This window comes from Flavonifractor sp. An92, assembly GCF_002159175.1.
Lineage (GTDB): Bacteria > Bacillota > Clostridia > Oscillospirales > Oscillospiraceae > Pseudoflavonifractor_A.
In genome coordinates this window covers 1-55801 of the sequence record NZ_NFGZ01000015.1, presented here as the reverse complement: position 1 = coordinate 55801, position 55801 = coordinate 1, and the positions used below count along the sequence as shown (strand labels likewise).

The 55801-nt window shown below is 65.7% G+C and carries 55 protein-coding genes, 2 pseudogenes and 2 riboswitches; of the genes and pseudogenes, 37 read left to right on the top strand and 20 right to left on the bottom strand.

Annotated features, from left to right (window positions below):
• Window positions 1-29 precede the first annotated feature (29 nt).
• Window positions 30-149: riboswitch (molybdenum cofactor riboswitch) on the top strand.
• Between the two features lie 90 nt (window positions 150-239).
• The 9 genes and pseudogenes from B5G43_RS11100 to B5G43_RS11065 all read left to right on the top strand — a co-directional run bounded on the left by B5G43_RS11100 (window position 240) and on the right by B5G43_RS11065 (window position 8245).
• Window positions 240-1265 carry a molybdopterin-binding protein gene (locus B5G43_RS11100; protein WP_087261297.1) on the top strand — a complete coding sequence of 342 codons (1026 nt, stop codon included), beginning with the start codon at window positions 240-242 and terminating at the stop codon, window positions 1263-1265.
• A 3-nt stretch (window positions 1266-1268) separates the two neighbouring features.
• Window positions 1269-2474: a gephyrin-like molybdotransferase Glp gene (gene glp / locus B5G43_RS11095; RefSeq protein ID WP_087261294.1), complete on the top strand. Its 1206-nt coding sequence runs from the start codon at window positions 1269-1271 to the stop codon at window positions 2472-2474.
• A 20-nt stretch (window positions 2475-2494) separates the two neighbouring features.
• Window positions 2495-2971 (top strand): annotated as a pseudogene (gene moaC, locus B5G43_RS17820) (cyclic pyranopterin monophosphate synthase MoaC); the annotation flags it as partial.
• 18 nt (window positions 2972-2989) lie between these two features.
• Complete coding sequence (mobB, locus tag B5G43_RS17815) at window positions 2990-3472, top strand: molybdopterin-guanine dinucleotide biosynthesis protein B (protein ID WP_275532319.1); 483 nt, start codon at window positions 2990-2992, stop codon at window positions 3470-3472.
• Window positions 3469-4446 carry a GTP 3',8-cyclase MoaA gene (gene moaA / locus B5G43_RS11085; RefSeq protein WP_087261288.1) on the top strand — a complete coding sequence of 326 codons (978 nt, stop codon included), beginning with the start codon at window positions 3469-3471 and terminating at the stop codon, window positions 4444-4446. Before mobB ends, moaA begins: the two co-directional genes overlap by 4 nt.
• A gap of 42 nt (window positions 4447-4488) precedes the next feature.
• Window positions 4489-5406, top strand: coding sequence for an MOSC domain-containing protein (locus tag B5G43_RS11080; protein ID WP_087261285.1), 918 nt, complete (start codon window positions 4489-4491; stop codon window positions 5404-5406).
• Window positions 5407-5476: 70 nt separating this feature from the next.
• A riboswitch (molybdenum cofactor riboswitch) is annotated at window positions 5477-5597 on the top strand.
• The gene (gene modA, locus B5G43_RS11075; RefSeq protein ID WP_087261282.1) at window positions 5590-6459 is read left to right on the top strand and encodes a molybdate ABC transporter substrate-binding protein; all 870 of its coding nucleotides are present in this window, start codon (window positions 5590-5592) and stop codon (window positions 6457-6459) included. It overlaps the preceding riboswitch by 8 nt.
• A 41-nt stretch (window positions 6460-6500) precedes the next feature.
• Window positions 6501-7190: a molybdate ABC transporter permease subunit gene (gene modB / locus B5G43_RS11070; RefSeq protein ID WP_087261280.1), complete on the top strand. Its 690-nt coding sequence runs from the start codon at window positions 6501-6503 to the stop codon at window positions 7188-7190.
• Window positions 7187-8245, top strand: coding sequence for an ATP-binding cassette domain-containing protein (locus tag B5G43_RS11065; RefSeq protein ID WP_087261276.1), 1059 nt, complete (start codon window positions 7187-7189; stop codon window positions 8243-8245). The genes modB and B5G43_RS11065 overlap by 4 nt, the downstream gene beginning before the upstream one ends.
• 77 nt (window positions 8246-8322) lie before the next feature.
• Here B5G43_RS11065 and B5G43_RS11060 read toward each other — a convergent pair whose 3' ends face one another.
• The 3 genes from B5G43_RS11060 to B5G43_RS11050 all read right to left on the bottom strand — a co-directional run bounded on the left by B5G43_RS11060 (window position 8323) and on the right by B5G43_RS11050 (window position 12167).
• Window positions 8323-9864, bottom strand: a complete 1542-nt coding sequence (locus B5G43_RS11060; RefSeq protein WP_087261274.1) for a sodium/proline symporter — start codon at window positions 9862-9864, stop codon at window positions 8323-8325.
• A gap of 227 nt (window positions 9865-10091) precedes the next feature.
• Complete coding sequence (locus tag B5G43_RS11055; protein ID WP_087261271.1) at window positions 10092-10688, bottom strand: TetR/AcrR family transcriptional regulator; 597 nt, start codon at window positions 10686-10688, stop codon at window positions 10092-10094.
• Window positions 10689-10766: 78 nt separating this feature from the next.
• Window positions 10767-12167, bottom strand: a complete 1401-nt coding sequence (locus B5G43_RS11050; RefSeq protein ID WP_087261267.1) for a D-alanyl-D-alanine carboxypeptidase family protein — start codon at window positions 12165-12167, stop codon at window positions 10767-10769.
• 153 nt (window positions 12168-12320) lie between these two features.
• On the opposite strand from B5G43_RS11050, the gene B5G43_RS11045 reads away from it, so the two are divergent.
• The 5 genes from B5G43_RS11045 to B5G43_RS11025 all read left to right on the top strand — a co-directional run bounded on the left by B5G43_RS11045 (window position 12321) and on the right by B5G43_RS11025 (window position 17235).
• A complete protein-coding gene (locus tag B5G43_RS11045; RefSeq protein ID WP_087261265.1) occupies window positions 12321-12779 on the top strand; it encodes a ComEA family DNA-binding protein in 459 nt (152 codons plus the stop codon).
• A 19-nt stretch (window positions 12780-12798) separates the two neighbouring features.
• A complete protein-coding gene (locus B5G43_RS11040) occupies window positions 12799-13482 on the top strand; it encodes a response regulator transcription factor (RefSeq protein ID WP_087261262.1) in 684 nt (227 codons plus the stop codon).
• Window positions 13483-13501: 19 nt separating this feature from the next.
• Entirely contained in the window at window positions 13502-14959 is a 1458-nt protein-coding gene (locus tag B5G43_RS11035; RefSeq protein ID WP_087261259.1) for a HAMP domain-containing sensor histidine kinase, read from the top strand.
• Complete coding sequence (locus tag B5G43_RS11030; protein WP_087261257.1) at window positions 14956-15867, top strand: GerMN domain-containing protein; 912 nt, start codon at window positions 14956-14958, stop codon at window positions 15865-15867. The genes B5G43_RS11035 and B5G43_RS11030 overlap by 4 nt, the downstream gene beginning before the upstream one ends.
• Before the next feature lie 87 nt (window positions 15868-15954).
• On the top strand, window positions 15955-17235 hold the full coding sequence (locus B5G43_RS11025) for an O-acetylhomoserine aminocarboxypropyltransferase/cysteine synthase family protein (RefSeq protein WP_087261254.1): 1281 nt from the start codon (window positions 15955-15957) through the stop codon (window positions 17233-17235).
• Window positions 17236-17288: 53 nt separating this feature from the next.
• Here the strand turns inward: B5G43_RS11025 and B5G43_RS11020 are convergent, their stop codons facing one another.
• The gene (locus tag B5G43_RS11020; protein WP_140397520.1) at window positions 17289-18947 is read right to left on the bottom strand and encodes a ribonuclease J; all 1659 of its coding nucleotides are present in this window, start codon (window positions 18945-18947) and stop codon (window positions 17289-17291) included.
• A gap of 528 nt (window positions 18948-19475) precedes the next feature.
• On the opposite strand from B5G43_RS11020, the gene B5G43_RS11015 reads away from it, so the two are divergent.
• A complete protein-coding gene (locus B5G43_RS11015; RefSeq protein ID WP_087261246.1) occupies window positions 19476-19703 on the top strand; it encodes a DUF1653 domain-containing protein in 228 nt (75 codons plus the stop codon).
• Between the two features lies 1 nt (window position 19704).
• A complete protein-coding gene (locus tag B5G43_RS11010) occupies window positions 19705-20037 on the top strand; it encodes an ArsC/Spx/MgsR family protein (RefSeq protein ID WP_087261243.1) in 333 nt (110 codons plus the stop codon).
• Between the two features lie 40 nt (window positions 20038-20077).
• On the opposite strand, the gene B5G43_RS11005 is transcribed toward B5G43_RS11010, so the two are convergent.
• Both B5G43_RS11005 and B5G43_RS11000 read right to left on the bottom strand, forming a co-directional pair.
• Complete coding sequence (locus B5G43_RS11005) at window positions 20078-20332, bottom strand: DUF3343 domain-containing protein (RefSeq protein WP_087261240.1); 255 nt, start codon at window positions 20330-20332, stop codon at window positions 20078-20080.
• The gene (locus B5G43_RS11000) at window positions 20332-21606 is read right to left on the bottom strand and encodes a double-cubane-cluster-containing anaerobic reductase (protein ID WP_087261236.1); all 1275 of its coding nucleotides are present in this window, start codon (window positions 21604-21606) and stop codon (window positions 20332-20334) included. The genes B5G43_RS11005 and B5G43_RS11000 overlap by 1 nt, the downstream gene beginning before the upstream one ends.
• Before the next feature lie 209 nt (window positions 21607-21815).
• Between B5G43_RS11000 and B5G43_RS10995 the strand changes: the two genes are divergently transcribed.
• Genes B5G43_RS10995 through B5G43_RS10970 form a run of 5 tightly spaced genes read left to right on the top strand, consistent with a single transcriptional unit; the run spans window position 21816 to window position 25040 of the window.
• Window positions 21816-22166 carry a PadR family transcriptional regulator gene (locus tag B5G43_RS10995; protein WP_087261234.1) on the top strand — a complete coding sequence of 117 codons (351 nt, stop codon included), beginning with the start codon at window positions 21816-21818 and terminating at the stop codon, window positions 22164-22166.
• 11 nt (window positions 22167-22177) lie between these two features.
• Window positions 22178-22951 carry a permease prefix domain 1-containing protein gene (locus B5G43_RS17110; protein ID WP_143382861.1) on the top strand — a complete coding sequence of 258 codons (774 nt, stop codon included), beginning with the start codon at window positions 22178-22180 and terminating at the stop codon, window positions 22949-22951.
• Window positions 22944-23585 (top strand): DUF5044 domain-containing protein, encoded by a 642-nt coding sequence (locus B5G43_RS10980; RefSeq protein ID WP_087261225.1) that lies wholly within the window; start codon window positions 22944-22946, stop codon window positions 23583-23585. The genes B5G43_RS17110 and B5G43_RS10980 overlap by 8 nt, the downstream gene beginning before the upstream one ends.
• Before the next feature lie 10 nt (window positions 23586-23595).
• On the top strand, window positions 23596-24348 hold the full coding sequence (locus B5G43_RS10975) for a permease prefix domain 1-containing protein (protein ID WP_162610821.1): 753 nt from the start codon (window positions 23596-23598) through the stop codon (window positions 24346-24348).
• On the top strand, window positions 24345-25040 hold the full coding sequence (locus B5G43_RS10970) for a hypothetical protein (RefSeq protein ID WP_087261218.1): 696 nt from the start codon (window positions 24345-24347) through the stop codon (window positions 25038-25040). The genes B5G43_RS10975 and B5G43_RS10970 overlap by 4 nt, the downstream gene beginning before the upstream one ends.
• 68 nt (window positions 25041-25108) lie before the next feature.
• Here B5G43_RS10970 and B5G43_RS10965 read toward each other — a convergent pair whose 3' ends face one another.
• The gene (locus tag B5G43_RS10965; protein WP_087261216.1) at window positions 25109-25861 is read right to left on the bottom strand and encodes a copper homeostasis protein CutC; all 753 of its coding nucleotides are present in this window, start codon (window positions 25859-25861) and stop codon (window positions 25109-25111) included.
• Window positions 25862-26039: 178 nt separating this feature from the next.
• Here B5G43_RS10965 and B5G43_RS10960 point away from each other — a divergent pair, with 178 nt between their 5' ends.
• The 7 genes from B5G43_RS10960 (at window position 26040) to B5G43_RS10930 (ending at window position 34229) form a co-directional block, all read left to right on the top strand.
• Window positions 26040-27227 carry an ROK family transcriptional regulator gene (locus B5G43_RS10960; protein WP_087261213.1) on the top strand — a complete coding sequence of 396 codons (1188 nt, stop codon included), beginning with the start codon at window positions 26040-26042 and terminating at the stop codon, window positions 27225-27227.
• A 135-nt stretch (window positions 27228-27362) separates the two neighbouring features.
• On the top strand, window positions 27363-28946 hold the full coding sequence (locus tag B5G43_RS10955) for a glutathione ABC transporter substrate-binding protein (protein WP_242960543.1): 1584 nt from the start codon (window positions 27363-27365) through the stop codon (window positions 28944-28946).
• Window positions 28947-29068: 122 nt separating this feature from the next.
• A complete protein-coding gene (locus B5G43_RS10950; RefSeq protein WP_087261208.1) occupies window positions 29069-29989 on the top strand; it encodes an ABC transporter permease in 921 nt (306 codons plus the stop codon).
• Window positions 29990-30008: 19 nt separating this feature from the next.
• Window positions 30009-30914 carry an ABC transporter permease subunit gene (locus B5G43_RS10945; protein WP_087261205.1) on the top strand — a complete coding sequence of 302 codons (906 nt, stop codon included), beginning with the start codon at window positions 30009-30011 and terminating at the stop codon, window positions 30912-30914.
• 13 nt (window positions 30915-30927) lie between these two features.
• Window positions 30928-31944, top strand: coding sequence for an ABC transporter ATP-binding protein (locus B5G43_RS10940; protein ID WP_087261202.1), 1017 nt, complete (start codon window positions 30928-30930; stop codon window positions 31942-31944).
• Complete coding sequence (locus B5G43_RS10935; RefSeq protein WP_087261199.1) at window positions 31941-32906, top strand: oligopeptide/dipeptide ABC transporter ATP-binding protein; 966 nt, start codon at window positions 31941-31943, stop codon at window positions 32904-32906. Before B5G43_RS10940 ends, B5G43_RS10935 begins: the two co-directional genes overlap by 4 nt.
• A 12-nt stretch (window positions 32907-32918) precedes the next feature.
• Entirely contained in the window at window positions 32919-34229 is a 1311-nt protein-coding gene (locus B5G43_RS10930) for an alpha-L-fucosidase (protein WP_087261196.1), read from the top strand.
• A 48-nt stretch (window positions 34230-34277) separates the two neighbouring features.
• On the opposite strand, the gene B5G43_RS10925 is transcribed toward B5G43_RS10930, so the two are convergent.
• Genes B5G43_RS10925 through B5G43_RS10910 form a run of 4 tightly spaced genes read right to left on the bottom strand, consistent with a single transcriptional unit; the run spans window position 34278 to window position 37733 of the window.
• Window positions 34278-35039 (bottom strand): sulfite exporter TauE/SafE family protein, encoded by a 762-nt coding sequence (locus B5G43_RS10925; protein WP_242960542.1) that lies wholly within the window; start codon window positions 35037-35039, stop codon window positions 34278-34280.
• A 14-nt stretch (window positions 35040-35053) separates the two neighbouring features.
• On the bottom strand, window positions 35054-36367 hold the full coding sequence (locus tag B5G43_RS10920) for an amidohydrolase family protein (protein WP_087261191.1): 1314 nt from the start codon (window positions 36365-36367) through the stop codon (window positions 35054-35056).
• A gap of 13 nt (window positions 36368-36380) precedes the next feature.
• Entirely contained in the window at window positions 36381-36833 is a 453-nt protein-coding gene (locus B5G43_RS10915; RefSeq protein WP_242960541.1) for a hypothetical protein, read from the bottom strand.
• A gap of 3 nt (window positions 36834-36836) precedes the next feature.
• Window positions 36837-37733 (bottom strand): DUF3100 domain-containing protein, encoded by an 897-nt coding sequence (locus tag B5G43_RS10910; RefSeq protein ID WP_087261188.1) that lies wholly within the window; start codon window positions 37731-37733, stop codon window positions 36837-36839.
• A gap of 170 nt (window positions 37734-37903) precedes the next feature.
• On the opposite strand from B5G43_RS10910, the gene B5G43_RS10905 reads away from it, so the two are divergent.
• On the top strand, window positions 37904-38611 hold the full coding sequence (locus B5G43_RS10905; protein WP_087261184.1) for a Crp/Fnr family transcriptional regulator: 708 nt from the start codon (window positions 37904-37906) through the stop codon (window positions 38609-38611).
• A 66-nt stretch (window positions 38612-38677) separates the two neighbouring features.
• On the opposite strand, the gene B5G43_RS10900 is transcribed toward B5G43_RS10905, so the two are convergent.
• Genes B5G43_RS10900 through B5G43_RS10875 form a run of 6 tightly spaced genes read right to left on the bottom strand, consistent with a single transcriptional unit; the run spans window position 38678 to window position 44291 of the window.
• On the bottom strand, window positions 38678-39421 hold the full coding sequence (locus B5G43_RS10900; RefSeq protein ID WP_087261181.1) for a 4Fe-4S dicluster domain-containing protein: 744 nt from the start codon (window positions 39419-39421) through the stop codon (window positions 38678-38680).
• The gene (locus B5G43_RS10895; RefSeq protein WP_087261178.1) at window positions 39418-41211 is read right to left on the bottom strand and encodes an NADH-ubiquinone oxidoreductase-F iron-sulfur binding region domain-containing protein; all 1794 of its coding nucleotides are present in this window, start codon (window positions 41209-41211) and stop codon (window positions 39418-39420) included. The genes B5G43_RS10900 and B5G43_RS10895 overlap by 4 nt, the downstream gene beginning before the upstream one ends.
• A complete protein-coding gene (locus B5G43_RS10890; protein ID WP_242960540.1) occupies window positions 41208-41669 on the bottom strand; it encodes an NAD(P)H-dependent oxidoreductase subunit E in 462 nt (153 codons plus the stop codon). Before B5G43_RS10890 ends, B5G43_RS10895 begins: the two co-directional genes overlap by 4 nt.
• A gap of 59 nt (window positions 41670-41728) precedes the next feature.
• Window positions 41729-42010: a MoaD/ThiS family protein gene (locus tag B5G43_RS10885; protein ID WP_087261170.1), complete on the bottom strand. Its 282-nt coding sequence runs from the start codon at window positions 42008-42010 to the stop codon at window positions 41729-41731.
• A gap of 4 nt (window positions 42011-42014) precedes the next feature.
• Window positions 42015-43817, bottom strand: coding sequence for an aldehyde ferredoxin oxidoreductase family protein (locus B5G43_RS10880; RefSeq protein WP_087261168.1), 1803 nt, complete (start codon window positions 43815-43817; stop codon window positions 42015-42017).
• A gap of 3 nt (window positions 43818-43820) precedes the next feature.
• Complete coding sequence (locus B5G43_RS10875; protein WP_087261166.1) at window positions 43821-44291, bottom strand: 4Fe-4S dicluster domain-containing protein; 471 nt, start codon at window positions 44289-44291, stop codon at window positions 43821-43823.
• Between the two features lie 294 nt (window positions 44292-44585).
• Here B5G43_RS10875 and B5G43_RS10870 point away from each other — a divergent pair, with 294 nt between their 5' ends.
• Window positions 44586-45494, top strand: coding sequence for a LysR family transcriptional regulator (locus B5G43_RS10870; protein WP_087261164.1), 909 nt, complete (start codon window positions 44586-44588; stop codon window positions 45492-45494).
• Here B5G43_RS10870 and B5G43_RS10865 read toward each other — a convergent pair.
• Entirely contained in the window at window positions 45446-46150 is a 705-nt protein-coding gene (locus B5G43_RS10865) for a HesA/MoeB/ThiF family protein (protein ID WP_087261162.1), read from the bottom strand. The genes B5G43_RS10870 and B5G43_RS10865 overlap by 49 nt on opposite strands.
• 87 nt (window positions 46151-46237) lie before the next feature.
• Between B5G43_RS10865 and glp (B5G43_RS10860) the strand changes: the two genes are divergently transcribed.
• The 7 genes from glp (B5G43_RS10860) (at window position 46238) to B5G43_RS10830 (ending at window position 54312) form a co-directional block, all read left to right on the top strand.
• Entirely contained in the window at window positions 46238-47461 is a 1224-nt protein-coding gene (glp, locus tag B5G43_RS10860; RefSeq protein ID WP_242960539.1) for a gephyrin-like molybdotransferase Glp, read from the top strand.
• Window positions 47462-47474: 13 nt separating this feature from the next.
• Window positions 47475-49382 (top strand): molybdopterin biosynthesis protein, encoded by a 1908-nt coding sequence (locus B5G43_RS10855; protein WP_087261159.1) that lies wholly within the window; start codon window positions 47475-47477, stop codon window positions 49380-49382.
• A gap of 3 nt (window positions 49383-49385) precedes the next feature.
• The gene (locus tag B5G43_RS10850) at window positions 49386-50864 is read left to right on the top strand and encodes an FAD-dependent oxidoreductase (RefSeq protein WP_087261157.1); all 1479 of its coding nucleotides are present in this window, start codon (window positions 49386-49388) and stop codon (window positions 50862-50864) included.
• Window positions 50851-51777, top strand: coding sequence for an FAD/NAD(P)-binding oxidoreductase (locus B5G43_RS10845; protein WP_087261155.1), 927 nt, complete (start codon window positions 50851-50853; stop codon window positions 51775-51777). The genes B5G43_RS10850 and B5G43_RS10845 overlap by 14 nt, the downstream gene beginning before the upstream one ends.
• A 108-nt stretch (window positions 51778-51885) precedes the next feature.
• Entirely contained in the window at window positions 51886-52911 is a 1026-nt protein-coding gene (locus B5G43_RS10840; protein ID WP_087261153.1) for a substrate-binding domain-containing protein, read from the top strand.
• A 70-nt stretch (window positions 52912-52981) separates the two neighbouring features.
• Window positions 52982-53668 (top strand): ABC transporter permease, encoded by a 687-nt coding sequence (locus tag B5G43_RS10835; protein ID WP_087261151.1) that lies wholly within the window; start codon window positions 52982-52984, stop codon window positions 53666-53668.
• Entirely contained in the window at window positions 53665-54312 is a 648-nt protein-coding gene (locus B5G43_RS10830; protein WP_087261149.1) for an ABC transporter ATP-binding protein, read from the top strand. Before B5G43_RS10835 ends, B5G43_RS10830 begins: the two co-directional genes overlap by 4 nt.
• A gap of 52 nt (window positions 54313-54364) precedes the next feature.
• On the opposite strand, the gene B5G43_RS10825 is transcribed toward B5G43_RS10830, so the two are convergent.
• Both B5G43_RS10825 and B5G43_RS18025 read right to left on the bottom strand, forming a co-directional pair.
• The gene (locus B5G43_RS10825) at window positions 54365-55462 is read right to left on the bottom strand and encodes an S-layer homology domain-containing protein (RefSeq protein ID WP_158097413.1); all 1098 of its coding nucleotides are present in this window, start codon (window positions 55460-55462) and stop codon (window positions 54365-54367) included.
• Window positions 55463-55514: 52 nt separating this feature from the next.
• Window positions 55515-55801, bottom strand: a pseudogene (locus tag B5G43_RS18025) (hypothetical protein); the annotation flags it as partial.

The following is a 55801-nucleotide window of genomic DNA, read 5'->3' as shown; positions in this document are numbered from 1 at the left end:
TATCGTATAATAGTACCAAATTCAAACTGCATCGTACCGCACTCCGAGCAAAGATGCCTAAGGGCTCCGGCCTATGGCACCGCGCCGCCGGGTGGGATGGGAAACCGCCCCGCCTTCCTGCCTTGAAAAGGAGTCGCTTCCCCGGGGACCTTCTGTCCCCGCTTTTTCCGTACTCGGGAGCGCCGCCTGACATGGGCGGCGCTTTTTTTGCGTGGAGCGCAGAGCAGAAGGAGGACCTTATGAAGCTCATCGATACCACCCAGGCCGTGGGACATGTGCTCTGCCACGACCTGACCCAGATCATCCCCGGCGTCACCAAGGATGCCCGCTTCCGCAAGGGCCACATCGTCACCGAGGAGGACATCCCTGTTCTCCTCTCCATGGGCAAGGACCACCTCTATGTGTGGGAGAAAACCGAGGGCATGCTCCACGAGGACGAGGCCGCCCAGCGCCTGCGTGCCCTGGCGGAGAACGAGCACATGACCGCCACCGCCGTGAAGGAGGGCAAGATCGAGCTGAAGGCCGCCATCCACGGTCTCTTCCGGGTGGATGTGGAGCGGCTCTTCGCCGTCAACAGCCTGGACGAGATCATGATCGCCACCCGCCACACCAACTCGGTGGTCCACCCCGGGGACAAGCTGGCCGGGATGCGGGTGATTCCCCTGGTGGTGGCCGAGGAGAAGGTCCGGGCCGCCGAGCAGGCCGCAGGCGACAAGCCGCTCCTGGAGCTTCTCCCCTTCGTGCGCAAGACTGCCGCCATCGTCACCACCGGCAGCGAGGTCTTTTACGGCCGCATCCAGGACAAGTTCACCCCCGTCATCTGTGCCAAGCTGGAGGCGCTGGGGGTGGAGGTCCGCTCCCAGGTGAAGGTCCCCGACGACCGGGAGCAGATCATCTCCGCCATCCAGGCCGCCCACGAGAGCGGCGTGGACCTGATCCTCTGCACCGGCGGCATGAGCGTGGACCCCGACGACCAGACCCCCGGCGCCATCAAGGCCGCCGGCGTGGAGGTCATCAGCTACGGCGCTCCCGTCCTGCCCGGGGCCATGTTCCTGCTGGGCCACTTCCCCGACGGCACGCCGGTGATGGGCCTCCCCGGCTGCGTCATGTACGCCAAGGCCACCATCTTCGACCTCATTCTCCCCCGGGTGCTGTGCAACGTGCCGGTGACCAAGGCGGACCTGGCCCGGCTGGGCCATGGTGGCCTGTGCCTGGGTTGTGAGCAGTGCCACTACCCCATCTGCCCCTTCGGCAAGGAGGAATGACGTATGCGCACCCGCATCGAGCTGGAGGAGGCGGTGGACCTCATCACTTCCTCCCTCTCCCTACTGGGGGAGGAGACCTTGCCCCGGATGGACGCCTTAGGCCGCACCCTGGCCCGGGACGTCCGCGCCCCCATGGATCAGCCCCCCTTTGACCGCTCCCCCCTGGACGGCTACGCCCTGCGCTCGGCCGACCTGGCGGGGGCCAGCCGGGAGCACCCGGTGGTGCTGCCGGTGGTGGAGACGGTGTACGCCGGGATGGTGCCCTCCCGCCCCCTGGCGGCGGGGGAGGCCATGCGCATCATGACCGGGGCCATGCTGCCCGAGGGGTGCGACTGCGTGCTCCAGCACGAGCGCACCGACAACGGAATGGAGCAGGTGTCCATCTATGAATCCCTCGCCCCCCACGCCAACTACTGCGACCGAGGTGAAGATTATAAGGAGGGGACGGTCCTCCTCTCCGCCGGAACGCGCCTGGATGCCGCCGCCATCGGCGTGCTGGCCAGCGCGGGCATCGGGGAGGTCTCCGTGTGCCGCCGCCCGGTGGTGGGGGTCCTCTCCACCGGGGACGAGGTGGTCCCCCCCGAGACCCACCCCCTCCCCGCCGGGAAGATCTACGGCTCCAATCAGGACCTGATCGCCGCCCGGCTGAAGGAGCTGGGGATCTCCCAGCTCCGCTGCGTCCTCTCCCCCGACGAGCCCCAGGCGGTGGCGGACACCATCGCCGCTCTGCTGGAGGAGTGCGATCTGGTGCTCACCACCGGCGGTGTGTCCGCCGGGGACAAGGATATCTTCCACCAGGCCCTCCCCCTCCTGGGGGTGGAGCGGGTGTTCTGGAAGGTAAATCTGAAGCCCGGTACCCCCGCCATGTACTCCCTGAAGAACGGGAAGCCCATCCTCTCCCTCTCCGGGAACCCCTTCGCCGCCGCCGCCACCTTTGAGCTGCTGGCCCGGCCGCTCCTCGCCGCCCTCACCGGGGAGGAACACTTTGCCCTCCTCCCCCTCTCCGCCGTGACGGAGGACGGCTTCCCCAAGAAGAGCCCCGGCCGCCGCTTCCTGCGGGGGGTGTACCGCCGGGGCAAAGTGGCCCTGACTGGTAAGAACTCCTCGGGGCTCCTCTCCTCCCTGGTGGGCTGCAACTGTCTGGTCGATATCCCCGCCGGCTCTCCCCCGGTGGAGCCGGGCCAAACCGTCCAAATTCTGCTTCTCTGATCGCTCAGGAGGTTTTTCCCATGGAACCGAAATTCAATCACTTCGACGACGAAGGCAACGCCATCATGGTGGATGTCTCCGCCAAAGCCCCCACCCACCGCCTGGCGGTGGCCCAGGGGAAGATCAAGGTCTCCCCGGCGGTGCTGGACGCCATCACCGGCCACACCGCCGCCAAGGGCGATGTGCTGGGCGTGGCCCGGGTGGCCGGCATTATGGCCACCAAGCGCACCTCGGAACTCATTCCCCTGTGCCACCCGCTGGCCCTGGCCCACTGCTCGGTGGACTTCACCATCCTCCCCGAGGAGTGCGCCGTGCTGGCCGAGTGTACCGCCAAGCTGGACGCCAAGACCGGCGTGGAGATGGAGGCCCTCACCGGCGTATCGGTGGCCCTCCTCACCATCTACGACATGTGCAAAGCGGTGGACAAGCGGATGGAGATCTCCGACATCCACCTTATTTATAAGGAAGGCGGCAAGTCCGGCACCTTCCGCAACGACGGCCGTCCCGGCCCCGCCGTGGTGGCGGTGAGCGGCGTGAAGAACTCCGGCAAGACCACCCTCATCGCCGCCATGCTCCCCCACCTCACCGCCGCCGGGCTGAAGGTGGCCACCGTCAAGCACGACGGGCACACCTTCCTCTCCGACCCCATTGGCACCGACACCGGCCGCCACATGGAGGCCGGGGCCTGGGGCACCGCCATCTTCGACAGTGAGAAATATAAGGTGGTCCGCCGGGGTCAGGTGGACGAGCAGGACCTCATCGCCCATTTCCCCGACGCCGATCTGGTGCTGCTGGAGGGCTTCAAGCACTCCGCCTGGCCCAAGCTGGAGCTGGTGCGCAAGGGCAACTCGGACGCCTCGGTGTGCGAAGCGTCCACCCTGCTGGCCCTGGTCACCGACCTGGACCTGACCGTGGAGGGGGTCCCCTCCATCCCCTTTGACGGGGAGCGGGCCGCCCAGGTCGTGCTGGACTACTTGGGACGGGAGGGACGGCTGTGATCGACGGACAAGGCCGCAGCATCGACTATCTGCGCATCTCAGTCACCGACCGGTGCAACCTGCGCTGTGTCTACTGTATGCCCCCGGAGGGAGTGGAGTGGATGCCCCACGACGATATGCTCTCCTACGAGGAGATCATCCGGCTGTGTACCCTCTTCGCCCGCCGGGGCATCCGCAAGGTCCGCCTCACCGGCGGCGAGCCTCTGGCCCGGAAGGGACTGGCCCAGCTGGTGGCGGGCATCAAGGCCATCGACGGCATCGAGAGCATCGCCATGACCACCAACGGCATCGCGCTGGCCGACCAGCTCCCCGACCTGCTGGCGGCGGGGCTGACGGCGGTGAACGTGAGCCTGGACACCCTGGACCGGGCGCAGTACGCCGCCATCACCCGGCGGGACAAGCTGCCCCAAGCCCTGGAGGGTCTCTACGCCGCTCTGGATGCGCCCGGCCTGCGGGTCAAGCTCAACTGCGTCCCCATGGGAGACAACGACGAGCAGCTGGTCCCCCTGGCCGCCCTGGCCCGGGACCACGACCTGGCGGTGCGGTACATCGAGCTCATGCCCATCGGACTGGGCGGCGACCTCCCCGGCCGCACCGAGGAGCAGGTCCGCGCCAAGCTGGAAGAAGCTTTCGGACCCATGGCCCCCTGCGATGACTCCCTGGGGGCCGGACCGGGGCACTACTTTACCGTCCCCGGGTTTGTGGGAAAGATCGGCTTCATCAGCGCCATGACCCACCAGTTCTGCCACCAGTGCAACCGGGTGCGCCTCACCGCCACCGGCTTTCTGAAAACCTGCCTCCAATATGAGACGGGGGTGGACCTGCGCGCTCTGCTGCGGAGCGGCGCCGGGGACGAGGCCATCGACCAGGCCATCGCCGCCGCCATCCTGCAAAAGCCCCTGCGCCACCACTTCTGTGACGCCGCTGGGCAGCGGGAGGACGAGCGCCGCAACATGAACCAGATTGGGGGATAAACCGAAATTTCCCTCTTATTTTTTGATTACGAGGTGTTATCCATGAGCAAGGTAATCGCTGTCTGTATCAGCGAAAAGAAGGGGACCCAGAAGCATCCGGTGGATGTGGCCCATGTGGTGGAGGACTGGGGCATCCAGAACGACGCCCACGCGGGCAAGTGGCACCGGCAGGTCTCCCTCCTCTCCCACGACAAGATCGAGGCCTTCCGGGCCCGGGGTGCGGAGGTCACCGACGGTGCCTTTGGCGAAAACATCATCGTGGACGGCATCGACTTTGCCACCCTCCCCATCGGCACCAAGTTCTACTGCAACGACGTGGTGCTGGAGCTGACCCAGATCGGCAAGGAGTGCCACAACGGCTGCGAGATTTTCAAAAAGATGGGCGAGTGCATCATGCCCAAGCAGGGCGTGTTCACCAAAGTTCTCCACGGCGGCGACATCCGCCCCGGGGACGAGTTCCGGATGGAGCTTCCCTTCCGGGCCGCCGTCATCACGGTGAGCGACTCCGGCGCGGCGGGCAAGCGTGCTGACCTGAGCGGCCCCACCATCTGCGCGATTTTGAAGGATGCCGGCTACCCCGTGGTCCACACCGCCCTCCTCCCCGACGAGCGGGAGGAGCTGGCCGGGGAGCTGCGGCGCATCGCCGACGAGGGCGTGGCCGACCTGGTGCTCACCACCGGCGGCACCGGCTTCTCTCCCCGGGACTGGACCCCCGAGGCCACCAAGGACGTCATCGACCGGGAAGTGCCCGGCATCCCTGAGGCCATGCGGGCCCTCTCTCTCCAGATCACCCCCCGGGCCATGCTCACCCGCTCGGCGGCGGGCATCCGCAAGGGCACCCTCATCGTCAACCTCCCCGGCAGCCCCAAGGCGGTGCGGGAGTGCCTGGAGTACATCCTGCCCCCCCTGTGCCACGGACTGGACATTTTAAAGGGCACCGGCGGCAACTGCGCCCGGTAAATCGGTCCCTCTCCGGTGCTGTACCGGTTTATGGGAAATTTGCTCGGAGGAGGTGAGCCTTTCATCCCCCGCGTCCCAAAAACTTCGAGTCCGTCCGCCTAAAGCCCTTTGGGCCACGGCGGCGGACCAACGGGTCGGTCCGGAAACAGGCCGGCCTACCGATTTTGTAAAGGAGTTTTCCACATGAAAAAGTTTCTGTCTCTGGCCCTGGCTCTGGCTCTGGGCGTAAGCCTCACCGCCTGCGGCGGCACCGCCACGCAGCCCTCCCAGGAGCCATCTTCCGATCCCTCCCAGGCCGTCCCTTCCGAGAACACCGAAAACGTGGAAGTGATCGTCTTTGCCGCGGCCTCCATGGAGGCCACCCTCACCGAGATCGCCGACCTCTACAAAGAGGTTGCCCCCAATGTGACCCTCACCTTTACCTTCGACTCTTCGGGCACCCTCAAGACCCAGATCGAGGAGGGCGCGCCCTGTGATATCTTCATTTCCGCCGCCCAGAAGCAGATGAACCAGCTGGACAGCGCCGACACCACCGGCACCAATGAGGGGCTGGACTTTGTCTACTCCGACACCCGCATCGACCTGGTGGAAAACAAGGTGGTTCTGGCCGTCCCCGACGACAATCCCAAGGACATCCAGTCCTTCCAGGACCTCGCCACCGACAAGCTCTCCCTGCTGTGCCTGGGCAATGACGACGTGCCCGTGGGCGCCTATTCCCTGCAGATCCTGGACACCCTGGGCATCGACATCGCCGGTCTGGAAGCGGACGGCAAGGTGACCTACGCCTCCAACGTCTCCGAGGTGGCCAACCAGGTCAAGGAGGGCGCCGTGGACTGCGGCATCATCTACGCCACCGACGCCTACACCTATGAGCTGAACGTGGTGGACCAGGCCACCGCCGACATGTGCGACCAGGTCATCTACCCCGCCGCCGTCATGAAGAGCGGCACCCCCGAGGCCAAGGACGCCGCCCAGGCCTTCCTGGATTACCTCCACACCGATGCCGACGCCGTGGCCGTGCTGGAGGGCGTGGGCTTCACCGTTCTGGGCTGATATGACGCCCTCCCCACTGCTTTCCGAAAGGGGGCGGTCCCTTGGATTGGTACCCGCTCTATAACTCCCTGCGCATCGCCGCCATCTCTACCGTCCTCATCTTCTTCCTGGGCATTCTGTGCGCCTACTATGTGGCAAAGCTGCCCCGGCTCCTGAAGGGCGTGCTGGACGTGGTGCTCACCCTCCCGCTGGTCCTCCCCCCCACGGTGGTGGGCTACTTCCTGCTGCGGCTGCTGGGCCCCAAGCGGGTGGTGGGGCTGTGGTTTTTGAACACCTTTGACGTGCGGCTCACCATGGTGTGGTACTCGGCCATCTTCGCCTCGGCGGTGGTGGCCTTCCCCCTCATGTACCGCACCGCACGGGGGGCCTTCGAGTCCTTCGACGAGACCCTGGCCCAGGCCGCCCAGACTCTGGGCCTCTCCAACACCTGGATTTTTTGGCGGGTGCGGATGCCCTACTGCCGCCAGGGCATTTTGGCGGGGACGGTGCTGGCCTTTGCCCGGGCTCTGGGCGAGTACGGCGCTACCGCCATGATCGCCGGGTACACCCCCGGCAAGACCGCCACCATCTCCACCACCGTCTACCAGCTCTGGCGCACCGGCGACGACGCCACCGCCATGAAGTGGGTGCTGGTGAATCTGGCCATCTCGGCGGTGGTGCTGCTGACCGTGAACATGATGGAGCGGCGGGACCGCTCCGCCCGGTCGGCCCGGAAGGGGGTGGCTTCGTGAGCCTTGTGGTGGACATCCAGAAGGATTTCGGCTCCTTCCACTTGAATGTGTCCTTTGAGAGCGACCAGGGCGTGATGGGCCTGCTGGGGGCCTCGGGCTGCGGCAAGTCCATGACCCTTCGGTGCATCGCCGGCATCGTAAAGCCGGACAAAGGCCACATCGAGCTTAATGGCCGCACCCTCTTCGACGCGAAAAAGCGCATCGACCTGCCGCCCCAGCAGCGGAAGGTGGGCTTTCTCTTCCAGAACTACGCCCTCTTCCCCAACCTGACGGTGGAGCAGAACATTCTGGCCGGCATGTGCCGTGAGAAAGACAAGACGGTCAAACAGCAGCGGCTCAAGGAGCTGGTGGAGCGCTTCTACCTCACCGGGCTGGAGCGCCGCCGCCCGGCCCAGCTCTCCGGCGGGCAGCAGCAGCGGGTGGCCCTGGCCCGTATCCTGGCCGGGGACCCGGAGGCGCTGCTGCTGGACGAGCCCTTCTCCGCCCTGGACAGCTACCTGCGCTGGCAGCTGGAGCTGGACCTGATGGACGTACTGGAGCGCTTTCAGAAGCCGGTGGTGCTGGTCACCCACAGCCGGGACGAGGTGGTGCGCCTGTGCCGGAATGTGTGCGTCCTGGACCAGGGCCGCTCCGACCCGCCCCACAGCGTCCAGGCCCTCTTCGACGCCCCGGCCACCGTGGCGGCCTGCCTGCTCTCGGGCTGCAAGAACCTCTCCCTGGCCAAGCCAACCCCTGACGGGCGGGTGGAGGCCCTGGACTGGGGCGTTACCCTCACCTGCGCCCGACCTCTGCCGGAGGGCCTCACCCACGTGGGCGTCCGGGCCCACTTCCTCCGCCCGGTGGCGGAGCCGGGGGAGAACGTGATCCCCTGCCGGGTGGTGCGGGTAATCGACAACCTCTTCTCCAACATCGTCATGCTCGCCACTCCCGGCGGGAGCGAGGGCCAGTCCCTCCTCCGTCTGGAGCTGGACAAGGAGCGCTGGGAAGCCCTGGGGTCCCCCAGAGAGCTGCTGCTCCGGGTGGAGCCCCACGACCTGCTCCTGCTGACCTCGTAACGAAAAACCGCGCGTCTCCATTTTGGGAGACGCGCGGTTTTTTCCACCACCGGGGCATTCCCGGTGGAAAGAGCGCTTTACTTCTGGGCCGGACGGTTGTAGGACTCGAAGGCCTCCACCACTTCCCGCTCCGGCGCGGGGGTGAGGAGGGAGACCACCACAATGGCCAGGGTGGCGCAGAGAAAGGCGGGCAGCAGCTCGTAGATGTCCCAGATGCCGCCCATGGGCCGGACCAGGAACTTCCACACGAAGATCATCACGCCGCCCACCACCAGGCCGGCCATGATGCCCTGACGGTTGCTCCGCTTCCAGAACAGGGCGCACAGCATGGCGGGGCCGAAGGTGGCGCCGAAGCCCGCCCAGGCAAAGGAGACGATCTGGAACACGTTGCTCTCCGGGTCGGCGGCCAGGAAGATGGCGATGACCGCGATGACGATGACGGTGAGACGGGCCACCAGCATGTTCTGCTTGGCGGTGAGCTTGATGCCGAAGATGTTCTGCACGATGTTCTCCGAGAAGGCGGAGGAGGCGGCCAGCAGCTGGGAGTCGGCGGTGGACATGGTGGCCGCCAGGATGCCGGCCAGGATGCAGCCGGCCACGATGGCGGGGAAGATGCCGTAGCTGGACAGGAGGTCGGCCAGGCGCACGATGACGGTCTCGGTGGCGCTGCCCTCCAGGAAGGGGATGCGGCCCACCGAGGACACCGCGTGGCCCACGATGCCGATGAACACCGCCACAGCCATGGAGATGACCACCCACACGGCGGCGATGCGGCGGGAGATTTTCAGCTCCTCCTCATTGCGGATGGCCATGAAGCGGACCAGGATGTGGGGCATGCCGAAGTAGCCCAGGCCCCAGGCCATCATGGACACGATGCGGATGATGCCGTAGGGCTCGGCGCTGCCCGTGGAGACGTTGAAGGTCTGGGTGAAGCTGAGGTAGCCGGGCAGGGACCGGGCGTGGTCCAGCACCACCTCCATGCCGCCGGCCTGCACCACGCCGAACACCACGATGATGGTCAGGGCGATGGTCATGATGACCGACTGAATGAGGTCCATGGTGGCCACGGCGGAGAAGCCGCCCACCGAGGTATAGCTGATGATGACGATGGCGCCCACCACCACGGCGGCCATGTAGTCCCAGCCGAAGAGGCTGTGGAAGAGCTTGCCGATGGCGGCCAGGCCCGAGGCTACATAGGGCACGAAGAAGATGAGGATGATGAGGGCAGAGATGCACATGATCACCGGCTTCTTCTCCCCGTAGCGCTTGGAGATGAAGCTGGGGATGGTGATGGCGTCCAGCTGCACGCTGTACCGGCGCAGCCGCCGGGCCACCAGCAGGAAGTTCAGATAGGTGCCGAAGGCCAGGCCGATGGCGGTCCAGCTGGCGTCGGCCACGCCGCTGAGGTAGGCAAGGCCGGGGATACCCATCAGGAGGTAGCTGCTCATATCCGAGGCCTCGGCGCTCATGGCGGTCACCAGGGGTCCCATCCCCCGGCCCCCCAGGTAGAAGCCCTCGGAGCTCTTTTTGGAACGGCGGCCGATCATCACGCCGGTGAAGATCACCATGCAGAGGTAGACGATGATGGTGGCCATGATGCAAAACTGGGAACTGGTCATTGGTCCTCTCCTTACTGACGGCGCGGGCCGTCCATACTACACACACACTTTGGGGAAACCGGCCCCGAGGACGCAGTATGGGCATTATAGCACAATACGGAGCGGAACAAAATAGAGAACAGAGTACAGAATAAATTCTGTACTCTGTTCCAATAAAATCGCCACTATCGCTTGCTATTACTTGATTATCAGGCTGTACTTCTTTTAAAAAAGCCTTTTGTACGATTCTACAAAGTTTTTCCTGTGCTCCGGAATCCCTGGAAAAACATCGGCATCATGGTCTCGCCGTACCGGCGCAGGGAGTAGTCTCCGCTGGAGAGGCACCAGTCGTAGATGAGGGCCCGCTCGCACAGGGCGTAGACCCGCACCATCTCGTTGACGGTCACATCGCCGCGCAGCTCTCCCCGCTGCTGGCCCTGGAGGACGATCTGCCGCAGGAGCTTATAATAGGTGCGGTTGTGGTCCAGCAGATGCTTGTCCCCCCGGGTGATGAGCTGGGAGGAGTAGAGCCGGGCCAGCAGGTCCAGGGAGATGGAGTTCTCGATCATGGCGAAGAGCTCCCGGTTGAGGTACATGAGCTGCTCGAAGCGGTCCATGTCCGGGTCGATGGTCTCCATGAGCTGTTCGTACTTCTGGTCGAAGAGGAAGGACACCGTAGAGAGCAGCGCGTCCTTTCCCTCAAAATAGTGGTAGAAGGAACCCCGGGAGGTGCCCGATGCCTCGATGATCTCCTCCACGGTGGTGTCGTCGTAGCCCTGCTGATAAAAGAGCTGCCAGGCCGCCTCGATGATGCGGCCGCGGGTATTGCGCTTCTGCTTTGCCATATGCTTCTCCCTCCCGTGGATCTGCAAAAGGCCCCGGAGAGCCGCGGCGCGGCCCGCCCGGGGCATATAGTGGTCGGTTTAACGGCGGCGACGGCGGCCGGAATACCGGCCCCGACGGCTTCCCCCGCCCCGGCGGGAAGAGCCGTAGCGGCTGCGGCCCCGGCCCAGCAGGAGCCCCCGCAGCACCAGCACCACAATGAGGACCGCCAGCACGATGAGGACGATCTTCACCCACAGCTGGTCAAAGAACTTCTGGATGCGGTCCACACGGTACAGAAGCTCCGACCGCTCCACGCTGGCCGTGGCCACCAGATCCAGCTGGCCGTACTCCTTGCCGTTGTAGCTCATGGTGACGGTGCCCAGCTTCTGTCCCTGCTCTACCGGGGCCTCCACCTCGGCGGGCAGCTCCACCTTCCGCTCAAAGGCGGCGGGGTCGATGTCGTTGGGCAGGGTGGCCTCCAGAGAGCCGGAGGGCTGCACGGTGACGTAGTTGGCGCCCTTGGAGAGGGTAACGGCCACCTCGGGGAAGTCGCTCACCGTCTCGTCCAGGATGGTCTGGCGGGAGAAGTCGTTGAAGCCGATCTCCAGCAGGCGTGTACTCTCAGCGAACTGGAGGCGGTTGGTGGAACCGTCCGGGTTCTTGGGGTTCTCCGCGCCCAGGACCACGGCGATCAGGTTCCGGTCATTCTTGGTGGCCGAGGAGGCCAGGCAGTAGCCCGCCTCGGGGGTGGAGCCGGTCTTGATGCCGGTGGCGTAACGGTACCAGTAGCCGGTGATGCGCCAGGTGGAAACCAGGGCGTTGGTCTCGTGGAGCTCCCGGGCCTCGCTCATATTGGTGGCGGGCACGGTGTGGCCCACCGAGGAGACGATGGTGCGGAAGGTGGGGTGCTTCATGGCCTCGTGGCACATGAGGTAGATGTCATAGGCGGTGGTGTAGTGATCGGGGTCGTGGTAGCCATGGGTGTTGGCGAAATGGGTGTCCTCCATACCCAGCTCGGCGGCCCGCTGGTTCATCAGGTCCACAAAGGTGGCCACGTCCCCGCACAGGAACTGGGCCAGGGCGTTACAGGCCTCGTTGGCGGAGGCGGTGAGGGCGCAGTACAGCAGGTCCTCCAGACTCAGCTGCTCCCCCTCCTTCAGGCCCACGCCGGAGCCGCCTTCGCCGATGCCCAGGTTCACCTGGTTGCCCACCGTGACGATGTCGGTGAGGGCCGCCTCGCCCCGGTCCACGGCCTCGATGACCAGCATGGTGGTCATGACCTTGGTGATGGAGGCGGGGTAGTTCTGCTCGTGGGCGTTCTGCTCGTAGAGGATCTCGCCGTAGTCGTCATCCACCAGGATGGCGGCCTTGGCCTGGACCTGGATGGAGTCCAGAATGGCGCTGCCGCTCCCCTCCGCCGCCAGAGCGGCGGTGGGCATCAGGAGCCCGGCGAGCAGCGTGAACAAGAGTAGGGCGGACAGGAAACGGTTTTTTTTCATAGGAAACTCCTCACTGCTGTGTTATAATAACAGAATCGGGGCGTCTGTCCCTCCGCGGCAAATCGTGGGGGAAAGAGTCGCTCCCGGCCAGATTATGTAGACACATTATAGCAAAGAAACGCCCCGGGCGCAACGGAATGGGGAGGGAAAAAGATGAAGATTTCCCGGTTGGAGGGGGCGGCCCTCCTCCTGACCGCCATGGCGGTGGCATTCACCGCCGGTTGGATGCTCCGGGGCATGGGCGACGCCCCGCCCATCCGGGTGGAGACCCAGGCCATCCTCACGCAGGAGGAGAAGACCCTGGCCCAGCCCACGGCGGAGCCCTCTGCCGCTCCCACCTCCTCGCCCTCGCCCACCGCGGAGCCTGAGGATGCGGAAAGCGGAAACGCGGAGAGCAGCGGCAAGGTCCAGCCCGGCGAGAAAATTGATCTCAACACCGCCACCGCCGAAGAATTGCAGCGCCTGCCCGGCATCGGTCCCGCCCGGGCCCAGGCCATCGTAGCGGACCGGGAGGCCAACGGCCCCTTCCGCATCCCGGAGGATCTGACCCGGGTGGACGGCATCGGCGAGGGCATTTTGCAGGGACTGATCGACTACGTCACCGTAGAGTAGCACAGCGAAGGGAGCATTTATGAAAATACTGGTGGTAGATGACGAAAAGGTGCTGGTCAAAGGCATCAAATTCAACCTGGAGAGCGAGGGCTACCAGGTGGACGCCGCCTACGACGGCGAGGCCGCCGTGGAGCTGGCCCGCAGCGGGGCCTACGACCTCATCATTCTGGACCTGATGATGCCCAAGATCGACGGGCTCCAGGCCTGTATGCGCATCCGGGAGTTCTCCAACGTGCCCATCATCATCCTCACCGCCCGCAGCGAGGACACCGATAAGATCATCGGCTTTGAGTGCGGCGCCGACGACTACATCACCAAGCCCTTCAACATTCTGGAGCTGAAGGCCCGGGTGCGGGCCCTGCTGCGCCGGGCAGGCATGGCCGCCCAGAAGGAGAAGTCCGGGCGGCTGACCATCGGCCACATCACCCTGGACCCCGACGAGCGCTCGGCCTGGCGGGACGGGGTGCCGGTGGACCTGACCGCCAAGGAATTTGACCTGATGGAGCTGCTGATGCGCAACCCCGGCCGGGTGTACAACCGGGAAAACCTCCTCAATGTGGTGTGGGGTTATGAGTACGCCGGCGACTACCGCACGGTGGACGTCCACATCCGCCGCCTGCGGGAGAAGCTGGAGCTGGACCCCGCCCGCCCCGCCTATCTGCTGACCAAGTGGGGCGTGGGCTACTATCTGAAAAATGCCTGAACCCGGGAGGTGACGTCCCATGGCCCACGCGCCGCACCGGCGCGGAGTGTCCGTGCGGCACTCCTTGCAGACCAAATTCATCCTCAGCTATGGCCTGCTGATTCTGGGGCTGGTGCTCTTTCTGAACACCTACCCCATCATCATCTCGCAGGACATGGTCTTTCAGTCCAAAAAGGACTCCCTCTGGCGGCAGGCCGACATCATCACCTCCACTCTGGCGGGGAGCGAGCCCCTCACCGCCGAGGGTGTGGAGGCCACTCTCACCAAGCTGGGCGTCACCGGCGTGGACCGGCTGATGGTCACCGGCCCGGACGGGCTGGTACTCTACGACACCAGCGAGGTGGACAACGCCCGGGGAAAATACGCCCTCTTGCGGGAGGTGGTCACCGCCCTGGACGGCAAAGACGTGTTCCGCTCGGAATACCGGGAGCAGAGCTTCCGCAGCCGGGCCGCCGCCCCCATCCTCTACCGCGGCATGACCCAGGGGGCGGTCTATCTCTATGAGTGCGATGAGGAGCAGGCCCAGCTGCTGATGGACTTTCAGGAGAACCTGATGCGCATCTCCGTCATCGTCTGCGTGGCGGCGCTGCTGTTCAGCGTGCTCCTCTCCAAGGCCCTGACCCGCCGGGTGGGCGTCCTCCTCCAGGGCATCCGCACCGTGCGGGAGGGCGAGTACAGCTACCGGGTGAGCATGGGGGGCGGGGATGAGCTGACCCGCCTGGCCGATGAGTTCAACGAGCTCACCGGCCGGCTCCAGACCACCGAGGAGGTCCGCCGCCGCTTCGTCTCCGACGCCTCCCACGAGCTCAAGACCCCCCTGGCCTCCATCCGGCTGCTCAGCGACTCCATCCTCCACAGCGAGCACATGGACAGCGAGACCACCCGGGAATTCGTGACCGACATCGGCAACGAGGCCGAGCGGCTCACCCGCATCACCGAAAAACTCCTCACCCTCACCCGGCTGGACACCGCCCCTCCGGTGGAACTCACCCCGGTGGATGTGAAGGCGGTGGTGCTCCGCGCCCAGCGGATGCTCCTCCCCCTGGCCCAGAAAAGTGAGGTCACCTTCCAGATGGACCTGGGCAACGGCTGCGTGGTGCTGGCCACCGAGGACGACCTGTCCCAGATCGCCTTCAACCTGATGGAAAACGCCGTCAAATACAACCTACCCGGCGGGACGGTGATGGTCAGCCTCTTCCGCCGCCGGGGCCGCACCCAGGAGCAGGGGGACCTGGTGGTCCTGAAGGTGGAGGACACCGGCGTAGGTATCCCCGAGGCGGACCTGCCCAAGATCTTCGACCGCTTCTACCGGGTGGACAAGGCCCGCTCCCGGGCCGCCGGCGGCACCGGACTGGGCCTGTCCATCGTCCGGGACACCGCCAAGCAGCACGGCGGCACCGTGGAGGTCCGCCGCCGCACCCCGGAGGGGACCTGCTTCGAGGTCACCTTCCCCTGCTGGAAGGAGGAACAGCCATGAGACGCCTGCTGCCTCTGCTCACCGCGCTGTCCCTGCTGTGCGCCTGCACCGGGACCGACACCCCCTCCGCCACTCCGGCCGAGGGGAGCTACCTGCTCTACTATCTGGCCCAGGACGGCTCTCCCTCCGCTCTGGATTCGGAGTCCTGGACCCCTGTTGCCGGGGAGGAGGACCTGCCCCGGGCGGCGGTGGAGGCCCTGCTGGATGGCCCGGATACGGAGGGGCTCACCACGCCCTTCCCCGCTGGGACCGAGCTGCGCAGCCTCACGCTGGAGGACGGCGTGCTCTCCCTGCACCTCTCCGAGCAGTATGACGGCCTGTCCGGCATCTCTCTCACCCTGGCCAACGCCTGCTTCACCCTGACGCTGTGCCAGCTGGAGGGCGTGGACGCCCTGTCCATCACCGTGGAGGGCATCGAGAACGAGAGCCTCCCCCGCACCCTCTACACCCCGGACCAGCTGCTGCTCCAGGGCAGCGAGGAGGAGCTGGTGGAGATGACCGCCGCCCTCCGCTTCCCCCGCAGCACCGGCGAGGGCCTGGGGGTGGAGTACCGCCCCCTCCACCTCACCGGCGAGGCCTCCCTGAGCCGTGCCCTGCTGGAGGCGCTGCTGGAGGGCCCCACCTATGAGAGCCTCTCCCCCGTCCTGCCCCAGGGCACCGAGCTGCGGGGCGTCACGGTGGAGGACGGCGTGTGCTATGTGGACTTCTCCCAGGCCTTCCGGGACGGCCTTCCCGAGGATGAACAGGCCCTGCGCCTGCTGGTGTACTCGGTGGTCAACACCATGGCGGGGAACATGGACTCCATCCGCGCGGTCCAGCTTCTGGCGGAGGGCCAGCCCCTCCCCGCCCGCGGCGGCGTGGAGCTGGACGGCCCCCTGGACCCCGACCCGGCTCTGGAAAAGAGTTGACAAGTTTCACACATCATCGTAGTATAGTAACCAAATGCCCCGGCGCCCCGGAGCTCTCCCCGCGCCGAAGAGAAAGGAATGTCCGCTATGTCTCACAATCCCGGCACTCAGTGCCTCCACGCAGGCTACCGCCCCGCCAACGGCGAGCCCCGCAACATCCCCATCATCCAGTCCACCACCTTCCGCTACGAGACCAGCGAGGCTATGGGCAAACTCTTCGACCTGGAGGCCTCCGGATATTTCTATACCCGCCTCCAGAACCCCACCTCTGACTCGGTGGCCGCCAAGATCTGCGCCCTGGAGGGCGGCTCTGCCGCCATGCTGACCTCCTCCGGTCAGGCGGCCAACTTCTTCGCCGTCTTTAACATCGCCTCCTGCGGCGACCACGTGGTGGCCTGCTCCGCCATCTACGGCGGCACCTACAACCTCTTCGCCGTGACCATGAAGCGCATGGGCATCGACTTCACCTTCGTGGAGCCCGACTGCACCCCCGAGGAGCTGGAGGCCGCCTTCCGGCCCAACACCAAGGCCGTCTTTGGCGAGACCATCTCCAACCCCTCCCTGGCGGTGCTGGACTTTGAGAAGTTCTCCAAGGCCGCCCACGCCCACGGCGTGCCCCTCATCGTGGACAACACCTTCGCCACCCCCATCAACTGCCGCCCCTTTGAGCACGGGGCCGACATCGTGACCCACTCCACCACCAAGTACATGGACGGCCACGCCAACCAGGTGGGCGGCGCCATCGTGGACAGCGGCAAGTTCGACTGGTTCGCCCACGCTGACAAGTTCCCCGGCCTCACCACCCCCGACGGGAGCTACCACGGCATCACCTACGCCGAGAAGTTCGGCCTGGAGGGCGCCTACATCACCAAGGCCACCGCTCAGCTCATGCGGGACTTCGGCGCCTGCTCCGCCCCCATGAACGCGTACCTGCTGAACGTGGGTCTGGAGACCCTCCACCTGCGGATGCCCCGCCACTGTGAGAACGCCCTGGCCGTGGCCCAGTTCCTCCAGAACCACGAGAAGGTGGCCTGGGTGCGCTACCCCAGCCTGCCCGGCGACCCCTACTATGAGCTGGCCCAGAAGTACCTGCCCAACGGCTCCTGCGGCGTGGTCTCCTTCGGCGTGAAGGGCGGGCGCAAGGCCGCCGAGACCTTCATGGCCGGGCTGGAGCTGGCCTCTATCGCCACCCACGTGGCTGATGCCAAGACCTGCGTCCTCCACCCCGCCTCCGCCACCCACCGTCAGATGAACGACCAGGAGCTGATGGCCGCCGGGGTCTCCCCCGATCTGGTCCGCTTCTCCGTGGGCATCGAGGACATCCACGACATCCAGGCCGACCTGGAAAAGGCTCTGGAGCGGGTGTAACTTCAGAAAGCAAAATGAGGCCGGGACCCGATGGGTCCCGGCCTCATATTTTTTTATACCTCCATGATGACGGGGAGGATCATGGGATTGCGCTTGGTCTTTTTGTAGAGGAAGTTGGACAGGTCGTTCTTCATCTCGGCCTTGATGGCGGCCCAGTCGGTGCAGTGCTCCTGCTGGCAGCTCTCCAGGGCGTTGACCGCCACCCGGCGCAGCTCCTCCATGAGCCCCTCGGACTCCTTCACATAGACGAAGCCGCGGGTGATGATGTCGGGGCCGGAGACCACGCTGCCGTCCTCGCTGGACATGGACACCACCGCCACGATCATGCCGTCCTCGGCCAGGTGCTTGCGGTCCCGCAGCACCACGCTGCCCACGTCGCCCACGCCGTAGCCGTCCACGAACACCTTTCCGGCGGGAACGGTGCCGTTGATCTTGGCGGAGTTCTGGGTCAGCTCGATGACCTTGCCGATGTCGCTGATGAGGATGCGCCGGGGGTCCATGCCCACCTCCTGGGCCAGCTTGGCGTGGGTCTTGAGCATCCGCTGCTCGCCGTGGACGGGGATAAAGAACTTGGGCCGGACCAGGGCGTGGATGATCTTCAGCTCCTCCTGGCAGGCGTGGCCGGAGACGTGGAGGGGCCCGCTGCGCTCGTTGATGACCTCGGCATCCTTGCGGAAGAGCTCGTTGATGACGTTGCCGATGGCGTGCTCGTTGCCGGGGATGGCGGAGGCCGACAGGATCACCCGGTCGCCGGCCCGGATCTCCACCTGCTTGTGGGTGTTGAAGGCCATGCGGGTGAGGGCGGACATGGTCTCGCCCTGGCTGCCGGTGGTGATGATGCACACCTTGTTGTCAGGCAGGCTCTTGATGTGGTTCACATCCACCAGCACGCCGTCGGGGATCTTCATATAGCCCAGCTCCACCGACACCTTCATGGCGTTCTCCATGCTCCGACCGGTGACGGCCACCTTGCGGCCGTACTTGGCGGCCACCGAGATGACCTGCTGGATGCGGTCCACGTTGGAGGCGAAGGTGGTGACGATGATGCGGTTGTCGCAGCCCCGGAACAGGGCGTCGAAGGAGGCGCCCACGCTGCGCTCACTCTTGGTGAAGCCGGGGCGCTCCACGTTGGTGGAGTCGGCCAGCAGGGCCAGCACGCCCTTCTTGCCCAGCTCGCCCAGCCGGGCCAGGTCAGTCATGCCGCCCTGGATGGGAGTGGGGTCGATCTTGAAGTCGCCGGTGTGGACCACGGTGCCGATGGGGGTCTTGATGGCGAAAGCCACCGCGTCGGCGATGGAGTGGTTCACATGGATGAACTCCACCGAGAATTTGCCCAGCTTCACCACCTCTCCGGCCTCGCAGGTGATGAGCTTGGTCTTGTCCAGGAGGCGGTGCTCCTCCAGCTTCAGCTTCACCAGGCCGGCGGTCATGCGGGTGGCGTAGATGGGCACGTTGACGCTGCGCAGCAGATAGGGGATGGAGCCGATGTGGTCCTCGTGTCCGTGGGTGAGGAAGATGCCCCGGATCTTGTCCTTGTTCTTGATGAGGTAGGTGAAGTCGGGGATGACCACGTCGATGCCGTACATATCGTCGTCGGGGAAGCCCATGCCCACGTCCACGACGATGATGTCGCCGCCGTACTCATAGACGGTGAGATTCTTGCCGATCTCATTGAGGCCGCCCAGAGAAATGATTTTCAGTTTTTCAGCCATGAAGTCAGTTAACACTCCTTTGATCTGTGATGATTTCTGTGTTGATGGGCCGTGTGTCAGGCCCTTGTTCCTGTGGATCACGCCGCGGCGCCCTGCGCAGGGCATACCAAAAGACGGGCGGACGCTCCCGCTCTTTCCGGCCCTGCCTCGCCGGAAAAAGGTAGAACGCATCCGTCCGGATACGCCGGATCAAACTGTCGGTTCCGCCGGACGCCCTGTGCCGCATGCACCGCGTGTACGGGGAGAAGGTCCGCAGGGCCGCCGCGCTCCAAACAGCGCGGAGACCATGCGGAAAAGAAGCGCAGAACGCTCTGCGCGGACAGGCCATCCTCGCCTGCCAGTAAAAAGCATTGTATCATACTTCCCGGAAAATGTACAAGCTAAATTTTCCGCGCCCCTGTTTCCATCCTATCCCTGTATCCCCCTTCTCATGCATCCGGGCGGCTTTTTTCTGTGCGGAAGGGAAAAAATGTGGTACAATGTTGCAAATGCCCCGCCCGCCGGGCGGAGAGACAGGAGCGTGAGCAAATGGAAGAGCTGCGGCCGGGCCGGTACCGCCATTTCAAGGGCAAGGAATACCAGCTGCTGGGGGTGGCCCGCCACTCGGAGACCGAGGAAGAACTGGTGGTCTACCGCCCGCTGTACGGCGAGGGCGGCCTCTGGGTACGCCCCGCGGCCATGTGGAGCGAGTGGGTGGAGCGGGACGGCTACGCCGGGCCCCGCTTTGCCTGGATCGAGGGACAACAGGAGGACTGACATGAACATCCAGATCTTTGGAAAATCCAAGTGTTTTGATACGAAGAAGGCCCAGCGCTATTTCAAGGAGCGTGGGATCAAATTCCAGTCGGTGGATCTGCTGAAATACGGCATCAGCCGGGGGGAGCTGACCAGCGTGAAGAACGCGGTGGGCCTCTCCGCCCTGGTGGACGAGAAGAACCCCGACGCGGCGCTGATCCAGTACCTGGCCTACGACGCCGACAAGCTGGAGAAGCTGCTGGAGGACCCCCGGCTGCTGCGCACCCCCATCGTGCGCAACGGCAAGCAGGCCACGGTGGGCTACTGCCCCGACGTGTGGAAAACCTGGAACTGACCCAAAAGACGGGACCTGTCCGCGGACAGGTCCCGTCTTTTTACCAGGTGTGGTGGGTGGGGGCCGGGAGGCTCTGGATGTTTTCAATGGCGATGCCGTGCGCCTCGGCGGCGGCCCGGGCCGCGTCCAGGTCGGCCACATCCTCCAGCCGGAGGGACACCCCGCAGCACACGCTGCACTCCCGGGGCGTGGGGGCCAGGGTACAGCGCACCCCCTGGGCCTTCATCACCTCGTAGAGGCGCATGGCCTCGGTGTGGTTGGGAAAGAGGACATAGCCCAACAGTTTTTCCGCCATCACTCGCCCAGCAGCTCCAGGAAGGCGCCGATGCGGGTGCGCAGCTGGCCGGCGTCGGTGTCGGTGTAGTCAGTCTCCAGGCCCAGCACGGGGATGCCCTTCTCCCGCAGGGCGCGCTCCACGCTGTACCCCTCGGTGTCGTAGAGGGAGCAGAACTTCAGGTTCACGTCGATGACACCGTCGGCGTGGTACTCCTCCACCAGGCGGAGAATGTCGTCGATGCGGGCGGTGTTGGGGGTGAAGCAGGCGCAGTTGATGCCCATGTACCGCTCGGCCAGGGCCTGGATCTGGCCGTCCAGGGTGGTCTGGGACTCGTCCACCAGGCGCTCGAAGTAGCGGGTGCCGGTACACATCTCCTCGGCCACCACCGCGCCGCCGCTGGTCTCGATGATATGGTGGAGCTTCCAGTTGGGCACGGCCAGCGGGGTGCCGGTGAGGAGAATGCGCTTGGTGCCCGCCGGGAATACCGACACGCCGTCCTTCACCCGCTGATCCAGCTCGTCGCAGAGCTTGTTGGTCATTTGGGTGAAGCGGGCGGGGTCGTCGTAGAAGGCGATCTGGGAGATGACCAGGGCATCCTTGCCGCTGATGGGCAGCTTCTCGTTCTTGCGCAGGTCATAGAGGCGGGCGAGGGCCCGGCGCTTGTCGTTGATGAGCTTGATGGAAGCGGCCAGCTTCTCCGGGGTGACGGTGTTGCCGGTGACCTCCTCCACCTTGTCCTTGAAGGCGGCGATCTCCTCGGCCCAGGCCTTCACGTCCTTGGCCCGCTTCATCTGGGGGAGCTGCATGACGTAGGTGGGCACGTCCTCGCCCAGGATCTCCCAGGCCTTCTTCTTGCCGTCACAGGTGGTCTCACCGATGTAGATGTCCGCGATGCGGAAGAAGGGACAGGTCCGGTCCAGCCGGGCGCCCACGCTGGCCTTGATGAGGGGGCAGGTGTTGGCGGGCAGCACCTTCTCGCCGCCGGGGACCCAGAACTGGGACCCGCCGCACAGACCCGTGGCGATGCCGTCGGCGGCAAAGACGATCTCGTCGGGCACATAGACGCAGAAGGTGCCGAACACCTTGCCGCCCTTCTTCTGGTGCTCGATGAGCTCGGCGGGCCGGACGCCGTGGATCTCGGCGATGACGAAATTGTAGTAATCCATGGCCTCGGGGCGGTTTTCCTGGGAGAGATACACCTCGCCGAACAGGCCCGGGAGCACTTCGCACAGCTGGTCATGGACCTCCAGATTCATGCCCAGGGACTTCCACATCTCATGGTAATCAGCCATTGCGGGACACTTCCTTTCTCCAAGTGGGAGGGGGCTTCCTCCATCTGCTTCCATCTTACCACGCCCGCCCCGTTCTGACCAATTCCGACTGTTTATATTATCTATGTTCTTTATTGATAACTCAAATAGTAACTTTCTCTTGCTTTACCTCGGTAATCTAGGTATAATATACCTAGGAAGCCGAGGCATCTTTGGAAAGGAGGTCCGTCATGAAACAGAGCAACAATCTCCTCGCGGGCAGCACCACCCTGCTGGTGCTCTCCCTGCTGGCCCCCGGGGATAAGTACGGCTATGAAATGATCGCCGCCCTGGAGGAAAAGAGCGATCACACCTTTACCTTAAAGGAGGGCACCCTCTACCCCATTCTCCACAGCCTGGAGAAGGAGGGAGCGGTGAGCGCCTACGAGAAAGAGGCCCCCAGCGGCCGGAAGCGGAAGTATTACGCCATCACTCCCCGGGGCCGTCGGCTGCTGGAGGAGAAGCGGAGCGAGTGGCAGTCCTTCAGCAAGCTGGTCAACGCCATCGTGGCCGAGGGGGAAGGTCTGCTCTCCCCCGTCTAAAGGAGAAGGCTATGACCATCCCCGACTACTGCGCGGCGGTGTGCCGCTTCGTCCGCTTTTCCCCCGACCACGCCGCCATTACGGCGGAGCTCACCGCTCACCTGGAGGACGCCGTGGGGGCCCGGGAGAGCCGGGGCGTCCCCCACGAACAGGCAGTGGTCCAGGCGGTGGACGCCATGGGCGACCCGGCGGAGGTGGGCAAGGCCCTGGACGCCCTACACAGCCCCCTGCTGGGCTGGGTGCAGATCTGGGTCCGGCGGGTGCTGGTGCTCTGCGCCGTGCTGATGCTGCTCCCCGCCCTCACCGGGCTCTGGACGCTGTCCAAAACCTTCGTCCCCCAGGAACATCCCGCCCAGTGGCAAAGTACCCAGACCGGTGAGGCCCTCCCCGGCCTCCCCATCCGAAATGCGGCAAAGCACAGCGGCTACACCCTTTCCCTTTGGGACGGGGTACGGGACGGAGACACGGTGGCCCTGCTGGTGCGGCTGGAGCACTTCTCGCCCTGGCTGCGCTCCCCAAGTGAGTGGGCCTTTCAGTCCCTCACCGTCACCGACAACGTGGGGAGCACGTACATCAACTGGGCCACGGCCCAGGAGGCGCATCTGGAGGAATTCCAGGTCTACGCCTCCTCCAACGGGCGCTATGACACCTTTTTTTCCACTTACTTTACCCTGACGGTGTACAACGTGCCGCCGGAGGCCGATATTCTGACCTTCACACTGGCGCAAAGCGGGGAGCCGTTTTCCTTCTCTCTCCCCCTGAACGGAGGCGACGGCCATGCGTAAATTCTTCCGCAAACAACGCACCCAGGGCCAGAAGCTGCGGCGGGATCTCCTACTGCTCCTGCTGCTGGCCGTGCTGGGCTGGGTGCTGCTGGACTTCCCCTGCTTCACCCGGAATCAGGCCTTTTCCGCCCTGGAGGACCGCAATTTCTACGGAAATGGCCAGGTGCTCCGCACGCTGGAGGGGAATTACGGCCATCAGTACCGCATCACCCGCGCGGGGGACTGCTATGCCTGGGAGCAGGTCTGGCCGGTGCTCTTCTCCCGTATCCTGTGGCAGCCGGGGCAGATGGAGGTCATTTCCGACGACCCGGAGGCTCCCCTGGTCGCCCTGCCCGTAGACCCGGATTTTCTCCCCGGGGTGGTGGCGGTGGTGAGCCATGATGCCTCCATTGTAACCGTAGAGGTCACATATCCCGCTCTCTGCCGCCCCGGCGGGCCCGAGGGCTGGCAGAAGGTGACGATTTCCTCCGCCGACTGCGTGAACAACTGCCTCCTCCTCCGGGCACCGGAGGAGGAGGCCGCCCAGCTGGACCATCAGGCCATGGACGCACTCTCCCTCACCGGCTATGACGCCGCCGGGGCGGTGGTTTGGCGCTCTCCCCAGCCCGACTGGTCTCTGTACGGATGGAATTGAGGTGAAAGCCATGGCGCTCTTTGTACTGGAACGATACTGCGACGCGGTGTGCGCCCACATCCGCTCCAAGGCGGGGCGGCGGGAGACCTACCGGGAGCTGCGGGACCACCTGGACGACCACGTCCAGGCCCTCACCGACCGGGGCATCCCACTGGACGTGGCCCGGGAGCGGGCGGTGGCCGCCATGGGTGACCCGGCGGAGGTTGGTAAGGCCCTGGACAAGCTCTACCCCTACTGTCCCCCGGCCCTCCCCGCCGCCTGCACGGTGCTGACGGTGGCGGTGCTGCTGGCCGCCTGGAGTTTTCAGATGCGGGACGAACGGTTATCCGAGCGCTTTCTGTGGCCGGATTACCGTTCTCCCAGCCAAGGGGAGGTCCTTCTGTCCACCGGCACCGCCCGGGGCGGCGGGAAGCTGGGCCCCTACACCTTCACCCCCGCCGGGACGGCGGAGCTGGTGGAGCGGCCCGACGCCGTCCGGGAGGACGGCACGCCCCTGGCCCAGCTGCGGGTGCCCCTCACCATCACCTGGGCCCAGCCCTGGCTGGATGAGCCGGAGTTGTACGACAACGCCCCCTTCGCCGTGGAGGGCGATCCGGAGGCCTACGGCTACTGGAGCACCGACACCCTCACCCCCCTGTCCGCCACCGGCGAGCTACTCTTTACCGTAGCGGAGGATGTTCAGAGCGATACCCTTCTCATCCACGATCAGACCGGCAACACCCTCCGTATTTCCGTCATTCTGCCCCGGGAGGTGACGCCATGAACTACCGCCTGCGTGTCCTGAAAGCCTGGGGCCCCGCCGTCCTCTCCGCCCTGCTGCTGGTATTTTCCCTCTTTCTCCTGTGGGCGGTGACGGACTTCCCCCTCCCGCGGGAAGCTACCCTCCGCCGCCTGGAGGACCAGGCCCTCCTCCCCCACGGGACCACTCTGGCCTCCGGCACGGTGGAGCTGGAGCCCTTCGCTGAGAAAACGCCCCGCTTCACCTGGACCCTCCGTGGGGACGGGGAACAGACCTGGGTGCTGCTCACCGAAGCCTTCAGCCCTCTGAGCCGCCCCTATCCCAGCTACGGCTATCGCTCGGTCCAGGCCAAATCCACCCCCTTCTGGGGAGAACTGCTGGAACTCCAGTCGTTTTCCGTCTTTTCCTCCATCTCCGACGGGGCTCCGGAGACCGACTGGGCCACCCAGTTCTGCCTCCTGGCCTACACTGATGACCCGGCGGTTGCCCGGGTGGAGGCCTGGGCGGGCTGGCAGGAGGAGCCGGGAAAGCTCGACGGTCTGGCCGCCGGGACCCTGACCCCGGCGGAGGACGGTGAGGGCATCTGGACCGGAATCCTCACCCAGAACCCCAGCCCCAGCGGCTCCCTGGTGTGGCGGGTGCGGGCCTATGACGCGGCCGGAAATCTGCTCTATGAGGACTGCTCCAACCCCGAGCGCTTTGTTTCACTTCCTTAAAAAAGAAAATCCCACCCCGGGAGGCAAGCCGCCTTCCGGGGTGGGATTTTTTTACATGCTGTTTGAAATCAGCCGGGGAGCCGCTCCACCATGGCTCCGATGTAGTCGCTGTCGATGACCTTGAACCGGTCCTCGGGGGGATAGAGGGCGCCGCCGTAGTAGATGGCCCGGTTGTTGGCCACGGAGGTGTCCATCTGGGTCCGGTGGGCGGCCAGGTGGATCTGGTCACAGCCGGTCTCCGCGATGATGCGGTCCATGTTGCGGGCGGTGATGCCCGCGCCGGGGAGGATCTGGATGCGGCCGGCGGCGTACTCGATCATGTCGCGCACGGTCTGGGTGCCCTGGGACACATCGGGCTCCTGGCCGCTGGTGAGCACGCGGGTGATCTTCAGCTCGATCAGGGCGTCCAGCACGCTCTTCCAGTCGGGTACCACGTCGATGGCACGGTGGAACACGGTCTCCTTGCCGGCCTCCTGCGCCATTTCGGCCAGGATGCGGGTGCGCTCCAGGTCCAGGGTGCCGTCCTGATGGAGGAAACCAAAGACCAGACCGTCCGAACCGTTGGCCAGCAGCTGCTTGGCATCCTCGAGGGCGGTGGCAAACTCCGCCTCCGTGTAGCAGAAGCCGCCCTCACGGGGCCGGACCATGGTCATGATCTTCATGCCGGTCTCCCGCTTGGCCACTACCAGCTCGCCGATCGTAGGTGTGAGACCGCCGTGAAAGAGGTTGCTGTTGAGTTCGACGCGATGCGCGCCGGCCTTGTGGGCTTGGATGACGTCGTCCGCGCTTCCGCAGCAGACTTCCAAAATCACGCTACTCATTTTTTCATCACCTTAATAATTTAGTTTCCTTGGGTAACTTTATTATAATATTTTTTGTGCTATATGTCAATAAATACTTGCATTTTAGAAAAAGATTGAGTATAATATAAAACGAAGTGCACAAGCACCACCCTTTATTTATTATCTTTACTTAAAAAAGTGCCAGGAGGGAGCGTCTGTGGTCTCGGGAAAAAAGGTGGATCGTACCTTGATGCACCAAAATAATACCCGATTGGTCCTGTCCGCTATCCGCCAGGCCGGTGAGATGTCCCGGGCCCAGGCCGCGGAGGCCACGGGTATGAGCATCGTCACCGTGGGGCGCATCGTGGATGAGCTGATGGCCCTGGGCATCCTCCGGGAGCAGGAAAAGGAGAGCGGCATCCAGGTGGGCCGTCCCCCCCGGGTCCTCTCTCTGGAGCACAGCCAGCTGCTGTGTGCCAGCGCCTTCCTGGGCCGGGGCGAGCTGTTTCTGGGCGTGGTAGACCCGCGGGGCTGCCTGCTGGACCAGGAGCACCACGCTTTCCCCGATTCGGAGGAGTTCCTCCCCCCCGCCGTCCTGCCCTGGATGGCGGAGCGCCTGGAGCGCTTTCTCGCCCGCCACGCGTGGGAGAACATCCGCTCCACCGTGGGCGTGGTGGTCCCCGGCATCGTGGACATCGACCAGGGCGTGCTTCAGTTCTCGGCCAACCTCCGCTGGCGGGACGTACCGGTGGTCTCTTATTTAAAGGAGCGCATGCCCCAGTACCACTTCCTGCTGGAGAACGACACCAAGGCCATGGCCCTGGCCGAGCAGAATTTCGGTGAGTGCGCCGGCTGCCGCAACATGGTGGCCCTGAGCATCGGCGACGGTATCGGCGCGGCCATGATCCTCAACGGCGAGATCTACCGGGGCGTGAACAATATGGCCGGCGAGATCGGCCACATCATCCTCAACCCCGCCGGCAAGATCTGTGAGTGCGGCAAGGTGGGCTGCCTTCAGACCCACCTCTCCCAGCGCACCATCCTGGCCGAGGCCCGCAGCGTCTACCCCGGCATCACACTGGCCGGGCTCTTTGACTACTTCCAACGGGGCGACCCCTTCTCGGTGGCCCTGATCGGACAGGTGGTGGAGTACACCTCCATCGCCATCAACCTTCTGGCCAACACCTATGCGCCGGAGGTGGTCCTCCTCTGTGGGAGCATGCTGCGGCAGAACCCCATCTTCGCCACTCTGGTGGAGCGCAGCTACCGCAGCAAGATCAATGAATACATGAAAGATACCTTCCAGCTCCGGTTCGAGCACTTCGGCGTGACCGGCCACCTGATGGGCGGCAGCGCCCTGGCCCTGCGCCAGGTGCTGGAGCAGCTGTGCGCCTCGCGCACCTGATGAGCATAATCGAGAAACTGGTCAAAGGCGACCCATGAGATGAGGTGATAAGCATCCCGGTCCCCCGAGCGCCAGGGTGGGAACGTCCCGCGCTGGCATACGTCCCCAAGAACGACTGAAAGTGAGGTAACTGAAATGATGAAGAAACGTATTCCTGCCCTGATGCTGGCTGCTGCCATCGCCTTCTCCGCCGCTGGCTGCTCCGGCGGCAACCAGCCCTCCGAGAGCTCCACCGCTCCCTCCGGCGAGCCCTCCACCAGCTCCGCCACCGCGCCCGACAACGATCTGGTCGTGGCCTTCAACACTGACATCCAGAGCATGGACCCCCACAACACCACCGACACCCTCTCCATCACCGTCAGCCGCACCATGTACGAGTCTCTGGTGACCTTTGACGAGAACCAGGAGGTCGTGCCCCTGCTGGCTGAGAGCTACACCGCCGAGGACGACAACCTGACCTACACCTTCAAGCTGCGCCAGGGCGTCAAGTTCCACGACGGCACCGACTTCAACGCCGACGCGGTCATCGCCAACTACGAGCGCTGCCTGGCCGACACCACCCTGCGCCAGAACAGCCGCGTGGCCAAGTGGGAGTCCTGCACCAAGGTGGACGACTACACCGTGGCCATCAAGCTGAAGGAGCCCAACTCCTCCTTCATCAACCAGTTCACCCAGTTCCAGATCGTCAGCCCCAAGGCTCTGGAGGAGGGTCTGGACCTGAACAAGAACGCCGCCGGTACCGGCCAGTACACCTTCAAGGAGCACACCGAGGGCGATCACGTCACCGTGGTTCCCTTCGCTGACTACTGGGGCACCAAGGCCACTGTGGACAGCCTGACCTTCCGCGCCGTGCCCGAGGACGGCAGCCGCGTGGCCATGCTGCAGACCGGTGAGGCCGACTACATCTACCCCATGCCCACCGTGCAGGCCGCTCAGGTGGATGGCACCGATAACATCACCGTGGGCGCTGTCGCCTCCAACATCATGCGCTATGTGACCCTGAACACCAACCTGCCCGAGCTCTCCGACAAGCGGGTGCGTCAGGCCATGAACTACGCCATCGACAAGCAGGCCTATGCCGCCGTGGTGTTCAGCGGCTACTGTGAGGAGGTCCTGTCCTGCTATCCCTCCACCGTGTCCTACTACTCCGAGCAGACTCCCTACACCTATGACCTGGAGAAGGCCAAGTCCCTGATGGAGGAGGCCGGCTACGGCGACGGCTTCACCCTGACCCTGTGGGGCGACAACATCTCCGCCGAGCAGACCGGCATGCAGTTCGTCCAGCAGCAGCTGGCCCAGATCGGCATCGATGTGGAAGTCCTGCCCATGGAGCCCAGCACCCTGAGCGACATGATCTATGTCGATGAGGACGAGGCCGAGATCAACATGTGGTACGTGAACTGGTCCGCCAGCTCCTTCGACGCCGACGGCTCCATGCGTTCCATCCTGCACAGCGACATGGTGCCCCCCAAGAGCGCCAACACCGCCTACTTCCGCAACACCGAGTTCGACTCCCTGCTGGATCAGGCCATCAAGACCAGCGATCCTGAGCAGCTGACCGACCTGTACGCGCAGGCTCAGGCCATCGTGTGGGACGAGGCTCCCTGGCTCTTCCTGGGCAACGACGAGCTGGTCTACGGTGCCAAGAGCTATGTCAGCGGCATCACCCTCAACCCCGACGGCTCCGTGGATGTGACCAACGCCGCCCTGGCTCAGTAAGCGATCCCGATCCTGTCCACTTCGCTCATGTGATTTTGGCTTAGGCCGCAGATGAGGTCTGGCGGCGGCTGTGCTGCTGCCAGACCTCTCTTTCTATATCAACTGCAAAGGAGGCAACGCATTTGGGCCGCTACTTTGTCAAGCGGGTGCTCAGCACGATCCCCCTGCTGCTGGTCATCTCGATTTTGATTTTTGCCTTTATCCACCTGATCCCCGGCGACCCCGTTCGTAAAATGCTCCCCAAAGAGGCCACTCAGGAGGAGTACGAACAGCTGAAGGAGGAGCTGGGCTTCAACGATCCCCTGCCGGTTCAGTACATCAACTATATGAAGGGCATCTTCCACGGTGACTTCGGCGAGTCCTACAAGAACGGTCTGCCCATCAGCGAGATCTTCCCCGCCCGTCTGAAGGCCACCCTGACCCTGACGCTGTGGGCCATCCTGTGGTCGGTGGTCCTGGGTACCCTCATCGGCATTGTATCCGCCGTCAAACGAGGGAAATTCCTGGACTACGCCGGCATGGTCATCGCCACGTCGGGTATTTCGGTGCCCTCCTTCTGGCTGGGCCTCATGCTCATCCAGATCTTCTCGGTCAAACTGGGCTGGCTCCCCACCGGACAGCTGGACAGCTGGAAGGGCTACATCCTGCCCGCCATCACCATGGGCTGCTCTATCATGGGTACCCTGGCCCGCTACTCCCGCTCCTCCATGCTGGAGACCATGCAGGAGGACTATGTCCGCACCGCCCGCGCCAAGGGCCAGCGGGAGTCCCTGGTGGTCCTGCGCCACGCCTTCCGCAACTCCCTGGTGCAGGTGGTCACCGTGGTGGGCCTGCAGATCGGCGGCCTGCTGGCCGGCTCCGTGCTGGTGGAGACCGTGTTCTCCATCCCGGGCCTGGGCCGTCTGATGGTGGACTCCATCAACTTCCGTGACTACAAGGTCATCCAGGCCCTGCTCATGTTCTTCGCTGTGGAGTACATCGTCATCAACCTGATCGTGGATCTGCTTTATGGCGTCCTGAACCCCAAGATCCGCTACGACTAAAGGAAAGGAGGCCGTCTGTATGTCTGAAAATACCCATTCCGTTACCCCCAACCCCAACGAATTCATGGACGACCCCGTGCTCCAGAATCGCAGCCGGACCCGGGAGTTCTTCAAGAAATTCTTCCAGCGCAAGACCGCCGTGGTGGCCGGATGCTTCATCCTGTTCCTCATCATCATCGCCATCATCGGTCCCTCCATCGCCCCCTACGACCCCTCGGCCTATGACTACTCCGCCATCCGCTCCGGCCCCAGCGCCCAGCACATCATGGGCACCGACGAGTTCGGCCGCGACGTGTTCAGCCGCCTGCTGGCCGGCGCCCGGCTGTCCCTGGGCTCCGCCCTGGCCGCCGTCGTCGTGGGCGCCGCGCTGGGCACCATCCTGGGCATCCTGGCCGGCTACTACGGCGGCATTCTGGAGGCCCTCGTGATGCGCAGCAGTGACGTCCTGTTCGCCATGCCCGACATCCTGCTGTGTATCGCCATCGTGGCCATCATCGGCCCCGGCCTCATCAACGTCATCATCGCCGTGACGGTATTCACCATACCGTCCTTCGCCCGAATCATGCGCAGTGCCACCCTCTCCGTCAAGGGGAGCCTCTACGTGGAAGTGGCCCGCTCTCTGGGCTGCCCGGACCGCCGCATCCTCATCAAGCACATCTTCCCCGGCACCGTGCAGTCCATGATCGTCAACTTCACCATGCGCATCGGTTCGGCCATCCTGGCCGCCTCCTCCCTGAGCTTCCTGGGCTTCGGTGCCGACGTGTCGGCTCCGGAGTGGGGCGCCATGCTGTCTTCGGGCCGTAACTACATCGGCGTGGCCGACCACCTGATCCTGTTCCCCGGCCTGATCATTTTCCTCACCGTGCTGGCCTTCAACCTCTTCGGCGACGGCCTGCGCGACACCCTGGACCCCAAGGTCAAGTAAGGAGGCGGACGGAATGACTGAGCAAGTATTGCTGGATGTGCGCAACCTGCGCACCGAATTTAAAACCGGCAGGAAGCAGAGCGTCACCGCCGTCAACGGCGTCAGCTTTCAGGTCCGCTCCGGCGAGATCGTGGGCCTGGTGGGCGAGTCCGGCTGCGGTAAGTCCGTGACGAGCCTGTCCATCATGCAGCTCTTCCGCAACACCAACGGCCGCGTCACCGACGGCCAGGTGCTCCTGAAGGGCAAGGACCTGCTGAAGTGCTCCGAAAAGGAGATGCGGGCCATCCGGGGCAAGGAGATCTCCATGATCTTCCAGGAGCCCATGAGCTCCCTGAACCCCTCCATGCGCATCGACGCCCAGCTCATCGAGGCCATCCGGCTCCACACCGACCTGGATAAGAAGGCCGCCCGGGAGCACGCGCTGGACATGCTGGGCCGGGTGGGCATCGCCAACCCCGCCATGGTGCTGCGCAGCTTCCCCCACCAGCTCTCCGGCGGCATGAGCCAGCGCGTGATGATCGCCATGGCCATGTGCTGTGACCCCACCGTCCTCATCGCCGACGAGCCCACCACCGCTCTGGACGTGACCATCCAGGCCCAGATCCTCCAGCTCATGCGGAAGATCAAGGAGGAGAACGACACCGGTATCCTCCTCATCACCCACGACCTGGGCGTGGTGGCCGAGATGTGCAGCCGGGTCATCGTCATGTACGCCGGTCGCATCGTGGAGGAGGCCCCCGTGGAGGAGCTCTTCGCCTGCCCCAAGCACCCCTACACCCAGGGCCTCATCGCCTCGGTCCCCAAGCTGGGCTCCGGCGTGACCAGCCTGCCCTCCATCCCCGGCAGCGTGCCCGACCTGTCCCTCATGCCCGAGGGCTGCAAGTTCGCGCCCCGCTGCTCCAAGGCCTGTGAGCGCTGCCACAAGGCGGAGCCCGCCCTCTTCGATCTGGGCGGCGACCGCAAGAGCCGCTGCTGGCTCCACGAGGCCGAGCAGGTCAAGACTGATAACAAGGAGGCGACCGGCGCATGACTCCCCTGCTCTCTGTGAAAAATGTGACCAAGACCTTCCCGGCCGGCAAGGGCATGAAGGCCTCCAAGGCCCGGGTCCACGCGGTCAACAACATCTCCTTCGACATCTACCCCGGCGAGACCTTCTCCGTGGTGGGCGAGTCCGGCTGTGGTAAGTCCACCACCGGCCGCCTGGTGGACCACCTGCTGGTCCCCGACTCCGGCGAGATCTGGTTCAACGGCCAGGACATCTCCAAGCTCACCGAGAAGGAGATGCGCCCCCTGCGCAAGGACATCCAGATGATCTTCCAGGACCCCAACGGCTCCCTGAACCCCCGCATGCGGGTGGAGGATCTGGTGGCCGAGCCCCTGCTGGTCCACACCAACCTGAGCGCCGCCGAGCGGCTGAAGGTGGCCCATGAGCTCCTCCAGATCGTCGGTCTGGGCGCCAAGCACGCCCGCCGCTACCCCCACGAGTTCTCCGGCGGCCAGCGCCAGCGCATCGGCATCGCCCGGGCCCTGACCGTGCGGCCCAAGCTCATCATCGCCGACGAGCCCGTGTCCGCTCTGGACGTGTCCATCCAGGCCCAGGTGCTCAACCTGATGCAGAAGCTGCAGCAGGACTACGACCTGACCTACCTCTTCATCTCCCACGACCTGAGCGTGGTGGAGATGATCTCCGACCGGATCGCCGTCATGTACCTGGGCTCCATCGTGGAGCTGGCCCCCAAGAAGGAGCTCTACGGCAACCCCAAGCATCCCTACACCAAGGCGCTGCTCTCCGCCGTGCCCATCCCCGACCCCACGGCCAACCGGGACCACGAGCTGCTCCAGGGCGACATCCCCAGCACCATCAATCTGCCTGTGGGCTGCCCCTTCCAGACCCGCTGCCCCCGCTGCACCGAGGCGTGCCGGCAGAAGCCCATCGAGCCCAAGGACCTGGGAGGCGGCCACATCGTCTCCTGCATCCACATCGACGACTGAGGAGACGTTCCCATGGCCTATACCTTTGACCGCGCGGCCTACGAGCGCCGCACCGCCTGGTACACCCAGGCCCGCTTCGGCCTGTTCCTCCACTGGGGGCTGTACGCCATCCCCGCCCGGGGCGAGTGGGTGCGCAGCTATGAAAACATTCCCAGCGAAGCCTACGACCCCTACGCCCAGGAGTTCAATCCCCGGGACTGCGACATGCACACCTGGATGGAGGCCGCGCGGGACGCCGGCATGAAATATGCCGTCCTCACCGCCAAGCACCACGACGGTTTCTGTCTCTACGACAGCACCTACACCGACTTCAAGTCCACCAACACCCCCGCCGGGCGGGATTTTGTACGGGAGTTCCTGGACGCCGCCCGGGACTGCGGGCTGCGGGCGGGCCTGTACTTCTCCCTCATCGACTGGCGGCACCACGACTTCCCCCACTACGGCGACCGGTACCACCCCATGCGGGATAACCCCGCCTACGGGAACGAGAACCGGAACTTCGACCGCTATCTGGAGTACCTGCACAACCAGGTCCGGGAGCTGTGTACCAACTACGGCAAGCTGGACCTTCTCTGGTTCGACTTCTCCTACGACCACCTGCGGGGCGAGGCCTGGAAGGCCACCGAGCTCATGGAGATGGTCCGCTCCCTCCAGCCCGATGTCATTATCGACAACCGCCTGGAGGTGAGCGGCGAGGGCTTCGGCTCTCTGGCCGCCTGCCAGCCCACCCCCTTCCACGGCGATTTCGTGAGCCCCGAGCAGATCATCCCGCCCCGGGGCCTGGTGGACGCCGAGGGCAAGCCCCTGGTGTGGGAGTGCAACTGCACCATGAACAACCACTGGGGCTACTGCGCCACCGACCACTTCTACAAGCCCGCCCCCATGCTCATCAAGAAGCTGGTGGAGTGCGTCTCCAAGGGCGGCAACCTGCTCCTCAACGTGGGTCCCGACGCCGAGGGGCGCTTCCCCAAGGAGTCCCTGGCCATTCTGAAGGAGATCGGCGCGTGGATGAAGGACAACGGGGAGAGCATCTACGGCTGCGGCCCTGCGGGCATCGAAAAGCCCGACTTCGGCCGGGTCACCCGGAAGGGCAACTCCCTCTACTTCCACCTCTTTGAGAACACCATCGGCCCCGTGCCCCTCTTCGGGGTGGACAAGGAGCGCATCGCCTGCATCCGCCGGGTGGCCGACGGCAGCGAGGTGCCCCTCTCCACCAGCTGGGTCCACAGCGACTACCCGGACCTGGCCTTTGCCGATCTGGGTCCCGACCCGGTGCTGCCCGACCCCACCGACACGGTGCTGGAAGTCCGGCTGAAACCCTAAACAAACAAGCCCCCTCAGCCTCAGGCTGAGGGGGCTTGTTATTTGTTTTCACAGGTAACTCAAGAACAGTTTTAAAAGCATGTAGCAGGCCGCGCCCACCGACAAGAGCCCCACCAGAAGGCGCAGGAGCTTCAGATTGACTCGTCCGGAGAGCTTGGCGCCCAGCAGCACGCCGGCACCGTGGGCCAGGACGCTCCCCACCGCCAGGGGGACCAGATTGTCCAGGGTCGCGTGGGACAGGTACCCCACACAGGCGGGCAGGGCAATGGCCGCCGAGTCCAGCAGGCTCACCCCTACCGCCACGCGCAGGTCCACTCCCAGCACCGCCAGCAGCGGCACCACCAGCACCGGGCCGCCTGCGCCGGTGAGGGAGCAGATGGCGGCGGTGACCAGTCCCAGCAGCACCAGGACCACGGGATTGTGGAGCGCACCGCCGGAGGCGGTGTTCTGCTCTGCCTTCTCCTTTTTCAGCAGCACCGACAGGCCGGACAGGAGCACCACGGCGTAGAGCAGCACCTTGGCCGCGTCCACGGGGATGAGGAGGTTCAGCTTCACCCCCAGCAGCGCCCCGGCCAGACTGCCCAGGCACAGGGGGAGGCCCAGCTTCCAGTCCAGATTTCCGCTGCGGTGGTAGGACCAGGTCCCCAGAATGCCGGAGGTGAGGAAGGAGAGGAAGCTCAGGGCCAGAGCGTCGGTGACCGGCATGCCCAGAAAGCCGCTGAAGGTGATGGGCAGCAGGAAGCCCGCGATGCCCGAGATCCCGATGAGGGTGCCAACCACCAGGTTGGCCAGAACAACAATCCAAAGCAAGGCCAGACCTCCGCTCATCCCTGGGGGAAGAGCTGGCGGTGGACCTCCTGAGCCCGGGCCAGCACGGCCTGCTCATCCAGGGTCAGCACCTTCCGGTCCCGCATGAGGAAGCGCCCCTGGACCATGGAGTCGGCCACGTCGCCTGCGTTCACCGTCTCCAGCAGGGTGTTGGGCAGGTCGGAGGTGGGCAGGATGTGGGGCTGCTCCAGGTCGATGGAGATGAGATCGGCCAGATACCCCGCCTTCACCGCACCCAGGCGGCCCTCATACCCCAGCGCCGCCGCGCCGCCCGCCGTGGCCATGCGCAGGATGGTGCGGGCAGGCATGACCACCGGGTTGGCATAGGGCACGCCCACATGGGCGTTCATCACCGAGCGGAAGATCTTCATTTCGTTCCACAGGGACAGCCCGCCGTGGGCGGCGCCGTCGGTGCCCAGGCCCACGCTGGCCCCCCGCTGGAGGAGCCGCGGGGTGTAGGGCACCCCCTTGCCACAGTTGGAGAAGGGACAGTGGACCACCTTCACCCCACGCTGGGCCAGCAGGTCGATCTCGTCGTCGTTGAGGAGGATGCTGTGGGCGGCCAGAAAGTTGGGCCCCAGCACCCCAAGGTGGTCCAGGTACTCCACCGGGCGCAGGCGGTGGCGTTCCAGGCTGGCGTTGACCTCGTTGGGGTACTCGCTCACATGGGCGTGGATACCGGTGCCCCGCGCCCGGGCCCGCTCGCAGACCCGGAGGGTCAGGTCCTCCGTGCAGGACAGGAAGGAGCGCAGGGAGTAGAACACCGAGATGCGCCCCTCACCCGCCCCGTGGAAGCGGCCAAAGAGGTCGTCGTTCTGCTCGATGCAGGCCTGAGTGGAGTGCTTCATGGTGGGGGGCGCGTCCCCCGCGTCCACGGTGGAGCAGGTCAGGGCGGCCCGCAGACCGGCGCGCTCCACCACCCCGGCCACCCGGTCCATGAAGCGCCCGCCCGCATCGGCAAAGGCGGTGGTGCCCGACTTGATGAGCTCCAGACAAGCCAGCTCCGCCTCCACCTCCACCGCCTCGGCGGTGAGACCGCTCTCGAAGGGCAGCATGATGCGGGTCCAGATCATGGGCAGCTGGTCCAGAATGCGCCCCCGCAGGAGCTGCTGACAGGTGTGGATGTGGCCGTCCACCAGGCCGGGGAGGAAGAGCTTCCCCCGGCCGTCCACCACCTCGGCCGCCGCGCCGGGCAGGGGCGTGGGCCCCACCGCCGCGATGGTCTTGCCCTGGATGGCGATGTCCTGGTGGAAGTCCACCTCCATGTGCTCGTTCAGTACCGCACAGTTGCGGATCAAAAAGTCGTACATCTTCCGTCCCTCCCTAGATGTTTCCGGTCAGCTTCAGCGCCAGCTGGGCCACGCAGGCCGAGCCCACGAAGGTGGCGGTCATCACCAGAATGCTGATGAGGATCATCTGCCAGCCCTGCTTCACAAAGCGCTTGATCTCGGTGCCCACCGAGATGCCGGCGAAGGCGCCCACGATGGTGAGGGGCGCGGCAAAGTTGATTTGTTCCACCGCCTCCACCACAAAGGTGGATACCGGCGAGATGGGAGAGGCCAGCAGCATCCCCAGCAGGGAGCAGTAGGCCACCACCGGCAGCTTCAGGGGGATCACCCGGGTACACACCACCGCCACAAAGGCGATGGCCAGCATGATGAGGACCCCGGGCAGGGAATCCAGGGCGTTCACCCCGTAGCCCACCCAGTTGGCCAGCAGGATGCCCACGCCCACCAGGGGCAGAAGCATCAACCATTCCCGATAACGGATCGCCATGTGTTATTCCTCCTTTGCGGCGGCGCGCTCCTGCTCCAGCTCCTCCGCCGCCCGGCGGCCGGCCTTGGTGATGCGCCCGATGCGGGGCTCCAGGAACGCGTAGAGTTTATTGGACAGGGGCAGGGCGATGAAGAGGCCCACATAGATGCCCAAAATGCTGGTCAGGGCGGCGCTGGCCCCGGCAAAGGCCAGGATCTGCTCCGACTGGGCCGGATAGATGGAGGCCAGACTGGCCGAAGCGGCAGCCATCATAATGGCCGCGCCCACGCCGGAGGCCATGGCCAGCGCGTAGGGGTGCCACAGACCGGTGGAGGCGCACACTGAGGCCATGAGGCCGAAGTAGATGGTGCCGATGAGGCCGCCCACGATGTACACCGACAGGCTCCCCCGGGACTCGGCGGAGTCAGCGCCGTACACGTCGCTGATGAGGGCCAGGTTGACCTCCCGGTTGAGGGAGTGGCACGCGCCGATGGCCTCCCGCTTCATGCCCAGGAAAATGGCGATGGGGAGCACCAGGAAAATGGGGGTCAGGTTGCCCAGCTCCCGCAGGAAGAGGGCGGGACCGGCGGAAAAGACGGTCATGATGTCTTTGCCCGCCGTGATGCCCAGCTTGGCGATAAAGGGGCCGATGCCCACCAGCACCAGACCGGAGGCCGCCTTGACCTCCTTGGCGCTGAAAAATTTTAAGGCCTCAGGGCCCAGGGCCACGCCGAACACCAGGGCGTAGACGATGGGGAAAATGATGAGGGCGCCCACCCCCAGGGAGATTTCCTTTTTGCCGATCAGGTCGGCCACCGCTACCAGGGCCAGCGCGCCCAGGTAGACCTTCCACTCACTGCGCAGCCGCTGGGCGATGGTGTCGTAGGCATAGCGGGGCGCCTGCTTCTCCGTTCGTTTCACGGTATCACCTCTCCAAAAAATAGTGGTCTGGGGGTCCCTCCGCCCTAAAGTGTAGCGGAAAAGCCCCCCGGACCAACAGGACAGGTGACTGTTTTCAAAACCAAAAAATTCTGCTATAATTTGGCCATCTTATACAAGGTGTTTTCAAGATAAATCTGGAGGGGATTTCCGTGACACATCAGGAGGTCTTGGAGCGCTTTCCGATCCTGAAGCCCTGGTTTGCCGGGCTCCCGGAGGAGCTCCACGGGGTCTATACCCTGCGGGAGCTGCCCGAGCGCTATCTCATCCACCAGAAGGACAGCCCCCTGGACCGGGTGGGCGTGCTGTGCGAGGGCGGGCTGCGGGTCATCAACGAATTTGCCAGCGGCAACGCCATCATGATCGAGCACACCGGCCCGGTGGATTTTATTGGGGACGTCACCGTTCTGGCCGGGCGGCCCCGGGTGTCGGTGACCATCGAGACCCGCCTGCCCAGCACAGTGCTCTTCTTCACCCGGGCGGACTTTGAGTTCTGGATGGAGCGGGACCCCCATCTGGTCCGCGAAATGGCCCGGAAGGTGGCCGACAAGCTCTACCAGTCCTCCTACGGCCGGGGCAAGGAGCTCTTTTACAGCTCGCCCCGGCGGCTCATGGAGTACCTCCTTCGGGAGACAGCGGGGGCGGCGGGCTCGGTGCGGCTCCCCGCCACCCGGCAGCAGATGGCCGAGGAGCTGGGCATGAGCCTCAAAACGGTGGACCGCACCGTGGTCAAGCTGCGGGAGCAGGGGCTCCTCACCGTGGAGCGGGGCAAGCTCTGTCTCTCCCCGGAGCAGCGGGCGCGGATGACCCAGGCCCTGAGCGAGGAGCCCGCCCCCTCCAGCGGCTTTGGGCGGCGGTGACCGTTCCCCAACAGACAAAAACACCCCCCGGAGCCCTGAGGCTCCGGGGGGTGTTTTATCGGATGGTCATTCGTCGCCGTAGGTATGGGCCAGCACCTGGGACAGGGCTACCTTGCGGCAGCGCTCGCAGAGCGTCTCCGTCTCCTGGCCCGCCTTCTTCGCGGCCAGAGCCAGCTCCTCCGCCGTACCCAGCACCGCGCCGCACTTGGCACAGCGCACCAGTGCAAAGGTTTTGCCCCAAATGGTGCGGGTGGTCGCCGTCTCGGTCAGCTCAATGGCCCCGGTGGGACACACGCTGGCGCAGGACCCGCAGCCCACACACACCGGGCTCTCATCGTGGTAGGGGGTGGCGACCTCCTTGGTGACGCCCCGGTTGACGGTGGAGATGGCCCCCACGCTCAGCTCGGAGCAGGCCCGGGCGCACAGGCCGCACAGGATGCACTTTCCTGGCTCCACGTTGGGCAGCCGCTCCAGAGCGGGCGCGCCGTAATGGGCGCACATCTGGGCGATGAGCTCGCTGTCCGGGGCCCGCTTGTGGAGCAGAGACAGGATCATCCCCCGCTGGCGGCGGACCTTGTCGCTGTCGGTGTAGACGGTACACTCCCGCTCCACCGGGTACACACAGGAGACCACGATCTTGGGCCCCCGGCCCTCGTCCACCTCCACGATACACACCCGGCAGCAGCCCTGCCCGGGCAGCGCCTCGTGGTGGCAGAGGGTGGGGATGTAGAACCCGTTGCGCCGGGCCACCTGGAGGAGGAATTCCCCCTTCTCACAGGTACAGACTTTTCCGTCGATGGTAATGTTCATCCCGCCACCTTGCCTTTCGTGACCACGGCCCCGAACTTACAGGCCTCCCGGCAGGAGCCGCAGGCGATGCACCGGGCAGGGTCGATGACATGGGGCTGCTTCCGCTCGCCGGACACCGCTCCGGCGGGACAGGCCCGGCCGCAGGCGCCGCAGCCCACGCACTTCTCCGCGTCAATGGCGAAGCTGGTGAGGGCGGCGCACACCCCGGCGGGACAGCGGTGCTCCAGGATGTGGGCCTCATACTCCTGCCGGAAGTATTTCAGGGTGGTGAGGACCGGGTTGGGGGCCGACTTGCCCAGGGCGCACAGGGAGCTGTCGGCCAGGGTGTGGCACAGCTCCTCCAGCAGGTCCAGGTCGCTGAGCTGCCCCCGGCCCTCGCAGATGTCGGTGAGGATCTGGAGCATGTGCCTTAACCCCTCCCGGCAGGGGGTACACTTGCCGCAGGACTCCTCGGAGAGGAACTTGATGTAGTACCGGGCCACCTCCACCATGCAGCTGCGGTCGTCCATGACGATCATGCCGCCGGAGCCCATCATGGCCCCCCGGCTCTTGAGGGTGTCGAAGTCCACCGGCAGATCCAGCAGCTCCGCCGGGATGCACCCGCCGGAGGGGCCGCCGGTCTGGACGGCCTTAAAGGGCCGGTCCCCCTGCACGCCGCCGCCGATGTCGTAGATCAGGTGCCGCAGGGTCACCCCCATGGGCACCTCCACCAGGCCGGTGCGCTTGACCTTGCCCACCAGGGCGAACACCTTGGTGCCTTTGGAGCCCTCGGTGCCCATCCGGGCGAAGGCGTCGCCGCCGTGGAGGAGGATCACCGGCACATTGGCCAGGGTCTCCACGTTGTTGAGGACGGTGGGCTGGTCCCACAGACCCCGCTGCACCGAGCGGATGTACTTGGCCCGGGGCTCGCCCACCCGGCCCTCCACCGAGGCCATGAGGGCGGTGGACTCGCCGCAGACGAACGCGCCGCCGCCTCTGACCACAGAGAGTTTTAATTTCTTGTCCGATCCCAGGATGTGATCGCCCAGCGCGCCGTAGGCCTCGGCCTCGGCGATGGCGGCGCGGACGTTCTTCACCGCCAGGGCGTACTCGTCCCGGATGTAGAGGAAGCCCTCCTCCGCGCCGATGGCCAGGGCGCAGATGGCCATGCCCTCCAGCACCGAATGGGGGTCGCCCTCCAGGATGGAGCGGTCCATGAACGCGCCGGGGTCGCCCTCGTCGCCGTTGCAGGCCACATATTTGGGGAATTTGTCATACCCGGCGGCGGTGCGCCACTTCCGCCCGGTGGGGAAGCCGGCTCCGCCACGGCCCCGCAGGCCCGAGCGGTCCATCTCGTCCAGGATCTCTTCCGGGGTCATGGTGAGGGCCTTGCGCAGGGCCTGGTAGCCCCCGTGGGCCACGTAGTCCTCCACGCTGGTGGGGGAGATGGCGCCGATGTTGCGCAGGGCGATCTTGTGCTGGGGGGCGTAGAAGGGGTTTTCCCGCTGACTGCGCACCCGCTGGCCCTGGTCGTTCTTGTAGAGGAGGCGGTCCACCGTCTCCCCGCCCAGGACGGTCTTTTCCTCGATCTCGGGGACGTCCTTCACCTGGACCTTGTAGTAGGTGATGTCGTCCGGGTCGATCTTCACCAGGGGGCCGTTCTCGCAGAAGCCGTTGCAGCCGGTCTCCTTTACCAGCCACTCCACGGCGTGATCCGAGCCCTCCAGCAGGCGGTGGAACTCGGCGGCCACCTTGGCGCTGCCGTTGGCCAGGCAGCCGGTGCCGCAGCACACCAGGACGGTCTTACTCATGAGGGCGTCACCTCCTGATATTGGGCCAGGATGCCGGGGAGCTTCTCCAGCGTCACTTTTCCGTAATAGGTGTCGTCAATGACCATCACCGGGGCCAGGGCGCAGGAGCCCAGGCAGTTGACCAGCTCCAGGGAGAAGAGCCCGTCGGGGGAGGTCTCCCCCGCGCCGATGCCCAGCAGGCGCTTCACCCCGTCCACCAGGGCGGTGGAGCCCCGGATGTGGCAGGCCGTGCCGTCGCACAGCTTGATGATGTGCTTGCCCTTGGGCTGGAGGCTCAGGGCCTTGTAGAAGGTGGCCATGGCGTACAGGGAGGACAGGGGACAGCCCAGGTACTCCGCCAGGGCCTCCATCCCCACCCGGGGAATGTAGTTGAACTGATGCTGCATGTCCTGGAGCATGGCCAGGCTGTACCGCTGCTCCGGGGGATAGCGATTCAAAATGGTCTGGATTTCCTCCATGGAGAGATCCATATGGGCTTCACCGCCTTTTCAGAGGGTAACGGGGCGGCGGAGGGCGTTTAACCCCCCGCCACCACCGGAAAGATCTGCACCGTATCGCTGTCTTTGAGGGGCGTGTCCAGGCCGGAGAGGAATTCCACCCGGCGGCCGTTGACCATCACGATGACTCGCTCCCCCAGCTCGTCCCCGGCGGGGGAGAAGAACTCGGCCCGGAATTTTGACCCAAAGCGCCCGCACAGCTCCTCCCCCAGCGCCCGCACCGTGGGGGCGGGGGGACAGGTGAGCTCCTTGGTCCCGGCAAAGTCCTTCTCCCGCAGGTAGGCGAAAAATTTCACCGTCATGGGCTTATTTCAGATGTAGCTCGGCCAGCTTCTCCGCCGTGGGGATGCCCTCGGCGTCCCAGCCACGGGCGGCGTAGTACTCGGCCAGCATGGTGTAGAGGTCGTTGACCTTGCCCTCGGCCGGGCCGCTGGGCAGCTTCTCCCGCAGCAGACGCGGGGGCAGGGTGTCCTTCTCCACCCCGGCGGCGATGTTGAACTGCTTCTCCAGGTTCCAGATCCGCTCGCCCTTCAGGAGGATCTCCTCGTCGCTCTCGTCGCTGCCCACCGCCTCCCGGTACTGGGCGGCCACTTCGGGAAGGCCGATGCCGAAGGTGGTAAAGAGGCAGATGCCGGTGGCGTCCACCAGGGCGGTGAGGTCCTGGAAGGTTTTCAGGAGGCTTGCCTTGCCCTCGGTGACCAGGGGATCGGTTTTCACGGGGATACCCAGCACCTCGGGGGAGATCATGTAGCCCCGGACGTGGCAGCCGCCCCGGTTGGAGGTGGCGTACTCCAGGCCGATGCCCTGGATGGCACGGCCGTCGTAGGCGGGCATCTCCTGCTTTTTCACCGACATGGACAGTTCGGGGTGACCGTACTTCTCCGCCATGCGGTAGGAGCCCAGGCCCATCACCTTGCCGAAGCCCTCGCCCTTGCAGGTCATCTCCACGGCCTTCACCATGGCGGCCGCATCGCCGAAGCGCAGGGGGAAGCCGATGTCCTCCTCGGGGATGGCGCCCATCTCATAGAGCTCCATGGCGCAGGCCACGGTGGCGCCCATGGTGATGGGGTCGATGCCGTACTGGTTGCACATGAAGTTGGCGTCGCACACGGCGGCCAGATCGCTGACGCCGCAGTCGGCGCCGAAGGACCAGCCGGCCTCATACTCGGGGCCCTCGCCCTTGGACTTGAAGGGGCCGTCCTTGATCTCCACCGCCCGGCCGCAGCCGATGGAGCAGCCGAAGCAGCCCTTGTTGCGCAGCAGGTACTTGGCGGCCAGGGTCTCGCCGGAGATGTCGTCGGCCAGGTCGAACACCGAGCCGTCCCGGCCGTTGTTGAGGGGCAGGCCGCCGGAGGCGTTGACGATGTTCACCAGGATCTGGGTGCCGTAGGCGGACAGGCCCGCGCCGGTGACGGGGTGGGCCTTCAGGGTGGCCCGGGCGTCCATACAGGCCTTGAAGAAGGCCTCGGGGCGGGCCACGGTCACCGAGCCGGTGCCCCGGACGGCAATGGCCTTGAGCTTCTTGGAGCCCATCACCGCGCCGATGCCGCCGCGGCCGGCGGCCCGGTGCTTGTCGTTCATGATACCGGCGAAGAGACAGCCGTTCTCGCCGGTGGGGGCGATGCAGGCGATGCGGAACTCGTCGCCCAGCTCCTCCCGGAGGGCGTCGGTGGTGTCATACACGTCCTTGCCCCACAGGTGGGAGGCGTCCCGCAGCTCCACCACGCCGTCGTTGATGTAGAGATAGACCGGCTTCTCGGACACGTCCTCGAAGATGATGCCGTCGTATCCGGCGTACTTCAGCTCCGGGCCGAAGTGGCCGCCGGAGTTGGCCGCGCCGATGGTGCCGGTGAGGGGGGCCTTGGCCACCGCGTTGTACCGCCCGGAGGAGGTGGCGCAGGTGCCGGTGAGGGGGCCGGTCATGAAAATGAGCTTGTTGTCCGGGCCCAGGGGGTCGCACTTGGGGTCGCACTCATCGCAGTAGTACTTGGTGCCCAGGCCCCGGGCGCCCACGTACTCGTCGGCGTTCTTGCGGTTCAGGGGCTCCTTCACGATGGAGCCCTTTTTCAGGTTCACCCGCAGGATGGTCCCAACATATCCGTTTCCCATGGCTCAACCCTCCGTTCCCATGGCCGCCACGATCTTGTCGGCGGTCAGCTTCTTCCGCACGTCCCGGGCGTCCGGGTCCTCAAAGGCCAGGGCCCCGCCGGGGCAGTATTTCACACACTTGGGGTCTCCGCCGCACAGGTCGCACTTGAATACCTTCTTCACGATGGTGGAGTAGGACATGTTGCCCAGGGGGCAGGCGCTGCGGCACATCTTGCAGCCGATGCACTTGTCGTAGTTGATGACACAGGCCCCGTTCTCATCCCGGTGGATGGCCTTCACGGGGCAGACCTTCATACAGCTGGCGTCCTCACACTGCTGGCAGACCACCGGCACGGCCAGGGTGGCCGCCTCGTACTCCAGCACGGTGATGTTGGCCAGGCGGGGGTTGAACTGCTCATAGTGCCCGAACGAGCACACCAGCTCGCAGGTGCGGCAGCCGATGCACTTCTCCGGCTTGACGACCAATTGCCTCATAGCTTGCCTCAAATCCCGCGCTGCGGGACTCGAGTGCCACCTCCTTTTTGTTATACTGGCTATTTTCTATTTTCAGTTTAATAAAAACGCCCGGCACTGTAAAGGAGACCCGCCGGTTTCCATATTGCTTTTCTATATAAAAGGCCTTATAATGGAAAAAACAGGGGGCGTATATTTGGCGAAAAAGCCCAAGGAATCCCCGGAGGCGCCGGGCCCCATCCCCTGTTTTCCCGCTGGGGCGGAGCTCTCCGGCGGACAGTCGATATAGCCATAGGTTATAAGCAGGAGGCCGCTATGAACATCCCCCAGATCCGCTATTTCGTCACCGCCGCCCAGCTGCAGAACCTCTCCAAGGCGGCCGACTCCCTCCATCTGAGCCAGCCCTCCCTGTCCAAGAGCATCTCCAAGCTGGAGGAGGAGCTGGGCACGCCCCTCTTCGAGCGGCGGGGGAAGCGAGTGGTCCTCAACGAGGCGGGGGAGCGCTTCCTCACCAGCGCCCGGGCCATGCTGCGCACATTAGACGACACCCTGCTGGACCTGAGCGAGCTCTCCGCCGGGGACGCGGCGCGGCTGACCGTGGGCCTCTTCGAGTCGGACCACCTGCTCTCCGACTGTCTGGTGTCCTTCGCCCGGACCTGCCCCCAGGTGAACTACGACCTGCGCTGCGGCATCGAGGGGGAGGAACTGCCCGACATCAACCGCTACGACATGCTCCTCTACCCCGACGAGAACCGCTACCGCAAGTTCCGGGGGGTCTTTCTCCGGGATGAGCCCTATTTTCTGGCGGTGAACGCCGCCCACCCCCTGGCCGACCGCCCGGCGGTGCTGCCCCAGGAGCTGAGCGGAGAGTCCTTCGTCTTTCTCAACCGGGACAAGACCTACATCGAGGAGCCCTACTACCTCTGCACGGGGCTCAACCTTCGCCTGCGGGTGCGCTGTCTCACCGACGACCGGGAGCAGCACCGGCAGCTCATCGCCGCCGGGCTGGCCCTGGGCTTCGTGCCCGAGGGGTGCGCCGGGCGCTACCGGGCCGACCGGCACATCCGGCTGGTGCGCATCTCCAACGCTAAATTCAGCCGCCGGATGATGGTCTGCTTCAAGCGCACCAAGCACCTCACCGCCCTGGGGCGGACCTTCCGCTCCTTCGTGCTGGACTACTTCGCGCTCCCCGACCCGGAGAAACCGGCGAGCGGGAGCACCTGATATTCCTGCTCCAGGGTGTCGCCGGTGAGGAGCTTGCCCCACAGGGTGCTCTCCCGGCCGCACAGGAGCTTCACCGCCTCGGCGGCCTGGAGGGCGGCGCACAGGGCGGGGACGAAGGAGAGGGTGCTCTTGTCCCGGACGGCCTCCCGCCCGGGGGGATAGAGCCCCGCCAGCAGCCCCTCTCCCGGCGGGGCCACCGCCACCTGGATGTACCAGCCCTGGATGGCCCCGTGGACCAGGGGGATGCCCAGCTCCCCGCAGGCCCGCTCCAGCACCCGGCGGCTCGCGCCGCTGTCCAGGGCGTCCAGAGCCAGGTCGTGACCGGCCAGCAGTTCGTGGGCATTTTCCGCTGTAAGGAAGGTGTTCACCGGGCGCACCTCCACGCCAGGGTTCACTTCCCGGGCCCGGGCGGCGGCGGCCTCCGCCTTGGAGGAACCCAGATTCTCCGCCGTGCTCAAAAGCTGGCGGTTTAAGTTGCTCACTTCGAACACGTCCCCGTCCACCGCCGTGATGTGCCCCACCCCCAGGCGGACTAGATGTTCCAGCAGAAAGCCCCCCAGGCCGCCGCACCCGGCCAGAAAGACCCGCTTTTCCCCCAACAGGCGGCACTCGGCCTCGCTGAGTGTCCCCAGATTGCGCTGATACCGCGCCTCCATGGCGCATCCCTCCCATCGGTTTGGTTATCACCATTTTAGCGGAGGGGCTTCCGTCCCACAAGCCCCTCCCCACAGGAGATGAGGAACATGCTCACCGTCAAGACCCCCGACGAGGTGCTGGACCTGATCCAGACCGCCTTCACGACGTTAAACCGCCCGGCCGAGACCGTCCCGCTGGACGCCGCCCTGGGCCGGGTGCTGGCCGCCGACATCCGGGCGGCCGAGTTCGTCCCCGGCTTTGACCGCTCCACGGTGGACGGCTACGCCCTCCGCTCCGCCGACACCTTCGGCTGCTCCGACGCCCTCCCCGCCCTCCTCACCCGGGTGGGCGAGGTGCTCATGGGGGAGGCACCCCCGGGGAGCGTAGGGCCGGGAGAGTGCATGGCCATCCCCACCGGCGGGGCGCTCCCCCCCGGGGCGGATGGTGTGCAGATGGTGGAGTACAGCGAGGACTACGGTGACGGTACCGTCGGCATCCTCAAGAGCGTGGCCCCGGGCAACAACCTCATCTTTAAAGGTGACGATGTGAAGCCGGGGGACCTGGTCCTCCCCGCCGCCCGGCGGCTCCAGCCCCAGGATATCGGGGCCCTGGCCGCCCTGGGGGTGACGGAGGTCCCGGTGCGGCCTCAGGTACGGGTGGGGGTCCTCTCCACCGGAGACGAGATCGTGCCGCCAGAGCAGGTCCCCGGCTCCGGCCAGGTCCGGGATGTGAACGCCCCCCTGGTGGGGGCGGTGCTCACCCAGGCGGGGGCCCGGGTGACCCAGTACGGCATTTTCCCCGATGATGAGCCCACCCTTCGCGCCGGCGTGGCCAAAGCTCTGGTGGAAAACGACCTGGTGGTCCTCTCGGGCGGCAGCTCCGTGGGGGCCAAGGACGCCGCCGTGACGGTGCTCTCCTCCTTCGGGGAGCTCCTGTTCCACGGCATCGCCATGAAGCCGGGCAAACCCACCCTGCTGGCTAAGTCTGGGGAAAAGCCCCTGATGGGTCTCCCCGGCCACCCGGTAGCCGCCCTCTTCTCCACCCATCTCTTCGTCTGTCCCCTGCTGGCCCGATTGGAGGGGAGGACCCTCCGCCGCCGTGCCTTGAAGGCCGTCCTCACCGAGACGGTGGGGGCCAACCACGGCCGGGCCCAGTACAACGGGGTCTTTCTGAGCGAGGAAAACGGGACCCTGCTGGCCCGCCCCGTCCGGGGCAAGTCGGGGCTCATCACCACCCTGGCAGGGGCGGACGGCTACTTCTGTATCCCCCGGGACTGCGAGGGCTTTTCTGCCGGGACCGAGATCTCGGTCATCACCTTTACCGCGGAATAGGAGGAACATCGCCATGGCCTTTACCTATCTCACCAACATGCCCCTGGAGCAGGCGCTAAACCAATACCCCGCCTTCCTGCGCCAGCGGGGCTTTGCTCCCCGGACGGAGACCATCCCGGTCCCCCAGGCCCGGGGGCGGATCACCGCTCAGGCGGTCTACGCCCACATCTGTGCCCCCCACTACCCGGCCTGCGCCATGGACGGCATCGCCGTCACCGCCCGGGACACCTTCGGGGCCAGCGACACCACCCCAGTGCGGTTATCCACCGAAGCCTACACGGTGGTGGATACCGGTGACCCCCTCCCCGACGGGCGGGACGCCGTGGTGATGATCGAGGATGTCGTGTGGGAGGGGGATACCGCCGTCCTCCACGACGCCGCGGCCCCCTGGCAGCACGTCCGCCAGATCGGCGAGGACATCTGCGCCGGAGAGATGATCCTCCCCGGCCACACCGCCATCACCCCCGCCGCCATCGGCTCCATGATCGCCGGGGGCGTGCTGGAAGTAACGGTTTTTGCCCGCCCGGTGGTGGGCATCATCCCCACCGGGGACGAGGTGGTGCCCCCCACCGCCGACCCCAAACCCGGCGACGTGCTGGAATTCAACTCCTCCATCTTCTCCGCCATGCTGGAGGAGTGGGGAGCGGCGCCCCGCACCTTCCCCATCGTGAAGGACGTGAAGGCGGACATCCGCGCCGCCGTGGAGGAGGCCGCCGGGCAGTGCGACATGGTGATCCTCAACGCCGGGTCGTCGGCGGGGCGGGAGGACTACTCCGCCGCCGTCATCCGGGAGGTGGGCGAGGTGTTCTGCCACGGCCTGGCCATCAAGCCCGGCAAGCCCGCCATCCTGGGCTGCAAAGGCAAGGTGCCCATCCTGGGCGTGCCGGGCTATCCCGTTTCGGGCATCCTGGTCATCCAGCAGCTTTTGAAGCCGCTGGTGGAGGAGTTCACCGGCCTCAGACAACCCAAGGCACCCACGGTGGAGGCCACCCTGGCCCGCAGCGTGGTATCCGGCCTCAAGTACCAGGAGTACGTCCGGGTGCGCATGGGCCGGGTGGGAGAGAAGCTGGTGGCCTCTCCCCTGGCCCGCGGGAGCGGCGTGGTGTCCTCCTTCATGAAGGCCGACGGCATTCTGGAGATCCCCCAGGGCACCGAGGGCCACGAGGCGGGCGAAAAAGTCCAGGTCCGGCTCCTCCGCCCCGCGGAGGAACTGGAGCGCACCCTGGTGGTCATCGGCAGCCACGACCCCCTGCTGGATGAGGTGTCCGACCTGATGCACAGCGCCGATCCCACCGTCTTTATGAGCTCCACCCACGTGGGCTCCATGGGGGGGATCATGGCCATCCGCCGGGGCGAGACCCACGCGGCGGGCTGTCACCTCCTGAACGAGGCCGACGGCACCTACAACACCGCCTATCTCGAAAAGTATTTTCCCAACGGCGGGGTGTACCAGGTGGAGTGCGTGGGCCGCACCCAGGGCCTGATGGTGGCCCCCGGCAATCCCCTGGGGCTCCAGGGCTTCCGGGACATCGCCCGGCCGGGCCTGCGGTATGTGAACCGGCAGAAGGGCTCGGGCACCCGCATCCTGGCCGACTACCTGTGCAAGCAGGAACAGGTGGACCCGTCCCAGGTCTACGGCTACGACCGGGAGGAGTTCACCCACACCTCGGTGGCCGCCCAGATCGCCTCGGGCACCGCTGACGCGGGCATGGGCATCTGGTCCGCCGCCCGGCTCTATGGGCTGGACTTCCTGCCGGTATGCGTGGAGCAGTACGACCTTCTCATCCCCGACTACGCCTGGGACACCCCCATGGTCCAGCGCCTTCTGGAGACGCTGGCCTCGCCGGAGTTCCGCGCCCGTCTGGAGGCCCTGGGGGGCTACACCCTGGACCGGCCCGGCCAGGTCCGGCGGCATTTTTAAGGCATGGAGCGCTACGACGTTCTGGTGTTGGGGGGCGGGGTGCTGGGGTGCTTCGCCGCCCGGCACCTCACCCGCTGGGGATTTCACACCGCTCTGCTGGAAGGGCGGGAGGATTTATGCACCGGCACCACCCGGGCCAACACCGCCATTGTCTATACCGGCTGCGACACCCCGCCGGGCACCTTGAAAACCCGGCTCTGTGTGGAAGCCAACCGGACCTTTGACGACCTCTGTGCCCAGCTGGGGGTGCCCTTTGCCCGCCCCGGCTCCCTGATGGTGAGCTGCGGCCCCCGGGCCCAACGAGTGCTGGAGCGCAAGCTCCGACAGGGACAGGAAAACGGCGTGCCGGGGCTGCGCCTCCTCTCCGGGGCGGAGGCCCGGGCCATGGAGCCGGGGCTGACGGAGGAAGTCACCGGGGCCCTCTATGCCCCCGGCACCGGCACCGTGAACCCCTGGGAGCTGGGGCTGGCCGCCGGGGAAAACGCCGCCGCCAACGGCTGTACCATAATTTTGAATGCCCAAGTGACCGCCCTTTTCTCCGACGGGCCGGACTGGGGGGCGGAGACCGCCCGTGGAACCTTCCGGGCCCGGGCGGTGGTGAACTGCTGCGGGCTATACGCCGACCAGGTGCAGGAGCTAGTGGCGGAACCCTCGGTACGCATCTTCCCCGGCAAGGCAGAGTATCTTGTGCTGGACGACACGGTGGACCACGCGCCTCGTCACATTCTCTTCCACGAGCCGGAGGAAAAGGGCAAGGGCCTCACCGTCGTCCCCACCGTGGAGGGGAAACTGCTGCTGGGTCCCTCAGAGGGGCCAGGCGCGGACAAAGACGACTGGTCCACCACCGCCCGGGGCCTGGACTTTCTCCGCACCTGGACCGCCCGGGTGCTCCCCGAGCTGGACCTCTCGCAAACCATCCGCTCCTTCGGGGCCATCCGCCCCAATCCCTTCTATGTCTATCCGGAGGGGGAAACCTGGGTGCGTGAGGAGAAGAGCATCCACAACTTCACCATCCAGAATCCCCGGCCCCGCTTCTGGAGTTTTTTAGGTATCAAGACCCCCGGCCTCACCTGCGCCGACGGTCTGGGCCGCTATGTGGCCGGACTGGTGGCGGAGGAGCTGGGGCGCAAGGAGCCAAATCCCGCCTTTGACCCGGTGCGCACGCCGCCGGTGCGGGTGAAGGAATTGTCCTTTGAGGCCCGGGCCGCCCTCATCCGACAGAATCCCGCCTATGGGAAAATTTTGTGCCGCTGCGGGGAGATCACCGAGGGGGAGGTGCTGGACGCCATCGCCCGGGGCGCCGTCACCCTGGACGGCGTGAAGCGGCGGGCGGGCACCGGCCTGGGCCGGTGTCAGGGCTCAGTGTGCGCCGGGAAGGTGATGGCCCTCCTTTCCCGGGAGTTAAAGGTCCCGGTGGAAAATCTGCGCCGGGACGGCCCGGGGACGAACTGGCTGGGAGGGAACGACCGTGGAACACTGTGACGTGCTGGTGGTGGGGGGCGGCGCGGCCGGGATGGCCGCCGCCTGTGCCGCGGCAAACTGCGGGGCCACCGTGGTCCTGGCCGAGCGGGAGGACGCTTTGGGGGGCGTACTCCCCCAGTGCCTCCACCACGGCTTTGGCCTGGTCCAGTTCGGGGCAGATCTGACCGGCGCGGAGTATGCCCGGCGGGTGGTGGCGGAACTGGCCGATACCCCGGTGCGGATTCTCGCCGGCACCACCGTCCTCTCCGTCCACCCGGACCACTCCGCCCTGCTCTCCGGGGCAAAAACCGGACTCTTTCGCCTGACTTTCCGGCAGCTGGTGCTGGCCTCCGGGTGCCGGGAGACCCCCGTCGGAGCCCTGCCGGTGGTGGGCACCCGCCCGGCGGGGATCTTCACCGCCGGGGAGGCCCAGCGCCTGGTGAACCTGGAGGGCCGCCGGGTGGGGAACACCATCGTCATCCTGGGCGGCGGGGACATCGGGCTGGTGATGGCCCAACAGCTCACCCGCAACGGCTGCCGGGTGGCGGCGGTGGTGGAGCAGCGTGCCTTCTGCGGCGGCCAGCCCCGACACCAGAAGGCCTGTTTTGAGCAGTTGGGCATCCCCCTTCTCCTCCGCGCCACGGTCACCGAGGTCCACGGCCGGGGCCGGGTGTCCGCCGTAACGGTGCGCCACCTGGACACCGGCGCGGAAGAAATTCTGCCCTGTGACACCCTTCTCACCGCCGTGGGGCTTGTCCCGGAGCGGGAGCTCCTACGCCCCCTGGGCACGCCGCTGCCGGGCTGGGTCCACCTGTGTGGCAACTGCGAACACGTCCACCGCATCGTGGACACTGTCACCGCCCAGGGGGAGGCGGCGGGCCACACCGCTGCGCTTCAGATCGGTCAGACTTTCAACGCTCAGTCTGAGCTGTGAGCCGAATATTTTAGAAAAACTGTTTGACACTTCCGTTGGAAAGAGCTACCATAAGCTTGATCCCCTGCCTGATGGCGGGGAACCTTGGAGAACGGAGATGAACGGAAGATGAAAAAGTCCCTTGCCCTGCTGCTGTCCCTGTCCCTGCTGGTCCTGCCCTTGACCGGATGTGGTGGCGGTCAGACCGCCGCGTCCCCTACTCCCTCCGCCCCCTCTGCCCCGTCGGAGACGCCGGAGCAGAGCGAAGCCCCCGCCGTGGACCTCACCATCCTCTATGAGGCCGACGACGACATGATCAATAACTACTCCCTCCTGGCGGTGAATCCCGATGCTCCCTTTGTGGATGCCGACGGCAACGCCGTTTCGGACGTGTATGTGAACACCGAGGGCGCCGCCGCCCTCATCAACTGGATGCTCTCCGAAGAGGGAGAGCAGGCCGCCGCCGACTACGGGTACGCCGACTACGGCGAGTACCTCTTCTACCTGAAGGACGACGCCCCGGTCTCCACCGCTGAGATCCCCCAGGCCACCGAGGAGACCAAGGTCATCCGCATGTCCACCACTACCTCGGTGAACGACTCGGGCCTGCTGGGCTATCTGCTGCCCCTCTTTGAGGAGAAGTACGGCTACACCGTGGAGGTGACCTCCGCCGGCACCGGCAAGGCCATCGCCAACGCCCAGAGCGGCAATGCCGACCTGCTGCTGGTCCACTCCAAGAGCCAGGAGGAGGAGTTTGTGGCCGCCGGGTTCTCCTATGTGCTGCCTGGCTTTGAGAGCGAGCGGCTGACCTACATGTACAACTACTTCGTCCTCTGCGGCCCCTCCGCCGACCCCGCCGGGGTGAAGGACGCCACCTCCGTGAAGGACGCTTTCGCCGCCATCGCCGAGGGCGAGTATCCCTTCGTCTCCCGTGGCGACAAATCGGGCACCCACACCAAGGAGGTCTCCCTCTGGCCGGAGGAACTGGGCATCACCGACGAGGCTGAGTCGGTGGAGGCCTACACCGACTGGTACACCTACTCCAACGCCGGCATGGGGGTGTGCCTCACCATGGCCGAGGAGACGGGGAGCTACATTCTCTCCGACAAGGCCACCTTCCTCACCTTCCAGTCCAACCGGGGCGTGATGGAGTAAGCACAAAAGCCAGCGAGAGCCTGCCGGGAATCATTCGGCAGGCTCTCTTTGAAGAAAGGAGGACGTCCCCATGCAGACCGCGCTCCGGGAGGCGGTGGCCCTCCTGCTGTCAGGGGACCGGCAGCTTGGGATCATCCTGGCTACGACGCTGCGCATGGTGCTGGCCTCGTCCCTGCTGGCTCTGGTCCTGGGCGGGCCCCTGGGCGTGCTGCTGGGCGGCTACTCCGGGCGGTGGAAGGGGGTCCTGGTGGTGCTCAACCGCACCCTGATGGGCCTTCCGCCGGTGGTGGTGGGCCTCATCTGCTACATGCTCTTTTCCGGGGTGGGCCCCCTGCGGCATCTGCGCCTTCTCTACACAGTGCGCGGCATGGTCATCGCCCAGGTGGTCCTTCTCACCCCCCTCATCGCCGGGAGCCTGGAGTCCCATGTGTCCTCGGTGGCACCCGACATCCGGGAGACCGCCCTGGGCCTGGGATTGAGCCGGGGCCGTACCCTGCTGCTCCTGCTGGGAGAGAGCCAGTACCAGCTCCTGTCAGCCTATCTGCTGGGCCTGGGCCGGGCCTTTGCAGAGGTGGGGGCGGTGTCCATGGTGGGGGGCGCCATCGCCTATAAAACCAATGTGATGACTACCGCCATCATGAACTACACCAATATGGGGTCCTTCACCACCGCGCTGGCCCTGGGCATCATCCTGCTGGGGGTGTCTCTGGTGCTCAACGCCGGGGTGGCCCTGCTGCATGGGAGGCTGAAGAGATGAAGCTGCCCGCCCTTTCCAAGACCTACGCCGGGCGGAAGGTGCTGGACCTGCCGGAGCTCACCCTCACCGACGGGGCGGTCCACGCGGTGATCGGGGCCAACGGCTGCGGGAAGTCCACCTTTGCCCGCATCCTGGCCGGGGTCATCCCCGCTGACGCCGGGAAGCTCCCTCCGCTGGGGGCCGGGTACATGCCCCAGCGGAGCTACCCCTTCCACATGAAGGTGCTGCGCAGCCTCCGCCTCACGGGGGCGGGGCGGGAGGCGGCCCGGGCACAGCTGGAGGCCTTCGGTCTAATCCACCTGGAAAAGCAGAGCGCCGGGCGGCTCTCCGGCGGGGAGACCGCCCGCCTGGCCCTGGCCCGGCTGCTGCTGCGGGACTACCCCCTCCTCATTCTGGACGAGCCCACGGCGGCCATGGACGTGACCGCCACCCTCCTGGCCGAGGAGCGCATCCTGGAGTACCGCTCCCGCACCGGCTGCACCGTGGTGCTGGTGACACACTCCCTCACCCAGGCCCGGCGCATGGCGGACGAGGTGCTCTTTCTCCGGGAGGGCCGTCTGGAGGAGCGGGGCAGCGCCCGAGAGGTGCTGTCACACCCCCGCAGCCCGGAGACCCGGGCCTTTCTGGATTTTTACACGCTGTAAAAAAGAGCCGTGGAACGCAGATATGCTGCGCTCCACGGCTCTTTTGTTCCGTTTAGATGAGGTCCACAGCGGCCATCATCACCGCCATCTCCTGGACGGTGACGGTAGCCTGGGGCTGGAGGGTCTCACCGGTGAAGAGACCGGCGGCCACTGCCCACTGCACCGACTCCTTGGCCCAGGCGCTGACCTGGTCCTTGTCGGAGAAGGCGCCCAGGCTCTCCTTGCCGGAGGCATTCTCCAGCTCGAAGGCGGCGGCGTAGCGGGCCAGGATGCAGGCGGCCTGCTCCCGGGTGATCTGGTCGGCGGCGCCCACGGTGCCGTCGCCATAGCCGCTGACCAGGCCCTTGCCCACGGCCCACTCCACATAGGGCATGGCGGGGTCGTCATTGGTCAGGTCGGTGAAGGAGGAGGCGGTATACTTGGACACATTGATGTCCCGGCACTGGCCCATCAAGGTGAGGAGCTGGCCGCGGGTCACTGGCTCAGCGGCGCCCAGTTCGGTCTCGGAGACGGGGGTGAGGAAGCCCTTCTCCACCAGGGCCATCACCGCGCCGGCGGCGTCGGCGGACACGTCGGTGTAGGGGCACTCCACGGCGGGCTGCTCCGGGGTCTCAGTAGGCTGCTCGGGGGTCTCGGTGGGCTCCTCCGGGGTGGTGGCGCCGTCGGCCACGGTGAAGGAGAACACGATGTCCTGGCCCAGGGTCTTGTCGGGGTTGTTGGCCTGGATCCCGGCGCCAAAGACCAGCACGTAGCTGCCCTCCTCCAGGGCGGGGACGGAGAGGGTGATGCCGTCGGCCTTGCTGCCGCTGACATAGGTGGGGGTGCAGAGGGTCTCGCCCTCGTAGCTGGCCTTCACGGCGATGAGGGGCAGGCTCTTCTCCTGGAAGAGCTCGGCGTCGTAGTTGTTCATCCCGGCGGAGAGCTGGAAGGTGAAGGTCAGCTCCTCCCCGGCGGGGAGGGCCCCGTCGATGGTGTTGCGGTAGACGCCTTCGGTGCTCTCCACCGTCACGGCGGCGGGGGTGGTGAGCTTCAGGGTCTGGCCGGCAGTGCCCTGGAAGTCGTAGCCGGAGGCGGAGACCGCCACCGTCAGCGACAGCGTCAGGGCGGCTGCGGACAGCAGGCTCACCAGGGTGGTACGGATGCGTTTCATATTCATTCTACTCCTTTCACTCCCGGGTCTTTGGCCCGTGGGTTGACAAAGATCAGCGGCCCAGCTTCCGGGTCAGGAAGAGCAGGCCGGCCCCCAGGACCACCACCACTCCGATCACCGCAGCCATCACGGGGAGAGGAACGCCGATCTCAGACTCCTCGTCCGGCGCGGCGGTGGGCTCCGGGGATTCCGTGGGCGAGACGGAGGGGGTGGTCGATTCCTCCGGCGCCGCGCTCACCTCCGGGGTGGGGGTAGGTTCCGGCGTAGCAGAGGGCGTGGGCTCTGGCGTGGAGGTGACCTCCGGTTCCGGGGTGGCCATGGCCGCCGCCGGGGTGGGGG

Coding starts and splice junctions, on each gene's coding strand:
- B5G43_RS11055 (WP_087261271.1), bottom strand. CDS start 10,688: ATGGCAAAGCAGAAGCGCAATACCCGCGGCCGCATCATCGAGGCGGCC.
- B5G43_RS11045 (WP_087261265.1), top strand. CDS start 12,321: ATGAAGATTTCCCGGTTGGAGGGGGCGGCCCTCCTCCTGACCGCCATG.
- B5G43_RS10915 (WP_242960541.1), bottom strand. CDS start 36,833: ATGGCGATCCGTTATCGGGAATGGTTGATGCTTCTGCCCCTGGTGGGC.
- B5G43_RS11050 (WP_087261267.1), bottom strand. CDS start 12,167: ATGAAAAAAAACCGTTTCCTGTCCGCCCTACTCTTGTTCACGCTGCTC.
- B5G43_RS10850 (WP_087261157.1), top strand. CDS start 49,386: ATGGAGCGCTACGACGTTCTGGTGTTGGGGGGCGGGGTGCTGGGGTGC.
- glp (WP_087261294.1), top strand. CDS start 1,269: ATGCGCACCCGCATCGAGCTGGAGGAGGCGGTGGACCTCATCACTTCC.
- B5G43_RS10855 (WP_087261159.1), top strand. CDS start 47,475: ATGGCCTTTACCTATCTCACCAACATGCCCCTGGAGCAGGCGCTAAAC.
- B5G43_RS10880 (WP_087261168.1), bottom strand. CDS start 43,817: ATGGGAAACGGATATGTTGGGACCATCCTGCGGGTGAACCTGAAAAAG.
- modA (WP_087261282.1), top strand. CDS start 5,590: ATGAAAAAGTTTCTGTCTCTGGCCCTGGCTCTGGCTCTGGGCGTAAGC.
- B5G43_RS11040 (WP_087261262.1), top strand. CDS start 12,799: ATGAAAATACTGGTGGTAGATGACGAAAAGGTGCTGGTCAAAGGCATC.
- B5G43_RS10980 (WP_087261225.1), top strand. CDS start 22,944: ATGCGTAAATTCTTCCGCAAACAACGCACCCAGGGCCAGAAGCTGCGG.
- glp (WP_242960539.1), top strand. CDS start 46,238: ATGCTCACCGTCAAGACCCCCGACGAGGTGCTGGACCTGATCCAGACC.
- B5G43_RS11080 (WP_087261285.1), top strand. CDS start 4,489: ATGAGCAAGGTAATCGCTGTCTGTATCAGCGAAAAGAAGGGGACCCAG.
- B5G43_RS10885 (WP_087261170.1), bottom strand. CDS start 42,010: ATGACGGTGAAATTTTTCGCCTACCTGCGGGAGAAGGACTTTGCCGGG.
- B5G43_RS10875 (WP_087261166.1), bottom strand. CDS start 44,291: ATGAGGCAATTGGTCGTCAAGCCGGAGAAGTGCATCGGCTGCCGCACC.
- B5G43_RS10900 (WP_087261181.1), bottom strand. CDS start 39,421: ATGAACATTACCATCGACGGAAAAGTCTGTACCTGTGAGAAGGGGGAA.
- B5G43_RS11100 (WP_087261297.1), top strand. CDS start 240: ATGAAGCTCATCGATACCACCCAGGCCGTGGGACATGTGCTCTGCCAC.
- B5G43_RS11005 (WP_087261240.1), bottom strand. CDS start 20,332: ATGGCGGAAAAACTGTTGGGCTATGTCCTCTTTCCCAACCACACCGAG.
- B5G43_RS11035 (WP_087261259.1), top strand. CDS start 13,502: ATGGCCCACGCGCCGCACCGGCGCGGAGTGTCCGTGCGGCACTCCTTG.
- B5G43_RS11030 (WP_087261257.1), top strand. CDS start 14,956: ATGAGACGCCTGCTGCCTCTGCTCACCGCGCTGTCCCTGCTGTGCGCC.
- B5G43_RS10840 (WP_087261153.1), top strand. CDS start 51,886: ATGAAAAAGTCCCTTGCCCTGCTGCTGTCCCTGTCCCTGCTGGTCCTG.
- B5G43_RS17110 (WP_143382861.1), top strand. CDS start 22,178: ATGACCATCCCCGACTACTGCGCGGCGGTGTGCCGCTTCGTCCGCTTT.
- B5G43_RS10940 (WP_087261202.1), top strand. CDS start 30,928: ATGACTGAGCAAGTATTGCTGGATGTGCGCAACCTGCGCACCGAATTT.
- B5G43_RS11015 (WP_087261246.1), top strand. CDS start 19,476: ATGGAAGAGCTGCGGCCGGGCCGGTACCGCCATTTCAAGGGCAAGGAA.
- B5G43_RS10870 (WP_087261164.1), top strand. CDS start 44,586: ATGAACATCCCCCAGATCCGCTATTTCGTCACCGCCGCCCAGCTGCAG.
- B5G43_RS11020 (WP_140397520.1), bottom strand. CDS start 18,947: ATGGCTGAAAAACTGAAAATCATTTCTCTGGGCGGCCTCAATGAGATC.
- B5G43_RS10830 (WP_087261149.1), top strand. CDS start 53,665: ATGAAGCTGCCCGCCCTTTCCAAGACCTACGCCGGGCGGAAGGTGCTG.
- B5G43_RS11000 (WP_087261236.1), bottom strand. CDS start 21,606: ATGGCTGATTACCATGAGATGTGGAAGTCCCTGGGCATGAATCTGGAG.
- B5G43_RS11060 (WP_087261274.1), bottom strand. CDS start 9,864: ATGACCAGTTCCCAGTTTTGCATCATGGCCACCATCATCGTCTACCTC.
- B5G43_RS10835 (WP_087261151.1), top strand. CDS start 52,982: ATGCAGACCGCGCTCCGGGAGGCGGTGGCCCTCCTGCTGTCAGGGGAC.
- B5G43_RS10920 (WP_087261191.1), bottom strand. CDS start 36,367: ATGTACGACTTTTTGATCCGCAACTGTGCGGTACTGAACGAGCACATG.
- B5G43_RS10975 (WP_162610821.1), top strand. CDS start 23,596: ATGGCGCTCTTTGTACTGGAACGATACTGCGACGCGGTGTGCGCCCAC.
- B5G43_RS11010 (WP_087261243.1), top strand. CDS start 19,705: ATGAACATCCAGATCTTTGGAAAATCCAAGTGTTTTGATACGAAGAAG.
- B5G43_RS10890 (WP_242960540.1), bottom strand. CDS start 41,669: ATGGAGGAAATCCAGACCATTTTGAATCGCTATCCCCCGGAGCAGCGG.
- B5G43_RS10825 (WP_158097413.1), bottom strand. CDS start 55,462: ATGAAACGCATCCGTACCACCCTGGTGAGCCTGCTGTCCGCAGCCGCC.
- B5G43_RS10935 (WP_087261199.1), top strand. CDS start 31,941: ATGACTCCCCTGCTCTCTGTGAAAAATGTGACCAAGACCTTCCCGGCC.
- B5G43_RS11025 (WP_087261254.1), top strand. CDS start 15,955: ATGTCTCACAATCCCGGCACTCAGTGCCTCCACGCAGGCTACCGCCCC.
- B5G43_RS10970 (WP_087261218.1), top strand. CDS start 24,345: ATGAACTACCGCCTGCGTGTCCTGAAAGCCTGGGGCCCCGCCGTCCTC.
- B5G43_RS10995 (WP_087261234.1), top strand. CDS start 21,816: ATGAAACAGAGCAACAATCTCCTCGCGGGCAGCACCACCCTGCTGGTG.
- B5G43_RS10930 (WP_087261196.1), top strand. CDS start 32,919: ATGGCCTATACCTTTGACCGCGCGGCCTACGAGCGCCGCACCGCCTGG.
- B5G43_RS10895 (WP_087261178.1), bottom strand. CDS start 41,211: ATGAGTAAGACCGTCCTGGTGTGCTGCGGCACCGGCTGCCTGGCCAAC.
- B5G43_RS10955 (WP_242960543.1), top strand. CDS start 27,363: ATGATGAAGAAACGTATTCCTGCCCTGATGCTGGCTGCTGCCATCGCC.
- B5G43_RS10945 (WP_087261205.1), top strand. CDS start 30,009: ATGTCTGAAAATACCCATTCCGTTACCCCCAACCCCAACGAATTCATG.
- B5G43_RS10865 (WP_087261162.1), bottom strand. CDS start 46,150: ATGGAGGCGCGGTATCAGCGCAATCTGGGGACACTCAGCGAGGCCGAG.
- B5G43_RS10965 (WP_087261216.1), bottom strand. CDS start 25,861: ATGAGTAGCGTGATTTTGGAAGTCTGCTGCGGAAGCGCGGACGACGTC.